Genomic DNA, 56736 nt, shown 5'->3' with positions numbered 1-56736 from the left:
GAGTTGCGCGGAGCTGCGGGTCTCGAAGAAGCCCTCGCGATGCAACTGCCGCACCAGGTCGCGTTTCTGGTCACGGTTGAGGCCACGCGGGGTGCTGGAGCACTGCGCCGCGAAGGAGTCGATGGCCGAGCGGAGTTCGCGTCCGGCGCGGTCGCGCAGTGTCTCCAGGGCCTCACCTTGGTGTTCGACATCGGTGGCGACGAGGCTGGCGAGGGCCAGTGCCAGCGGGGACAGTGTGCTGACGTCCAGGTTCAGGCACAGGGCCGCGACGTAGCGCCCCTCGGCGTTCTTGATGCCGATCGAGGTGCTCTTGGCCGGGCGTCCGTCGGGGAACTGATTGCTGTAGTTCTGGATGACGCCGGGGTAGTCGGGGTCCGCGATGCGGCGCAGGCCCAGCTCGGTCGCGGAGTCGCCGATCTGCCGTCCGGACAGGTTGTTCTCGATCGCGCGGATGGCGTTGTCGGGTCGGCGCAGATCGTGCAGGACGACCTCGCACAGACCTGGGAACATGCGCCCGACGGCGACGGCGATGCGCTCGACTTCTCGTACGAGGTGGTCGTCATCCGTTGGGTGGCGTCCGTCTTCCGGTGCGGAGGGCTGGTCGCCGTGTCCGTTGGCTCGGCGGTCGGTGGGGTGTGTCATCGAGTGCTGCTCGCTTCCTGAGCACTGTCATCGCGCCCGGGGAACACCGCGGCCATCTTCTCGGCGGACTTCAGCCCTGCGCCGGTGAGGACAACGACGGTCGTCTCGTCCGGGGCGATCTCTCCGGTCGCGATGAAGTGATCGAGGGCCGCCGCGGCGACGCTGCTGGTCGGTTCGGCGTACAAGCCCCGGGCGCTCAGTGCACGGACCGCGGTGTGGATCTCCGCTTCGGGGACGGCGTAGGCGGCGCCGTCGGAGCGGCGGATGGCCTCCACTGCCTCGGGCAGCCGGACCGGGTGGGCGATGGACGCGCCCTCGGCGATCGTCGGGATCCGCCCGCCGCGGGTGGCCGGGTCGATGCCGTTGAACGTGTCGGCGATGGTCGCCCAGTGTTCGGGCTGTCCGACGAAGAGGCGCGGGCGCCTGTCGATCTGACCGGCGCCGAGCAGTTCGCCGAACGCGAGGTCGCACCCGATGATGTTGCTGCCGGATCCGGCAACAAGGACCACGTTGTCGGGCGCGGTGAAGTGGAGGGACTCCCACATCTCGTAGGCGATGGTCTTGGTTCCCTGGATGAACATGGGGTGCCAGTTGTGGCTTGCATAGGGGAGCTGCTCGGACTGCCGGATCGCCTCGTCGGAGACCTCCTCGCGGGTGCCGTCCACGAGCTCGATCTCGGCTCCGTAGGCGCGGGCCTGGAGGATCTTGGCCGGTGAGGTGGCGGCGGGAACGATGATCTTGGCGCGGATGCCGGCGGCGGCGGCGTAGGCGGCCACCGCGGAGCCTCCGTTGCCCGAACTGTCCTCGAGTACGCGGTCGGCGCCGTGCGCCGCGAGGTGGGACATCATCACCGAAACGCCCCGGTCCTTGAAGCTGGAGGTCGGGTTGAACCACTCCAGCTTGAAGTGGACGCGTCGGCCGCCCCATTCCACCGGAATCATCGGCGTACACCCTTCGCCGAGGCTCACCCGCCGTGCGGCCGGGACGGGCAGGGCAGCGTGGTAGCGCCACAGCGACCGCTCGGCGATGTCGATCTGTTCGGGACGCAGGCCCGGCAGTGCACTGACGGCGAGGGGGCTGCCGTCCTCGCCTCGCCAGCGGGGGTCGTCCAAGCTGTAGTGCTTTCCGGACCGGTCGTAGAGGTCGGGGGCGGTGAGGGCTGAGTGCTGTTCGGCGTTCATGGGCGGTCCCGGCTTCTCCTCGCTCGACATGCTGTCTGTTGCTGGGGCTCGCGGTCCGAGGGATACCCGACCCTCCCTCATATTAGACATGCGATCCAGACTTACACAGTACGTCTAAGAGGTCATCTCATTTGGCCAGTTCGGTAGGCTGCTGGCCGCGGTGGGGATTGTTGAACGGCTGGTGCCGGACGAGCTGTGGGAGCTGTTCCAGCGAGTGGTGCCGGAGGCTCCATCGCGCCCCTAGGGCGGTGGCCGACGCCGGCATGGCGACCGAGAGGCGTTGGCCGCGATCGCTGTTCGTGGCCACATCGGGCTGCACGTGGCAGCAGTTGCCGTCTGAGTCGTTCGGGCCGTCGGGAGCGACAGCCCACCGGCGTTTCTCTGACAGGTCCGAATTCTGTGGACCGGGGCAAGTACGGGTCGAAGATTCACTTGATCACTGAGCGGACAGGTCTGCCCATCTCTGTCGGGATCTCGGCGGCGAACCTGCACGACAGTCACGCCCTGATCCCACTGGTGAAGGGCATACCGCCGATCCGCTCCGGCCGCGGGCCCCGGCGACGCAAGCCGGGCAAGCTCCGCGGCGATAAAGGCTACGACTACTCCCACCTGCGGCGATGGTTACGCGAGCGCGACATCACGCACCGCATCGCTCGCAAGGGCGTCGAGTCCTCACAGCGGCTGGGCCGTCATCGCTGGACCATCGAGCGAACCATGGCCCGGCTCGCCGGCTGCCGACGCCTCCACAGACGCTACGAACGTAAAGCCGACCACTTCCTCGCCTTCACTCTCATCTGCTACCGCCGGCTCATGCCTACCCGAAGCGACAAGGCTCAGGTGTTGGCGGCGCCATAGTGCAGGACATCGCCTTGTGGAAGCAGGTATCCGATGTCACGTGTCTGCGGCAGCGCTCCCCCCAGCGCCGATGCGTCGGTGCAACCGGAGACCTCAAAACCGATGACCCCCAGGTCATAGGAGGCGCTCTTGAAGGTTTCGGTCCCGATGGCCGCCAGCCATTCGTCCAGCACGTCTGACCTGAAGAACGGTCGACCGTCCCAGTAGGCAAGTTTTGCCTGATCCAGCGCACCGACGGGAACGTAAAAGTCCAGCCAGTCACTGCTTTCGTCACCGCCCCGGATCACCACACAACCGCAGACGACCAGTTGGCCCGTCGGAAGGCGGACCTGACCGTGGAGATGCCCGAACTCCGTCAGCGATCCAACTGTGCACGGCACGGGATCCTGCTCCTCAGGTTCACGGTCTCTCCGCCCGAAGCATCCGTGAACGTCTGCGGCGGACCACAGAGCACTCAGGACGGCTTGAATCTTGACATCATCACTCGACCCGACCTCTATGGCCAGCTCGTAGAAACCGTTGGACCAGTTGGTCTGGTCCCGGAAGTCGGCAGGACTCGTCATAGCGCGATCATGTGGCAGACGCCTCCTTCAATGCCACCCTCATTCAAGCGCGCGACCGGACCAATTGAGATGGTCTCTAAGTCGCCCGTCGGTGGGTTGCGCCGCCCCGGCGGTCGCAGTGGCGGCAGGCGCGTGCCCCGGGCGGCGGGCTACGTCGGTGGGTCTGGGACTTGTCCGGACGATCAAGTTCGAAGCCAGATGGTCAAGGCTGCCGTGGTGACGGTGCCGAGGTAGACGTAGCCGCGCTTGTCCTGCCTGATCGTTTTCGGTGCGACCACGGTGGCCGGGGCCGCGTTGAGCGCCACCTACTCCGCCGGACCCGTCCAGCGGATGGGGGGGGCTGTCCCGAAAGTACGGCCGTGCCGTGACTGAGGCCGGCTCGATAGGGTCAGGACCCCAGCCGACGGAAGAGGGTCCTTCGATGGCGACGTACGACCAGCTGACCGAATGGGCCGGTCTGGGGCATGTCACGCAAGCCGGACGGGGCGATGTGGCTGGCTGGCGGATCTCTGGCTTCGCGAAGACGCAGCTCGTCGAGGTTGGCATCCCGCTGGCTCCGCGCCTCATCGAACGAGTCGTGATGCAGAGCGAGGCTGAGCCGGTCCTGCTCACATCCCGAGGCCCGCTCTACCGTCTCACCGAGCAGGCGGACCCCGATGATCAGGCCGAGCGGTCATCGTTCGGCGTCGAGCCGGAAACCGGGGCGGTCTACTTCGTCATGCCGGATGGGGAGGCATGGTTCGCCAACTCAGGTGTCGACGCGTGGCTCAACGTCCTTCACCGTTACGGCAGTCGGGTCACAGCTTCAGAGCTTCTCAGCGAGCCGGACGGCCCCGAGGAGTACCTCTCCGAAGAGGAGGAAGAGCGGGCCTGCGCTGAGCTGAACCGGCTGGCAGAGGAGCTGAAGGAGATCGACCCGGCGGCCTTCAACGGCTAGGAGGGGTTTCTCTGGCCAGCACACCTGGACCGCTGGCTCTACTGACCTCGGTCGGCAGGTCCAGAGCCCGTAGGTCTGGACTGTGCAGGAACGCCAGGACCACCACTGAGATGATCTTCATGTGGGGGCTGTGATCACGGCGTCGGAGCCGTCAATGGATAGCGCCGTACTCCGGGTTGAGTCCGAAGCAGTTCGGAAGCCTGATCACCGTGCTGCGACGTGGAGGACCATCCCTTGTCTGCACTGCAGGGGTCGTCCGTGGAGTCTGCCACTGGAGGACCGGGTGCTACTGGTTGCCGCCTACTGGCGGACGAACCTGACCTTGCGGCAGCTGGCCCCCTTGTTCGGAATCTCGAAGTCGGCCGCGGGCCGGATCGTGAGCCAGCTCGGACCCCTGCTCGCGCTGCGGCCACGGAGCCGCTTCCGCGGAGACACGGTGCTGATCGTGGACGGCACCCTGGTGCCGACACGGGACCACAGCATGGCGGAGAAGTCTAAGAACTACCGCTACTCGACCGACCACCAGGTCGTCATCGACGCCGACCCACGCCTTATCGTCTCCGTCGGCCGGCCCGTGCCCGGCAACCGCAACGACTGCAAGGCATGGGAGCTATCCGGGGCGAAGGCCGCCGTCGGGAACACCATGGTGATCGCCGACGGCGGCTATCGAGGTACCGGGCTCGTCATCCCGCACCGCCGCGACCCTGGACAGGGCGAACTGCCCGCCTGGAAAGAAAAACACAACAGCTCCCACCGCAAGGTCCGCGCTCGGGTCGAGCATGCCTTCGCCCGGATGAAGACCTGGAAGATCCTGCGCGACTGCCGCCTCAAGGGCGATGGCGTGCACCACGCAATGTTCGGCATCGCTCATCTGCACAACCTTGCGCGCCGCGGCTGACCACACCCGACCGAAGCGCGCCCCGTTCAGGATTCGGCGGGCAGGAGCTGGACCAGGCCGACCCAGTTCCCCTCGTCCACCTTGGTCTGCGTGGCGCGGACCCTCCAGCGGCCGGCCGGCAGTGGGACCGGCGCCTCAGCGGGCATCCCACCGTCGGGGTACTCGACACCCAGGTCGGAACCTGCTTCGGCGGAGTCCATGAGCACCGCCGGACCGTCCGAGGCCCAGGTGCCGCACTCCGCCCACACCGTGGCCGGGTCTGCGAGGACGGTGTCTGCTGCGGCTCTCAGTCCGGCCTCGGAGTCGGCGGCGCGCCACCGCAGGAACGCTCGGTGCTGGGGCAGATAGCAGCTGGTCGCCGGCTCGTCCGCCAGCACCAGTGCCTGCGCACCGTTCTCGTCGACAGGGATCACACCGGCCAGATCGTCCACCGCGCAGGCCCGGTCGTAGTCGTCCGGGGCGGTGGCGTCTCCCGCCATAAGACCACCCTCCGTGCACCCGCCCCAGGAGGCCAGTGCGGAGACGGGGACGACAATCAGAGGACCGCCCATCGACTCCACCCAGATAAGGGAGGGGCCAGCGGCATTATCTGCGATAGATGGAGAGGCGAGCATGCAGTCAGTGTGCCCTCACCCACTGACACCGCCATCACACTCACTCAGCAGTTACGGGACAGCCTTGAGGGCCAGGTGCTCGCTCCGGCTGTGCGAACGTCCAGGGGGGACGCCGCCGATGCGGTAGCCCTGTTCGTCGAGGAGATGGCCGCTGAGCTTCAGCGGCCACAGTGCCACGGCCCGGTCGGTGATCTCCAGGCCGGGAACGCGCTGGGCGAGTCGTACCTCGAAGCGCTGGACGTCGGTGAGGGACTTCACCCAGGCGATGATGAGGACGTTGTTCCGGCCGGTGACGCCGGCGCACAGCCGTACCTCCCGGGCGCCGGTGACTCCGCGCGAGACGCGTTCCAGATCCCCGGCGGCCGCGCGCCCCCATTGGATCACCGTGACCGGCCACTCCGACAGGGGGCGTGCGACCTCGCAGCGGGTGTGGAGCATGCCCGCGGCGAAGAGCCGGCCGAGCCGTCGGCGGACCGTGTCCGGGCTCGCCCCGCAGGCGTCGGCGAGAGCGCGGTAGGTGGCGCGGCCGTTCATGGAAAGGGCGGCGATGAGGGCGTGGTCCAGGTCGGTGAGCGGGAAGACGGGTGCCTCGGCGCGGTCGGTGTCGGTGAGGCGGGCGATCTGAGCGCGGTCGAGGGCGCGCAGCCGCCAGCGGCTGCCCTCTGTGTAGACGGTGCTGGCGAGGTGGGTGCGGCTGGCGGTAACGCCCGGCATCGCGCCTATGCCGCGGGTCATCCAGTGGGTGAGTGCCGCGAGGTCCGGGGCCATCACGGTGAGCAGCAGGTCGCGGTCTCCGCTGACGTGTTCGACGGCAGTGACGTGGGGCAGCTCGGCGAGGGCATGGGCCACGGCCAGCAGGCTTCCGCCGGCGCAGTCCACCTCGACGAAGGCGAGCAGCCCCTGTCCCGCCGAGGCGAGGGTCGGCGACGGTGAGCAGCTGATCCAGGCGGCGCCGGCTTCGGTGAGCCGGTGCCAGCGTCGGGACACGGTCACGGCGTCCAGGCCGAGTACTGCGCCGATCTCGTTCCACCCGGCCCGCGGGGCGATCTGCAGTGCGTGCACCAGGGCCTGGTCGACGTCGTCGAGTGCCCCTACCTGACCGCGCGCGGAATCCTGCGTCATTCGATGCTCCTTGCGTCTTTCCTGCGTTTCAGAGCCGACAGGACGGTGAGCGCTTCAGTCTTGCCCCACCGAAAGCCGGAACCGTACCAGGAGGTTGACGCCGCATGTCCGTACTGGAACGCGCCAGGGAACTCCAGCCCGATCTCGTGCGGCTCCGCCGCTCGCTCCACCGCGAGCCGGAGCTCGGTCTGCGGCTGCCGCGTACGCAGGAGAAGGTCCTCGCCGCGCTCGACGGTCTCCCGCTCGACGTCACGCTCGGCCGGGAGCTGACCTCCGTCACGGCCGTGCTGCGGGGTGGCCGTCCCGGCGGGGCGGTCCTGTTGCGGGGCGACATGGACGCACTGCCGGTGGACGAGCTCACCGGGGTGGAGTACGCCTCCGAGGTGCCGGGCCGGATGCACGGCTGCGGGCACGATCTGCACACCGCCGGACTCGTCGGCGCGGCGACGCTCCTCGCGGACCGTCGGGAGAGCCTCCAGGGCGACGTGGTGTTCATGTTCCAGCCGGGCGAGGAGGGGTACAACGGCGCGGGCGCGATGATCGACGAGGGTGTCCTGGACGCGGCGGGCAAGCCCCTCGACGCCGCCTTCGCGCTCCATGTGTCGGCCAACCGGCTGCCGGGCGGCTGGGTCGCCTCCCGGCCCGGCACCGTCATGACGGCATCCGACGTCCTGCGGGTGACGGTGCGGGGCGCGGGCGGGCACGGTTCGGCTCCGCACCACGCCAAGGACCCGGTGCCCGCGGTCTGCGAGATGGTGACCGCGCTGCAGAACTGGGTGACGCGCACCTTCGACATCTTCGACCCGGTGGTGGTGACCGTCGGACGGCTGCACGCCGGCACGCAGCACAACGTCATCCCGGACACCGCCGAGTTCGAGGCGACCGTACGCAGCTACTCGGAAGCCAACCACGAACGGCTGGCCCAGGGGCTGCCGCGTCTGGTGCGCGCGATCGCGGCCGCGCACGGCCTGGAGGCGGACGTGGAGTACGAGATGCTCTACCCGGTCACGGTCAACGAGCCGGCCGCGACGGAGTTCGCCCTTCAGACGGCGCGCGACCTGTTCGGCCCGGGCGAGGTGTGGCACGCTCCGCAGCCCGCGAGCGGTTCGGAGGACTTCTCCCTGGTGCTGAACAAGGTGCCCGGCGCGATGCTCCTGGTCGGCGCGGCGCCCGAGGGCGTGAATGTGGAGAAGGCGCCGCAGAACCATTCCCCGCGGGCCATGTTCGACGACCGGGTGCTCCACCGCCAGGCCGCGCTGCTCGCCGAGCTCGCTCAGCGGCGGCTCGCCGCCGGGGCATCGGCATGAGAGCGCCGCGTCGCGGGACGGAGGAGGTGGCGGCGCCCCGGGTCACCGCCGTCGTGGGTCTGCTGGTCGTCTTCGAGATGGTCAGTGGCTTCCTCCAGGGGTCGGGCCCGGCGCTGGTGCCCGCCGTGCAGGACTGGCAGTCCATCAGCGCGTCGCAGGCGCAGTGGTACATGGCGGTCCAGTTCCTGGCCGCCGCGGTGGGGGTGCCGGTGCTGGGGCGCCTCGGTGATCTGTACGGGCATCGTCTACTGGTCCGGATCTCGCTGGTCTGCGTCGCGGCGGGCACCGTCCTGGTGGCCCTCGCACCCAATCTGACGGTACTGCTGCTGGGTCGAGCCCTGATGGGTCCGCTGGCAGCGCTGCTGCCGCTGGAGATCGGTCTCGTACGGGACCGGCTCGACCTCGACGGCGCGCGGCGGGCCGTAGGGCTTCTCGTCGGCGCGCTCACCCTCGGATCGCTCCTCGGCCACGGCCTCGCGGGCCCCCTGCTCGTACTCACCGGTGGCGTCCAGGCGACGCTCTGCGTCCTCGCCGCGATCGCCTGCGCCTGTGTGGCCCTGTCGTACTGCGCGATCCCCGAGTCCCGGACGCGCGCGCCCGGCCGGATGGACTGGACAGGAGCACTCCTGCTCGGCCTCGCGCTGCTGCTCTTCCTCGGCACCACGGCGCGCGGCGCGAACTGGGGCTGGACTTCGCCGCTCACCCTGGGCGGCCTCGCGCTCGCCCTGGCCATGCTCGCCTGGTGGATCCGGCTCGAACGGGACCGGCCGCACGCCCTGGTCGATGTCCAGGCGGTGGCCCACCCCCGGTCCGCGCCGTTCTACGTCTCCGGTTTCGTCTTCGGCGCCGTGATGCTGGGCGGGCAGGCAGTCGGCATCTCGTACATTGCCGCGTCGCCGGCCGACGAGGGGTACGGATTCGGGCTCACGACCTGGGAGATCAGCGCGTGGGGCGCGGTGCCCCACGTCCTGGCCTTCGCCGGGGCGAGCATGGTGGCCCGAGTGGCGGCCCGCACCGGCTACCCTCGCGTCCTGCTGCTCGCCTTCGCGTTGATGGCCGCCGGCAACGTGGGGCTGATCGCCGGCCACACCACGCTGGCGCTGTTCGCCCTGGCTTCCGCAGTTTCCGGCTTCGGCATGGGCCTGGCCTTGGGCGGCCTGCCCACCCTGATCGCGGAGCGCAGCACTCCGGACCGCACGGCGAGTGCGACCGCCGTCTACAACAACCTCAAGACGCTGGGCGGCAGCCTCGCGGGCGCGGGCTCGGCCGTCGTCCTCGGCTCCCTGGTCGTCAGGGGTACGGACGTCCCGGCGCTCTCCGCCTATCTGACGATCTGGGGACTGGGCTCGCTGCTGTGCGTAGTCGCGCTCATGCTCCAAGTCCTGACCAGCCGTCAGGCGGTTGCCCCGGGTGCGGCGAAGAATCGCCGCTCAGACAGTCGTCCGCACAGCGATGCGCACACGCGAGGCGGTTGATCGTCCGCTCAACCTCGTCGCGACGTTCGTACCTGTCCCTTGTCGAAGCCGGTGGGCCGGCCGCCCTTGCTACTGCGGCGGCGGTGGCGGTTGGCCCGCTCGTTCTTCGTGCGGCTCCACGGCTGCTTCTCCTCGATGCTGGCCACCTCCCCTCAACTTGTCGTTTGACCTCTGCTGCTGTTGCGAGGGGCTGCGGTCACGCGATGTCGGCGGGTACTGGTATCTGTCATCTGGTGACCCGTGAAGACAGCGCCCCAGCTCCCCGGTGGTTCAACATCGTTCTCGGCCCTGAGAACGGTCCCTACGCATGTCCCTGCTGCGGCTGCCTGACTCTGGAGGCCCGTGGCGCTCACGAGACATGCACGGTGTGTTACTGGGAGGACGACGGCCAGGACGAGCACGATGACGACGTGGTCCGAGGAGGCCCAAACGGATCGCTCAGCCTTGTTCAGGCACAACGCAACTTCGAAGAGACAGGCGCGTGCGATCCAAGGTGGGTCAAGTACGTCCGGGCTCCGTTTCCCGAAGAGCAGTAACACGGCTGCTCAGCCTGCGGCTCGTCCGGGCTTGGTGCCGACCTTGTGGTGCGCGGGCCGGGTGTAGGACTCGCCTGTGGCGAGGACGCGTCCGACCTCGTAGCGGGCGGCGGGCCGCTGATTCTTCGATCCGAGCGGACGGCCGGGACCGGGCCGTACGAGTTTCGGTGCACCGGTCTGCGTGCCAGTCTTCGCACGCAGGTTCCTGAACCCCGACGGACCCGGGCAGGGGTGAGTCTGTTCGGTCTCGCCGGTCGTTCCCCGGGCCGGCGGAGATCCCGCGCGAGCGGCCGGGCGAGATGGAGCTGAGCATGCGCGGCCAGAACGAGCCAGGTCCCGCGGTCGGCCGCGGCGGATTCTCGAAGCTTGGGTCGAGTCCAGCCAAGGGTCTGCTTGAACAGGCGAAACGTGTGCTCGATGTCGAAGCGTCGCAGGAAGGACTGCCAGCAGCGGTCGACGTCCGCCTTGGTGGCGCCGGTGCCCCCGACCACCACAGCCATACCGGCTTGTTGACCCCGCCTCTGGGAAGCCTCTCCACGGCCAGGCAGATGACAGTGCCCTCGATGAGGGGCAGCGGTCCGCCATGGTCGAGCCAGGCGGCCGGGCGGGTCAGCCGTGGGTGCAGCCGGTCCCACGCTAGAGCGGTCGCCTTCCCGTAGAGCCGGGTGTCCGTGGCCGTTACGGCCTGCTCAATACCCCAGGTTGCAGAGTCGCCGAAGACGAACTTGCCGCCGTGCTTGGGCGGCCTGCCGCCCGTGGGGTTGGCCAGGCCGAACTCTTTGCGGGAGGGTGCAGGACGCCGCATCACCCGATCTGAACGGAGCCGGCCGAGGATCTCGACGGCAGGTCACCCAGCAGGTGGGCGATGCGCGGAGCGTCGTATCCGGCGTCCAGCACGACCAGGACCTCCGGGTCACCCGGCTTCCACTGGCCCGCAGCGACGAGTCGCTCGACGATTTCGCAGATCTGGACCGTGGTGACGCGGCGACGTCGACGCCGGGCTCCAGGCGCACCGCGTCCAGCACCGCTGTCCAGGACGTGCGGCCGGTCTCCAGTGTGGCCACCACCGAGTAGGGCCAGCCCGGCACCATCTGGTGCTTCCCCTCATCACGGCCGAACGCGTGGCAGAAGGCCCGGTCAGCACACGTGTTGGCGTCCGGCCGGAGCTGCGGCGAGACATCCACCGCCAGCACCAGCCTGCCGCCCGCCGTCCTCGGCCGCGGCACCCCGACCAGGGCCCGACGCAGCCGGGCGACATCCATCCGGCCTTGATTGAGTCCGCCGTACAGAGCCCCGTGACCACGACGATGCTCAGGCGCGAGCGCGAGATCGACCAGCGTCCTCACCGGTCCGTCCGCGCACAACAGCGCGTCGCACAACTCGAACAAGGCGTCGCCCCGCGCGGTCAGACACGCGGACAACTCCGACCGGAAGCGTGACACTTCCGCGAGCGCATCCCGCAGGGCGCCCTGATGCATGAAACCCACGACCACGCCCTTCGCGCTGATCAACTCTGTGACGGAGCACAGAATCAGACGAAGGCCACCGCCATGTCCGCTGAGCTGCAAAAGCATCGACCAAGTTCGAGCCCCGTTCGACACCAGACCATAAATGACAAGCTCAAGGGTTGTCCCGTAACTGGTTCCGTGGTCGGTGGGCTTCAGAGGAAGACCAGCGGGACGCCCTTCTCGATGCAGAGCCGCAGGATGCCCGCCAGCTGGCGGGCATCCTCGATGTGCTGCTGGAGGAGCTGGTCCCCGCCCTCCCGCGCCCACTGGTCGCTGATCGCCTCCAGCCGGACCAGAACCGACGCGCACTCGGCAGGGGAGAGGTCGTCACCGCTGTCATCCGGATGATCGAGGAGTGGCTCCAGAGCGGTGGACACCTCGCTCCACGGACGCTCGCCGCCGAAGCCCCACATCTCGGACAGGACGAACCCCTCGGCCTCGGCCAGACGCCGCCGGAACGCGGCAAAGCCGCTGTAGGACCAGGAGACATCCGGACTGCTGTTGTCCCCGTCGCCCGGGAAAAGAACCAGCCCCATGTGTCCTCCCTGCTTGCCGAGCACACAGGATCGAGGACATGGGGCAGCGTCGGCAACTAGTGCCGGATCAGGCAACGTTTGCCCCGTTGTGATGTGACGCGCCGTCCGGGTGCTGTGCCGCATGGCGTGTGACGGTCACCCCGTCGGGGTGGCAGAACGAGTACGCGTGCGCGAGATCGATGACGACGAGGGAAGGCGGCTGCTGCGGATCATCCGCACGGGCGCTCGTCGGCGGTCACTACTACCGGTCAGGCCACAGTCCGTCCGGCACCACGGTTACCTGGGTCTGAGCGGCCAGCCATGTCTTAACCTCGTGCCAGGCGGCATGTTCCTCCGCCGCGGTGCCCCACCACCAGGTGAACGGCGAGTCGTCGGACGTCAACTCCTCCCACCACCAGCTGACGCTCTCAGTCAGATGGTGGCGGGCGACCGTGCCCCTCTCCGCCTCCCAGCGGGCGAGCCACGGGGCGACTGAGGAACTCGCGGTCACACAGCTCTCGAAGACCTCGCACGCCGGGGTCGGTGGCGACTCCGTCCGCAGGGCCTGTGTCCACCATGCCTCCAGGAAACCGGCCACCGCCCCAGCCTGCTCGCGGGGCCACCGCGACCAGCCCGCCGCGGCCAGTCCACGAGCCATGAGAGCGGACTCAACCGCGCCCTCGGCGAGCACCACGACGAGCTGCGGCAGGACCCGACGGATGATCGCGGGCTGGTCGTCCCAGTGGGAAGGATCTTTCTGCGCGACCCGGCCGACAAGTTCCGTCGGGAGACGGACGTCAGGAGTCCGCAACAGCTCGACCTCGACCTCATCGAAGCACCGGCCGCACATGGTCTCGTCCGCTTGGGCCGTCATGCCGCCGAAGGTCGTCGCGACCCTCGCCACCGCAGCGGCTAGGACATCGCCATCTGGAGAAGTCACCGTGCACCCCATCAAGACTCCAGCAGGCTGCCCCAGCCGAAGAGAGCGACGCTACCAGGCGACAACCCACCCATCAGAACAGGGCGAACATTGCCTGATACGGCACTAGGATGACCTTGGTGTGGCTGGTGTGATCACGGCGTCGGAGCCGTCCTGGATAACCCCGTTCACCGGGCTGAGCCCGCGCGCCTTGCCAACCTGGTGACGGTTCTGCGACGCGAGGGTGCGGACGCGGTCCGCAAGGGCCGGCCATGGAGCCTGCCGCTGGAGTACCGGGCACCGATGGTCGCGACGTACTGGCGCACGAACCTGACGATGCGGCAGCTCGCTCCGCTGTTCGGGGTCCAAGTCGGCGGCGGACCGGATCATCGACCATCTCCGGGCCGATGCTCGCTCTCCAGCCCCGCAAGCGGTTCGCCAAGGACACCGTGCTCATCGTGGACGGCCCACAGGACGAAGCGGAGCTGCTCGCGCGTGAAACGCCAGGGACCGCCGTCCTCTGCCTTCAGGAACTCAGCCGCCTAGCCGGCGATCTGCCAGCCAAGCGTGCACTCGGGAAGCCTCCAAGAACCGTCGGGTTCCCTCAGACACGTCGGGCCGAGGGAGGTCGGTTCGAGGGCATCAATCTCCCCCGCGGGGAGCGGCGATGCAGCCATGACTCACCTCCGAGGACCGAAGGACAGGACCCACAGGTCCGGATAGACTCAAGTCGCCCAAGAATTCGTGTAGTTCGTGAAGAGAGGTCGGCGCTGATAAGGCGATCTGGGGCCGGTGACCGTGGGTTGGGGCCGCGGGCGGCTGCCTCGGTGCCTTCGCCGAACCCTCTCTGAAAGGAGCCACATGGAGCTGGCGGGCTGGGTGACTGTGGGAACTGCTGCGGTTGTAGGGGGCTTCACCGTTGTAGGGCACCTCTTCGACCAGGTTCCTGCACTCGCCCAAAAAATGATCACAGCGATCCAGTCTGTTCGAGCGGTGCTCGAAGAAGTGAAGGCCGGTCGCGATTGATCATCAGAGTCCCGCTGGGGAGAGCCCCAACTTTCCAGCGGGGCTCTGCACTGGAGACCCAGCTCCTTCTTGTAGGCGGCGATGGCGAGCACTGCCGCCTACTGCTCCTCGGGCTGAGGCTCGTGCAGTTCGATGCGTACACGACGCCGGTCGCTCTCGGCAACGAGGAGTCGCTCGAAGGTCGAGTAGATGGTCTGGGGCATCTGGCCCGACCGCTTCCCCGACTTCTTGTAGTAGGAGAGGTCTTCGCACAGCGAGTAGGCAAGGGCCCAGTCGGATTGCTGGAAAAAATCGGCCTGGCCGGACTTCTTGAGGGAGCCCCACAGGCGCTTCGCGATCGGGTGCCAGGCCGTGTATCAAAAGTGGATCTTGGTCTGTGAATGATCACGGTTCATGGGTCGGGGAGATCTCACGGACGAGCAGTGGGCGGTGCTGGAGCCGTTGTTGCCGAAGGGCACGAAGGCGGGGCGGCCGCCTGTCTGGCCCCGGCGGCAGTTGATCGACGGCATACGGTTTCGGATCCGGACCGGTGTTCCGTGGCGGGATGTGCCCGTCGAGTACGGGCCGTGGGGTCGGGCCTACGACTTGTTCCGTCGGTGGCAGCGGACCGGAACTTGGCACCGGATTGTGACCCGGCTGCAATCCTTGGCCGACGCGAAGGGTGCGATCACGTGGGACCTGAGTGTCGACTCCACGGTCTGTCGTGCTCATCAGCACGCGGCTGGGACCCGCAAGCAAGGGGACCTGCAGAAAGAGCCGCCGGGCGGTGTGTTCACCGAACCCGATGATCACGGACTGGGCCGCTCACGCGGCGGGTTCACCACTAAGTTGCACTTGGCCGTCGAGCAAGCCCAGAGGCCCATGACGATCGTGATCTCGGCCGGGCAGCACGGGGACTCGCCGCAGTTCGAACCCGTGCTCAACAAGGTCCGAGTGCCCCGCATCGGGCCGGGTCGGCCACGCGTCCGGACCGATCGCGTGCGGGCGGACAAGGCGTACGCCTCTCGCAAGAACCGTGCCTACCTGCGCCGCCGCGGGATCCGCTGCACCATCCCGGACAAGGCCGACCAGGCCCACAACCGTCAGAAGCTCGGCTCCCGCGGCGGCCGGCCTCCGCGCTTCGACCCGGTCGACTACCGCGAACGTCACGCGGTCGAGTGCGGGATCAACCGCCTCAAGAGGAACCGCGCCGTCGCCACGCGATACGACGAACTCGCGGTCCGCTACGAGGCGACTGTCCTCGTCGCGGCCATCAACGAGTGGCTGTGACCCTTGGCCATCACACGGTGGGATCCACGTTCCACGTCTCCGGCAGATCGCTGCCGCAGAAGATGCAGACGAAGTCGTCCTCGCGCACGATGTTGTGCTCCTGGCAGTCGGGGCACCGCCGGAACACCACCTCGTGGGTGAAGCCGGAGGGCCGCCCAAGTTCTACATCGTCCAGAGCGTGAGCGACTGCCGGCCAGGAGGTGACGTCCGGGCAGTATCCGGTGGACTGGTTGCTGACCTCACCCACGGTCCACCGCTCCGCCTCACGCATGAAGCTGATCTCGCCGGCACTCAGAACCATGTCCGCGCCAGCGCAGGCCACGTGCTCGCTTCGCCGCGGCGCCAGCCGAAGCACACCATCCGTGCCGACCACGAAGGTGAACGGTTCGGTCAGCTCCGCTGCTGATCGCTCAGCGATCCAACCGTCGAAGTCAGCCGCCGAGCTTATCGGGCACCCGCCGCTGCCAGGCCGGACCGCAGCCTTCAGCTCAACCGGTCCGACGTATCGGTAACTCCGCCCCTGCGCACTCATATCAGCCAACCTAAAGCACTTCCGACACACGCCCTAGGAGCGGTCGCCGTTCGGCACCTTCGTGGGCCGTGCAACGCCGTGCGTCACGGGCTGGGCATCGGCATCCTCACCCCTTCCTCGCCGCCCGTTCTCGACGGGTCGGCCTGCGTGGTTACGCCGCCGCACGACGGCCCAGGCTGTGGCTCAGCGGTTGCGGAGCGTGCTGGAGTGCGCCGAGGGCCACTCGATCATGGAGGTGTCCCGTCGGCTGCGGATCGCTCCGGACACGGTTCGCGTTCAGCACCCACACCGCGTCAGGCATCGCCGGAGGCATGAACCCGGTTAGGCCGTTGCCGCACAGCTCCAGCAGCCAGTCGGTGGCCCCAGGCGGCACGAGCGGCCACAGGCTAGACATCGGGTTCGATTCCTCGGACATCCGCTCATGGTCCCAAATGCGCATCCGCCCGTCTGCGAGGGGCCGACATAACGAGACCTACCTCAAGAACCGACTGCTGACCGCCGACAAACGATCTACACCCCGGGCAACCGCCCACGACCAGCACGAGCACCCGAAGAACCGGCCACACCAGCCCTTTGACCTGCGATTTCAAGTTGGCGGCAACTCAGTGGGGTCCACTCAGTGGGCTCCACCGAGTGGAGCCCGCTCCAGTGCGCCGGACGACGGTGGACTCCACCGTGGTGCGCACCGCGATGGGGCGCCACCCCGTCCTGCACCGCACCACTCCGACGATGCACGGCACTCTCACGCGCGCCGGTGCACCGCACCCGATGCTCCGCACCCCACCGGTGCGCCAGCCGCTGGCCGACTTTTGCCCGGGTGCGGCCGGACCCGCGCGACCCTTGTCCGGCTCCGCTGCACCCCCTTGTCCAGCTTGCTACCGCGACGTTTCCCCTTGACAGCGCCGGTTCGGCTTGCGATCAGGTTGCGGTCACGGGGGGATAGAGGGGCCCGCCTGGCTGTGGCGCGCGCCCGGTGCGGTGCGGCGATGCCGGTGGACCGCACCACCGTGGCGCGGCGCGGTGGTGCGGTCCACCGGCATCGCCGCACCGCACCACCGCTGGCCCGCAGGTGCGGCTACGCGGTGGTGCGGTGCGCCGGGTGCGCCTCCATCGCCTGCTTCCTTCCCGCGGCCTCATGCTGGCGCAGGACGTCGGCGACGTCGCCGTGCTCCTCGGTGAGGATGTTCTCGGTGAAGCGGACGATGGGCTGGGCGATGCCCGGCGGGATAGTGGGCCTGAGCGCGATAGGTGCCGCATGTGCACGAAAACTGCCGTAGGGAGCACGGAACTACGCCAGACCGATCAGGCCGCGAGCACGGAAACCTCGGACCCCACGTCACCTCGCGGGTGCGACCGGTGCACACACGCCGCGCGGCGCCCGATGCCGGGCCCCCGGTCAGCCGGCTTCCGTCAGGGCCGCGTGCGCGGCGGCGAGGATCTCCTCGGAGAGCGGGGAGCCCTGGGTGCCCCGGGACAGGACCAGAGCACCGACCAGGGTGCACAGCCGGGCGAGGCCGCCCTCGGCGGCCCCGACGCGCTCGCCGCCCTCGCCGCCCCCGACGGCCTCGGCGGGGCCGAGGAACGCGGCGAAGTCGGCCACGCCCTCCGCGTAGGCACGGCGCGCCTCGCGGCCTTCGGGTCCGCGCGCGACATCGATGGCGAGAGCCGCGACCGGGCAGCCGTCCGCCGCGTTGTCACGGTGTTCGACGGAGAGGTAGGCGTCGATCAGGGCCCGCTGAGCGGCATCCCGCTGCCCGTCGTGCCGCTCGAGCCCGGCCGCATTGCGCCGTGCGATCTCATCGAAGACGTGGGCGGTGACCTCATCGACGAGGGCTTCCTTGGAGGCGAACTGCTTGTAGAAGGCGCCGTGGGTGAGGCCGGCCGCCTTCATGAGATCGGCGACGCTGACGTGGGTGCCCTGCTCCCGGAACAGCCGCGACGCGGTGTCCACCACCCGCCTGCGATTTTCCTCCGCCTGCGCCTGCGATACGCGGCCCATGGCCACCTCCTGCACGAACCAGTTTGGATGTCGATTGGCATCTATTCTAGTCACGTGCTTAGATTGTGGTTGCAATCTAAGTGACGCGGGTGCTCCGACGGCGCCTGCGAAGGACAGGAGCGAGCATGGAACTCAAGAACGCGGTCGCGGTGGTCACCGGCGCCAACCGGGGCCTCGGGCGGCACCTGGCCGCCCAGCTCGTGGAGCATGGCGCCAAGGTCTACGCGGCGGCCCGCCGTCCCGAGACGGTCGACCTGCCGGGCGCCCTCCCGCTGCGCCTCGACGTGACGGACCAGGACTCGATACGGGAGGCCGCCCGCATCGCGTCGGACGCGACGCTTCTGATCAACAACGCGGGCGTCTCCACCGGCGCGACGCTGGTCGGCGGCGACCTGGACGAGGTACGTCGCGAGATGGAGACCAACTTCTTCGGCCCGCTCGTCGCCACACGGGCCTTCGCTCCCGTCATCGAGGGCAACGGCGGCGGCGCCGTACTCAACGTCCTGTCCGCCCTGTCCTGGTTCCACCCGGCAGGCCTCGGCTCCTACGCGGCTTCCAAGGCCGCCGCCTGGGCGCTGAGCGACGCGAGCCGCGAGGAACTGGCGCCCCGCGGGATCACCGTCTCGGCGCTGCACGTCGGCTACATGGACACCGACATGGCCGCCGGCGTGCCCGCCGAACAGAAGGTCGCCGCCGCCGACGTCGCGGCCCAGGCCCTTTACGGCATCGAGACCGGCCTGCCCGAGATCCTCGCCGACGAGACCAGCAGGTACGTCAAGCAGAGCCTGTCCGCGGCGCCCCAGACGAACGCGGGCTGACGCTCACCCCCTCCACCACGGCACGACGGCCTTCCAGGCCCCCTTGCGCAAGGACTTCTCTTGCGTTGCACGGCCTTCGGCCGCAAGACCGGACTGCGAGTCTCCGAGTACGCGCTCGGCACCGTGAACTTCGGCACCGGCTGGGGCGCCGGCGCCGAGCCCGATGAGGCCCGCCGGATCTTCGACCGGTTCGCCGAGGCCGGCGGCACCTCCCTCGACAGCGCCGACAGTTACCTCGCAGCCCTCGACGCCCAGCTCACCGACGAGCAGTACGCGCGCCTCGACGACGTCAGCGCCATGCCGCTCGGCGCACCGCACGAGGGCGTCGCGGGCTCACTGGGCCGCCTCCAGGGCGGCGACGCGGGCAGCGTCACCGCCCCGGTCGTGCCGGTGGCCTGAGCCCGGAGGCACGACCGCCGCAGGGCTCTCCGCGCAGGCACTGGCCACTGCCGCGCCGACGCGGAGCGCGCGGACCAGAAGACACCACAAAACGTCTCATAACGAGACAAACCTCACAAACAGAACACCCCTCCCGCTTGGACGGGAGACCATGCGAACGGAGATGACGATGAAGGCCTTCGTGGTCGAGAAATACGGTGACGCGTCCAACATGCGTGCCGCCGAGGTACTCGCCCCCCAGGTGGGCGCCGACGACGTCCTGGTCAGGATCGACGCGGCGAGCGTCAACCCGCTGGACATGAAGATCCGCGACGGTGACCTCAAGCAGATCCTGCCCTACCGTCTCCCGCTCGTCCTGGGCAACGACCTCGCCGGGACCGTCGTCCGCGTCGGATCGTCCGTCACCCGCTTCGCGGTGGGCGACGAGGTCTGGGCGCGGCCCGACAAGGACCGCATCGGCACCTTCACCGAACTCCTCGCCGTCCACCAGGACGACCTGGCGGCCAAGCCCGCCACGCTCACCATGACCGAGGCCGCCTCCCTCCCCCTGGTCGCGCTGACCGCCTGGCAGGCCCTGGTCGAGCGGGCGAACGTCCAGCCGGGCCAGAAGGTCCTCATCCACGCGGGCGCCGGCGGCCTGGGATCCATCACCATCCAACTGGCCAAGGCGCTGGGCGCGCACGTGGCCGCCACCGCGAGCACCGCCAAGATCGACCTCGTCAAGGACCTCGGCGCGGACGAGGTCATCGACTACCGCACCCAGGACTTCTCCGAACTCCTCACCGGCTACGACCTCGTCCTGGACTCCCTCGGCGGCGAGAACCTCGCCAAGTCCCTGCGCATCCTCAAGCCCGGCGGCCTGGCCATCTCCGTCGCGGGCCCGCCCGACCCGGCCACCGCTCGCGAACTCGGCTCGAACCTGGTGCTCCGCCTGGGCATCGCCGCGCTCAGCGCCAAGATCCGGCGCCAGGCCAAGCGTCTCGGTGTCACGTACTCCTTCCTGTTCATGAAGGCCAGTGGCGACCAGCTGCGCGAACTCACCCCCCTCGTCGACGCCGGGAAGATCCGCCCCGTCGTCGACCGGGTCTTCCCCTTCGACGAGACGCTTCAGGCCATGGAGTACGTCGAGAAAGGCCGCGCGAAGGCTGGCAAGGTCGTCGTCTCCATGACGTGAACCCAGGGCAACGGCCCTGCCGGACGCCGAGAACGCCGCCCGCCACAACGAGAAGAACCCGCCCCACGCTGCTTTCTCCCACACCAGGAATCGATCACGAACGCACCGTCCACCCCACGCCCACCCCGTCGTCGAACAAGAACGCGCCGACCCGTGCCGTGTCCGTGCACGGCGTGGGCGTCGCCTGCCGGCAGCACGGTCCGGACGACAACTTGCCTGCGAAGAGTGCGGATCACGTCAGCAGCGATGCCAATTCGGCGACAGATGTCACGCTCAGAGCCGGGGGTGAAATCGGGGGGATGCCGATGCGTGCGGCGACGTCCAGGAGCAGCCGACGCATCTCCGTGCCGCCCGTGTCCTCGATGACCGCGCAGGCGGTGTCGACGTCCCCGGCCTGCAACGCCCGGATGTGGGCGAAGGCGTCGGCGACGTCCTCCGGCTCCATCGGGGCGAGCGGCGCGGTGACGGTGTTCTCCGGCATGACAGCTCCTCACATACGGGCCGCCCCGCTGATCACGGCGACCTCGAAGCCACCCTCGAACCGCGACTCTGTGGACAGAGTCCGGCCGCGGACGGGGGAGAACTCTTCCCCCTCTCGGATCGAATCGGACTAATCGGCGCTGAAAGGGTCAAACCCGGCTGCCTTGGCCAGCAGGGTCGATCCGACCACGACCACGACCCCGACCCCATGTCCACCTCCGCTGCCGCCCCGACCATCGCCGCGTTTCTCCTTGACCACGTCCGCTACCGGCCACGGTCAGATCGCGGACAAGGGGGTCGTCTGCACGCTGCTCCTTCGCAACGGCCGCCCCGGCCGGGCAGGGAAGGATGCGAGACGATGACGAGCACTCACCCGAGGGCTGGGCAGCGGCACCGCTCGGGCCGATCACACCGGAAGGCCGGCCCGTGGTGGGCAAGCCTCCCGTCGGGGAGGGCCGGCCTGATGAGGATCTGTGAAATCGGCTCTGACCGCAGTTCCGTGAACCTGTCCATGACGTCGGTGATGGCAGCGACGGGGTCCCACTTCTGGACCGCGCTCCTCGCCCTTCGGGCGGAGGCAGATCGTCCGTGGAGTTGATCCGGGCTCATGGGTCGCCCAGACACAGTGGAGGCATGACAACCCATACGGCGCACCTCAACACGACAGCGACAGAACGGCCCGTTCCCTGGTGGGCTGCTGCCGCAGCCCATGCGATGCCTTTGGTCGCGCTGCCTGTGTGCCTGTGGCGTCTTCCCATCGCCTTCGGCTACGGCATGGGCGGGGAAGTTCTGCCCCCGTCACCGTGGAACATTCCCTACGTCGTCGGACTCAGCGTTCTGTCCGAGCTATTCGCCCTGCTCAGCCTCGGCCTGGTCCGCCGGTGGGGGGAGGTCGTGCCCACCTGGGTCCCCAAGTTGGGCGGCAGACGCATCCCGCCCTTCGTGGTCATCCTCCCCGCGACGATAGGCGGCCTCTTCTTCTCCGCCCTGATGGTCCACTGGGTGTTCGGGGCCTTCCGCCTGGGCGGTGCTGAGGGCTTCCCGTACGCCGAGGGGTGGGACGTGCTGGCGATGACGGTCAGTGGTCTGTTCACCTTGTGGGGCCCTCTGCTGCTGGCCCTGACGTTCGCGTACAACCGTCGCCGGCGCTCACACTGAGGTGCTGGCAACGCCATTCACGGAATCGCGGTCGGAGCCAGATTCAGCGAGCGCCATCAGGCCGGGGCTGCTTGAGCCGAACAGATCAAGGGCCCCGGCTTCGCGCCTTCTCTCAGTACGCAGGTGGTTCATGCCCGTCGGCCCACCGGGAAGCCTGGGCAAGCCGCCTCGAACGGCGGCTTGCCCAGCCGGCCGGACCGCGCTGAGGCGGTGCCCACCCCGCCAGACGAGCCGGTTGGGCCGTCGCGGAGGAGGGCCTGATGGAGAGCTTCAAGGCAGGCGAGACGGTCGTACGGCGCGACGTGTATCCAACGGGCGGGGCGTGGAGCGAGCACGCGCTGCGCGCCTTCGCCGACACGAGCGAGGTCCTGGTGGCCGCCTGCGCGCCGGGAGCCGAGACCCGCTGGCCGGCCCTGTACGTCAGGGCCCGCGACGACGGCGACCGGTCGGTGCGCATGGAGGCGTTCGATGCGATGGCGACCGGCGCGTGGGAGCCTGCGGACGCGGTGTGGCAGGAGACCGATCTGCTGCTGTGGAAGCCGCCGGCCGCGTGGTTCAGCGTCAACGCCTTCTACACGAGCGCCGCGCTGCGCAACTGGTACGTGAACTTCGCGCACCCCACGCGGCGTACGACGGCAGGGTTCGACACCTTCGACCTCGCCGTGGACCTGGTCGTCGCCCCCGCCCTGACGAGGTGCTTGCGATGCTCACCGAGCGCACCGGGGTCTTCGTGAACGCGGAGCGGTGGGCGGCCTGGCGCTGGGAGCCGGTGTGGCCTACGCCGTGCCTGCTCGGGCTCCGAGCCCCCGCGAACAGCGTTGCACCGGAGGGAGGCTGAACCGTTGTCTGGACGGTTGCGTGCTGCGGGGGACCGGAGGTGTTGCCGGAGGCGGGAGCCCGGCAAATCGGACACGGCTTGTTGTTGCTGGTCAGCGCGGGTGGGCAAGCCGTCCCGCGACGAGGACACCTCTTTCCCACGCGAAAGCCGTGGGGGAGAGGGCCTCTCTACCGCGGGAGCCGGCGTCGGACCCGCTGCTGTCTGCGGCCCGCGTCGAGGGCGGCGGCCTGCCTGGGTTGCTGAATGATCCTGGCCGCACCGTTCAGCGCGGGTTATGCCGGCGGCACGCTCATGCGGTCGAGGAAGTCGCCGAAGGTCTCGTCGAAATCCTCCTTCGCCGCCAGGGCTTCGGCCACAGCATTCCAGCGGCCGGGGTCGGTCCCGCACAGGCACATCAGCGCGTCGGCTGCCACGGGATGCTCGTAGTAGCTGAGTACGGTGTGGGCGGCCAGTTGACGGACCAGGGTGTCGGTGCGGTGCCGAGATCTGAGGATCGCGTACTCGGTCTGGTGGTTGTACAGGCCGTGGTCGCTCTTGATGGCGTCGAGCCACGTCTGCATGACGGCTTCGGGGTCCGCACAGGAGTCAAGCTCTTCGTCGGTGAGGACGCGAGGCACCTCAGACCGGGTGGTGCTGCCCTTGTGCCGAGCGGCCGCTTCCTTGAGCCAGGCCGGAACCTCATCGTCGTAGGTCGTCAGCCATCGCAGCTCGACGGGGTTGAGCTGGTCGAGCACATCGAGCACCAGGCGTCGGTCGAGGTTCGGGTTGCCCGCCAGCGCGGCGAGCGCACCGACCCTGCGGTCGCTGCTCAGGACGAGCTTCGGCGATGGAGGCTCACCCTCGTCGTACTCGGAAGGCCGTTCCACCGCGCTCGGCTCGGGAAGCCCGACGACCAGCTCCCACACCTTCACCAGGTCCTTCGCACTGCCGCTGGTCCACGCCAGATCACGAGCCAGGGACGTCACCTCATACTCGGCAAGGCGCCGCAGATGCGTGGCGTGCAGCAGCCGCCCCTGCTTCACGCAGGAGGCGGCCACCTCCTCCAGCTGCGCCGAGGCCAGATCCCGCAGTCGGGGATGGCGGACCACTCTCCGGGCGATGTGACGAAGCCGCTCTCGCTGGCTCTTGGCGGGCTTCGCGAGTTCCGCCCACTCCGGCAGAACAAGCGCCGGCACACATGCCGCCAGGACCTCATCGGTGAGCTTCTCGGTGTCGACGCAGTCCAGGAGCGCGTGCTGGACCGTGAGGCCGTGCGTCGCATCGTTCAGGAGCTCGGGCCACTTCTCCGGGCACCGCTCCAGCACCATGGCCAGCGTTCCGTGAGACGGCCACGACGCCGACCTCCCAAAGAGGTCCGGCTCCGGCTGACTGCCCGAGGCGAAAGCCTTCAGTTCTGCTGTGACCAGCACCAGATGGCGCTGCAGGACCGCATCGAACAGCCATGGCGGGATCTCCGCCAGGCGGCCCGGATTGTCGTGGGTGGGGCGCTCTGCGGACAACAGGACACCGAGCAGCAAGTCCGAGCCGGCGGACCCGATGACTTCCGTCACCACATCCCGGTGAGCGTCGTTCTGGGCCAGCGCGGCGAGAAGCTCGCTGTTGACCTGGTGGTAGCGAAGGACTGTGGGAACATCCCGCCCGCCCACGAGCCCCTGCCGGATCAGCTCAGAAATCCGGAAGCCGGCCGCCCGGATCAGCCGATCCCGCAGCTCCTGCTCCCTGACCCGGCCGAGCAAAGACGGCAGAGCCTCCATGAACACATCTGCCTGCCATCCCTCCGCGAAGCCGTCCTTGGCCAGCAGACCGTCGAGGACGGCCGGGAACGCTGCCCCCGGTAAATCGTCCCGCTGTGCCAGCCGTGCCCACATCCGGTAGTCATTACGGTTCACCGCCATGCGTACCCTCCCTGCCCGAACGCTGCCGAGACAGAACGCTATGACGACCGTCATCTGCTGCGGGCCGTATTGGAAGAGATCACGCCCGCCGTCGCAATCCCTGCTCGGGACGCTGACTGCGCGGTTCGGGCGCGGCCCTCCCCGCTCCCGCACCGCACCCCCCAAGGAACCACAGGCGCTCCCCGGCGCCGCGCTTCTGAGGCGCTTCGGCCGCCGCAGCCGCATGCTCCGCTGACCGGCTGCGTCGGCGTCTTGGCGCTACCGGGGGAGTAGGCGGCTCAGGTGGCGGGCGACGGCGGTGGTGAGGGCGAGGCGGTTGACCATGGGCCAGCCGAAGCCTCCGGTGCCGCCGTTCAGGTCGGGGGTGCGCATGCGCGGCGCTTGTGGGCTGAGGTCGTGTACGGCCACTTCGATGCTGTCCGGGTGCGAGCGCCGGTACGAGTCCTTCGAGGAACTCCCGAGCCCTGTCGTGGGCGGCGGCTACGGATGTCGCTGAGAGGAGGGGTGCGACTTCGACACTCGTCGTATCCATGAGTGCGCCCCGGTTCTGGATCGTCGACGTCTGGTCCTGTCGGCTTGTGCCCCGGCTGGCGCCCGCTGACCCGGCTCGTCCCGGCATCCATCACCGTTCGAGAGGGATTACCTCGCTGTCGAACGCACGAAAATCTATGTCGGCCGGAGTAGACATCAGACGGTGGCGTGGTTATGGTTTCTCTCGTAGCCCAGAGAGACAGCAGGGCCTGGCAGAGACGAACTGCCGGCAAGCGGTACCAGCAGTACAGGTAGTTGCAGTTCGCAGGACGGTGCGGCGGTGGAGTTCCGAAGCCAGGGAATTTGCAGGACGGCGACGGGACTGACGGCCGGACCGGGTGGCCCGCAGTGATCAGGGGCCGCCGCAGCGCGGGACCGCGGTCATGGCAGGTGCGGTACCCGTGAGTGCAGTGCGCAGTACCCAGCAGTGAGTCAGTGAGCGGTACCCCTGGTGAAGGCGTCGGGCTGCGGGCGCGCGCACCGGGAAGTTCGGCAGTGGGGTTCTAAGCCAGAGCAGACGCAGGATGGGCGACGGGGCTGGCTGCCGAAGAGTGGCGCTGTCACAGGCCACTTGAGCAGTTCGCATCACCAGCAGTACGCAGTACCAGCAGTACGCAGTAGAGCAGTACCAGCAGTAGGAAGTTCCCGGTTGGTAGGTAGTTGACACCGAGGGAAGAGCGGAGGGACGAGGCGCCATCAGGATCGCCCGGACGCCACGCGAGTCCGGGTACCGCAGGACATCGATAGTGAGGTGGTCTCCGGTCGAGCAACCGCGATCCCCGCACTCCCGACAGCAGCCAGGTCGGGTGGGCGGACACAGGAGGCCGGCGCAGAATCAGGGCCGGCAGATGGTGTAGTTCCTTCGGGGCCCTGGTGTCGTACGCACCAGGGCCCCTCCCCACGTTCTGACCCCTTTCCCCACCTGTTTCGCAGTGAGGTGCGATGACAGCAGGCGACTCGTACGGCCGTCTCGACGACGACGGCTACCCCGCCTACACGATGGGCCGGGCCGCCGACATGCTCGGCACTACACCGAACTTCCTCCGCGCCCTCGGCGAGGCACGCCTCATCACCCCGCTGCGCTCCGAGGGCGGACACCGCCGCTACTCCCGCTATCAGCTGCGCATCGCCGCCCGCGCCCGGGAACTCGTCGACCAGGGCACCCCTATCGAGGCCGCCTGCCGCATCATCGTCCTCGAGGACCAGCTCGAAGAAGCCCAGCGCATCAACGCCGCACACCGCCGCGGCGCCGAAGCGGCCGACTCGCCGACGGCGGCCTGAGATGGTGGCGCGCGCCCGCCGGACCGGCCGGCCCCAGGCAAGTCGGGGCGCGGGGCATAAGGCGTTTCCCGTGGTGACAGGGCGTATGGACGTGTAACGTCCCCGTTAGCTGTCGTGGTTCGGAAGTTCCCTTGCCCACGCCTTCGGCGTGGGCGTTTTGCTGTGCTGTGCCGCAGGAACCAGGGCGATCACCTCCGCCTCCCATACCGTGTGGGCGGCGTTCATCGACTGGAAGGCATGAACATGGCTACGGGAACTGTGAAGTGGTTCAACGCGGAGAAGGGTTTCGGCTTCATCGCTCAGGACGGCGGCGGCCCGGATGTCTTCGCCCACTACTCGGCGATCAACTCGACGGGCTTCCGTGAGCTCCAGGAGGGCCAGATGGTGACGTTCGACGTCACCCAGGGCCAGAAGGGCCCCCAGGCGGAGAACATCAACCTCGCCTGACCTTCCCTACCTTGCCGTGAGGACAGGGGCCGCGATCCGGACAACGGAATCGGGGCCCCTTCGCACACCCTGGACGGGCACGCTGTCTTTTCTGGCCCGTGCCGGAATGGGGCGTGCGGTACAAGCCTCGGTCCCCGTGGGGGGACGCAGTTCGGTTGGGGCCGCCCCCGCACTGCCTTCCGGCGGGCGCGTCACCGTCCGGCGGTGGTCAGCCACCCGAACGGGCGGAGCTTGGTGGCCTCGGTGATGAAATGCCGGGTGTGGTCCGGGCTGAGGGCCTGATTCTGCACGCGGGCGTGCATCGCGTTGTACTGCTGCACGGCGGCAGGCCGTTCCAGGAGGAGGCCGCTGGTGAACCTCTCCAGGTACACCACTGTCTGACGGCTGTCGCGGAACTCCAGGACGGAGAACTGCCCCAAGAGGTTTGGGGGGCGCCCGCAGTGTGGGGGAGGAGCTGAACGGTGATGTGCGGCTCGGTGCTCAGCGTGTGCAGGTGTTCCAGTTGCTCACGACCGCGGCCGCGTAGGCGGGAGTCTGCAGCAGAGCGGGATCACCACGGACTGGTAGGTGTGGATGGAGGCGGCTTCCGTTTCCAGGTCGATGTGGACGCTGTGGGAATGTCGCCGTAGGCGTGCCACCAGCCCTGTCGGCTCGACTCTCTGGCGGAGCTCCGTCAGGGAGTCGACGACATTCTGGTCGGTGACGCCGTAAGGCTTGCACAGGTCGCGCACGTCGCGGGGGCTGACGGCACGGCGGCCGGTCTCCATGTGGCTCACCTTGGGCTGGGAGATCAGCAGGTGCGCCGCCACCCGTGTGCCGGTCATGCCGCTGGCCATGCGGAGCCGGCGCAGCTCCGCTCCCAGACCGGCTTGTGCCGGTGCGACTGGGCGGAGCTGATGGGCTCGGTGCGGCCGGGTACCGGCGCCCTGGCGGATCTGCTGCTGTACGCCGGTGCCGCGGCGACGGGTACCGGCTACGCCCTGCGGATCGGGCAGGTGCCTGACGGAGGGTCGTTGTTCGCCGTCACTGGCGGTCTACCACCGGCTCCAAACCACTGCGTACGCCAGGTTGGCACGGAGCACCGGCTGATGATCACGCGCCGTGCCGCAGGGGCCCCGGCGGCGGCCAGAAGCGGATTGTGACCGCGTATTTTGCCGCTCAGTGAAGATCAGCTTCGAGGCCGGCTCCCAGCAGCTCAAGGCACTTGAAAGAGCTCACCATTCCTGACAGACAGCAGTATTTCGGTTGACCCGATGATGGTAGCTTCATCACGGATTTGGCCCGTGGAGCCACTCTCGATGATCATGTGATCATCAGGGCGGTTCCTGCCGCCCGCACGACCTGGGGGTTTCATGCGCAAGTCCGTTTCCACCATCCTCACCGCTGTCGCACTGACCGTCGGCAGCACCGTGGCTCTCGCCACTCCAGTCAGCGCGGCCACGAGCAGCGAGCCGGGTCCCATGGTCATGGCTGCCGGCACCCAGATCTGTTACAAGGCGCACGTGCAGAACGTCGGCTGGGAAGAGCCCCTGGCCTGCGACGGCCAGCAGGCCGGCACCACGGGCCAGGCCCGCAACATGGAGGCGTTGGCCATCCAGTCCAAGGGCGTCGGACAGCTGTGCGCGTGGGCTCACGTTCAGAACCAGGGCTGGGATGACGTGCCGTCGTGCACCGACTACGACGGGCAGATGGTGGTCGTCGGCACCGTCGGCCAGAACCGCGCGATCGAGGCCGTCTACGTCGAGGTGAGCCTTGGCGGCGTCGCCGCCAAGGCCCACCTCCGCAACTACGGTTGGACGGAGTGGACCCCCTACAGCCACTACGTCTCCATCGGCACCACCGGCCAGAACCGTCCGATGGAGGCCATCAAGCTGGCCGTGCAGCGGTAAACGCGGGCACAAAAAAGGGGAGCGGGCGGCGGGCACGGAGACAGCCCTTCCCGCCGCCCGCTTCGGGATTCCCGGCCCGCGCACGCGCACAGACGGCACCTGGGAGGCGATCCTGACCGGCGCCGGACGCCGCCGGCGAAATCGACTGGACCGTGTCCTGGGGCCGGGATACCGCTGTCCGCGTCCGCGCGAGGTGGGCGAGGAGCCGGTCAGGTCCCCAGACCGCGATCCCCCGTTTCCCGGCCTCATGCCTGCCGGCCTCCGCAGTGTGAACACGAGGTCAATACGACCCCGCCATTCATCTCGGCTGTCACCACGAGTTCGGACCCGGCGCAGTCCGATATATCTGCGACTTGCCACACGCCGCTGCGGTCGACGACCTTGCCGTCCGCCGGGGCCACCGGAGAATGCCTGGCGCTTCTCCGAAGGCGCCGTCGTCGGGCTCACTGGCACTGAGAGCTCGTCGCCGATCCGCCCACGCTTGCCTGCGTCGGCCGATTGAGGAATTCGGTTGCGGTGGATCAGGCGGATGCGGTGATACTCCGGCATGAGTAGAGACGCCGAGGTCATCGTGCTCGCCCGCTGGTCGGACGAGGTAATGGCACCGCTGACCCAGGACGACCCGGAACGCACATGGCAAGGCCGTTTCGTCCCGATAGAAGGGCACTGGGGCTACGAGTTCGGATGGGCCCTGGAGCTCCAGAAGGTGCATGCCCGCAAGGGCCTGCTCAGGCACCTGGAATCGCTGCCGTGGCCGCATCCGCATACGGTGCAAGTTCTGCTTCGCGACCAGGACGACGACTGCTTCGGGCTATGGATGTTCCAGGAGGGCCGGCTGGTGGAAGTCTCCATTCCGCGCACCGAGCGCTTCCACCAGCCGGCACCGCCCAATGAGGACTTCGAACCCGACCCGGGCATGCTGCTGCGCACCGACCAAGACAGGGCTCTGCCCGAGCAGACCCCGGAAGCGCGCCGCGACACCCGCTCACCCTGGTAGACCGAGTTCGACAGCTCATCTTGGGACGTCGGGGCTGTGGACGCGCGCGTACTCAGCGAACTGCGTCACCACTACCCAGGTGCCGACATGTTCTGAGCGGGGCGTTTCCCTGCGGACGGAGCCATAGCCGGACAGCAGCCACGGTGACTGTCCCGTGGAAGGCGTACGCCCGCTTGTCGAAGCGCATGGCGAGGGCTCGGAAGCTCTTGAGCCGGTTGATGGTCCGCTCGACCTCGTCGCGGCGGCGGTAGATCGTCTTGTCGAAGCCTGTGGGCCGGCCTCCTTGGCTGCCGCGGCGCCGGCGGTTGGCCCGCTGGTCTCTGATCAAGCGTCAGTGCGTCCCGCGCCGTGGCCGGCCCGAGGACGTCGCGGCCCTGGTGGCGTTTCTCGTGAGCCCCTCCGCCTCGTTCATCACGGGGCAGTCCGTCCACGTCGACGGCGACCGGCTGCTCCACTGAGACCGTCAACAAGCAAGGAGACGAACCGAAATGATCGAACGAGTCCGCGCCGTCCTCGTCACCCCCGACGACACGATGCTGGTCATCCGCCGCACCAGGCCCGGCATCCCCGAGTACTGGGTCCTGCCCGGCGGCGGCGTCGAGGCCGGCGACGCGTCCCGGGAGGCCGCCCTCCACCGGGAGATCCACGAGGAGATCGCGGGAAAGGCCGACATCATCCGCCTTTTCCACACGATGGAGTCCGACGATGAGCGCCAGCTCTTCTACCTCGCCCGCATCGCGACCTGGTCCTTCGACGACCGGACGGGTCCCGAGTTCAGCGCCGAGGGCCGCGGTGAATATGCGCTGGAGGAGATCCCGCTGACCGTGGAGGGGATCGACGGCATCGACCTCAAACCCGAGGAGATCGCTCGCCTGCTGCGGGGAGCCGTCAGCGCCGGAAGCCTCGGAGCCGAGACGTCACTCTGAGCCTTCGAGCACATCCACGCCACCAGGGCCGACCCTGAGAGGAGCCGGCCCCGGTGGCATTCCCATGCACCAGCGGCCTGGCGCCACGCCTGCCGGAGGCCTCCCTGTCCGGAGAGCAGACCAGGAGGCAGTTCTGTGACCAGCCCAGGTCGCTTCGGGCAGTGGCTCGAGACGGACTCTGTCAGTTCCGCCGCAGTGGCGTGCCAGGAAATCCTCGCACCAGGCGTAGTTCTTCAGCTGTACGAGGCAGCCTTGTACCGGCTCGGGTTCTACCTGACCCATGACCGCTTGCACGAGCTGCGAACATGAGGGATCCGGTGGCCGCAGGACTACGGCATGGCCGTCCACTAACCAGTCGTCGCCCAGTACGGGCCGCAGGAGACGGGCGGGAAGCGGCTGAAGGGCCGTGTGACGGAGCCGGCCGCCTGGGCTGGCAGCACGCCGCTGAGCAGTGGACGGTCGCCCTCGAGTGGCACGGCTTCACCTCTGTGCGGACCGACGTGCTGCCCGACCTCGGCTTTGCCGTGCTTGGCACATTCCTGGTGATCGCCACGACACGGCAAGCGTCATGTACCGCCTTCAATCGCAGACAGGGAGCGCATGTGCCGCCAGTCGCGACTACCCCAGCGCAGCACCCCTCAGTCCTTCGGATCCAAGGCCCTGACGCGCCCCTGCGTCTTTGATCTGAAGGACTAAGATCGTTCCTGGCATCACCATGGAAAGCGGTCATCCTCCGGCGATGTGCGGAGAGCACTGAAGCAGCGGTGGACCCCCGCGCGGTAGACACCGTAGCGGCCGTGCTGTCCTCAGTAGCGTCTTGGGCATGCCTCGAAGTGAACCCAGCAAGGCTGATCAGGAGCTGATCCGGCATGCCCGCGTGCAGGGCCATACGGTCGGTGCAAGTCAGCTCGAACGATGGCGTCGACGCGGCCTGCTGCCGCAGCCAACGCGTATCTACCGTGGCCGGCACGGTACTGCGTCGGTCTACCCGGACGGGACGGACGACCTCGTTTGTGCACTCGCCCGGCACAGTGTCCCGGGACGGCGGAGCGACGACCTGGCACTTCTGGCGTTCTTCGACGGCGCCGATGTCCCAGAAACGGCACTCAAACTCGCGATCGCCCGCACGTACTTCAACAGCCGCCTCCGCCACGAGAACGTGATCGCCCAGGCCATGGCACGTGTCCCTGAAGGATGGGAGTCAGCGCTCGGCAAGGAGTATGAGGCGGCGGAAGCCGAAGCCCGGACCGATCTGGCCAGAGGCGGACGGGCGGTACGCCAGATGAGGATCAACCTGCGCCGCCTTCCGGACCTCGCAGGTGCTCCGCAGCGCGAGGTCGACGCGCGGCTTCTCGGCGTCCTTGTGGGACTGAACAGGTTGCGCCTGCCCGAGGACGATCACGAGTTCATGGCTGACCTGTCAGCAGCACTGGCCTTTGACTGCGCTCAGGACAACGATGACGTTCTTGCCGTGTGGGAGTACGCGGCTGTCTCCCACTCGTCGCAGATGGCCCGCTACGAGGAAACCTCTCCCGAAGAGCGCTTCGGTCTGCTTCTCGAGACGAGCCGGGAAGAACTTTGTAGTCTCAGGGAAGAGGTACGGACAGCCGTCGACCGGATGTGGCACCGCGCGACCTGGGGCCTGGAACCTGAAGCAGATTTTTCCCGCCCCTCGATGGCCCGGAACTCGGCCGGCATGTTGATGGAGTGGATGAGCGCACGACAAGTCCAGCCAGGGAGAGTCTCTATGGCTGACCGCTACGTCCTGAGCCTTGGCCACCTCAAGTTGTGCTGTCTTGCCGCCGAGCGCAGCGCGGGTGGAGCATGGCAGCATCCGGCAGGGGAGGGCCGTGCGGGATTTATCGCCCGTACTGCCGGGCCTCGGCACGCAACCTGAGCGTCGACCGTCTGGCAGGCGGCCGTTCCTCCCGCTGCCACCGTGTCCTGACGAAAATACGAACCCGGCACCCTCACTTGCATGGACATGATGCTCCGCTTGATCCGGCGCCGATCGAGCGGATCCCTGAGGACGTGCACAGCCGACTTCAGGCGGCCACGAGCCCGTCAGAGGTGCCAAAGGCGCAGTCGAACGTCACAGCGCGCACGGCGGGGACGAGGAGGTAGGGCGTCCCGGAGCCGGCAGTCGTTCGGGGACCTTCTTGCCCGTAGCCGAGGGCGTCGTAGGGGGTGAGGAGGTCGAGGTTGTCGAAAACATAGTAGAGGGGGAGCAAGGTCCAGGCGACGAGCTGGAGATGGGCGTTGACTGCGGCGCGCTCGACGACGTGCCGCCGGCTTGTGCGACTGGTCATACGGCTCTTGCAGTCGATCAGGACCACCTGCCGCTCACGGGCGGCGATGAGGTCGGGAGTCCAGCGCAGCGAGCTGGTGGTGTGGTGCAGGGCGAGCCGTACGGGCTCGCCCATGATCCCTTGGCCCCAGGGGCTGACGTGCCAGCCACGTTGGTTGAGTTCGTGGGTGACGCGCTGTTCGTGGGCGTCCCCGATCGCCTTCCTTTGCTGAAAGCTCGGCATACGGGGGAGTGTGGCGCACCTCGGCCCCGGTGAAACAGCAACCGCTCCCCGGCCCCGTACGGTTCGGCCACACCCTTCCCGCGTACGTGGCCGTTCGCGGTTGTCCGTGGGTGTCCGGCCACGTCCGACTGGGTCCGGCCACGTCCGGCTCTCACCGGCCGGAACGTGGCTGGATCCAAACCCCTTCGGTACGCCGGCGGCCCCCGAGATCTGCCTGTCCGCGCCTGGACCGCCTCCCCATCTGCCTGGTCGCCCTGGTACGGCTAGAGCGCATCTCCACTCGGCAGGAATCCCCTTATCGCCCGGAACGGTCACTTCCTGCGCATCGGACTGCCTCCGTCGCCCGCCACGCGGTCCACGACGGCATCGCCGACCGGGCTGAGCACTTCCTCGTCTTCGCGGGTGTTTCCGCGGCCCTCAGCTGCCACCGCCGACTCGTCCGTGCAGACGCGCAGAACCGGTCAGCGTGAGCCTGCTCCAACGCTGCGAGCCCAGACCTGGATGGCACTACCTCAGGCTCGGCCGCGGTCGGCTCGGATTGGTTCTGTACGCTGTTCAGGCCCGACCAGGCCATGGCGCCCGGCTGACTGTCGGTCAGGAACCCCTGGATGACTGGCCCGAGGACGTCGGAGAGTTCGTAGGCGCTGCGGAACGGCAACGCATCCGCGGTCATCGGTGCGGGTGGTCGTCGACCAGCCGCCTTCCATCGGGGCCCTGCCGCTGGCAGTCGCCCGGAACGCGAGCTGCCAGGTCGCCTACCTGCCCGGACTCACGGTGCGACGGATCGCCGATCTTTACCCCGGCGAGGCGAAAATCGATGCCCGCGATGCGTTCATCATCGCGGAGGCCGCCAGAGCGATGCCCCGCATCCTGCGGACGATCGATCCCGCGGACGAGACGGTTGCCGAGCTCACGATGATCGCCGGGTTCGACGACGATCTCGCGGGTGAGTCCACCCGGATCGCCAACCGGCTCCGCGGCCTGATCACCCAGATCCACCCTTCCGTGGAACGGCTGCTTGGCCCGCGGATCCAGCACCCGGCCGGGCTCAAACTGCTGGGCCCGTACGGCTCCCCGGCCCAGATCTGCAAAGCCGGACGCCGTCGCCTCGTGGCCTTGATACGTGCCCACGCACCGCGGATGGCCGAGCGGCTGGTCGAGGATGTCTTCACGGCGCTCGACGAGCAGACCGCCGTCGTCCCGGGTACGGAGGCCGCCGCGCTGATCGTCCCCAGCCTCGCCGGCTCGCTCCAGTCCGTGCTTGACCAGCGAAAACGTCTGGCCGCCCGGATCGAGGAACTCCTGGAGGCCCACCCTCTTTCCCAGTTCCTGATCTCGATGCCCGGTATCGGGAGCAGGGCCGCCGCCCGCGTCCTCGTCGACGTCGGCGACGGCAGCGGATTCGCCACCGCCGGACACCTCGCCGCCTACGCCGGCCTAGCGACCGTGACCCGCAGTTCCGGCTCATCCATCCGCGGCGAACATCCATCCCGGCGAGGCAACAAACAGCTCAAGAGAGCCTTTTACCTCGCCGCGTTCGCCTCGCTCTCCCAGCCAGAGTCACGCGCCTACTACGACCGCAGACGCCGCGAGGGCAAACACCACACCGCCGCCCTCATCGCACTCGCCCGACGCCGCGTCGACGTCCTCTTCGCCATGCTCCGCGACGGCACCTTCTACCAACCACCCACACCAGCTACGGCTTGACGAAAACCAGAGAGGCACCCTTTTCGCGCGCACCGATGCCGCGTCGACGATCACAGAGCTCCAGTCGAGTCCGCCGCGGGTTCCGATCTCGTCCAGAATCACGCGATGCAGGCGACGCCATACCCGGATGCGGTCCAGAGGGAGAGCCTCCGGTGAGCCGTCGCCGACGACACTCCCAATGTCGGTGGCAGATACCGCCACACGCACCCGCTGGTCAGCACGTACACGACGGCCGTGAACACGGCACGTTGGTCGACCGGCGCGGAGCCACCGCCCTGCGGGCGCAAGCGGAAGGACGACAGCACCGGCTCGACCGATGCCCACGAGTGTCGGCCGCACCGTGCCCGGGGGTTGGGCTGGAGCGCCGCGTCCTCGGCACGGGCGAGCCCACGACGTCGGGGTGGCTCTCCAGGGCTCGCGCGGAGTCGCGCAGTTCCGGTGGAGGCAGGCCACACCGTGCGCAGAACTCGCCCCCAGCTCGACAGCCTCCTCGCCCCCTGACCCGGTCGGTCAGGTCCTCCGCGAACGCGAACCCGAGCGTGGCTGCCGCGCCGGTCCAGCGGAATCGTGAAGGGTCGGACGCGCCGTGGAGACAAGACCGGTTCGGTGGAGAGGTGACACTTCCAGCGTCCGGCAGAGACCCGGACTGCCGCTGGTTTGGCAGACCCAGAAGCGGCAAGCCGGATCGTAGGCGCGCTCAGCAAGCAGTCCCGAACAGCAAGCCAGGAGCCCCCATCCAGGAAGGCAGTCATGTCGACCCTGACCACAGTTCTCATCATCGTGGCGCTGGTCGCGGTGGTACTGGTGGCCGGTGTCCTGATCCGGACCCGCACGGGCACGGGCAGCGGCACGCGCTCCCTGAAGCGCAGTTTCGGCCCCGAGTACGATCGCAGCTTCGAACGGCACGGCGGTGACGTCGAAGCCACCCACCGCGACCTGCGTGAGCGGGTCGAGCGCTACGGCCGCATCCGCCCGCTGCCGCTCGAACCGGCGGTCCGTGAGCAGTACACCGCTCAGTGGACCACGCTGCAGGAGCGCTTCGTCGACGCGCCGGCGCAGGCCGTCGCCGACGCCGAACAACTCCTCATCCGAGTCGCCGCGACCCGGGGCTTCCCGGATCCCGACCGGCGCGACGAACAGCTCGCAGCCCTGTCGGTACACCATCCGCACCACGTGGAGGGCCTGCGGATGATCCACCGGGCGACGCGTTCCGGGTCCGCCTCCACCGAGGAGCTGCGCGAGGCGCTGGTGCAGGCACGCGCCCTGTTCGAGGACCTTGCCGGCGCCGGGACCACGGCGGGCGCCGACGGCCGACGGCACTCCGCGCCGGTGCGGGGTCGCGTACCTCTCCTCAAGCCGAAGGGAAGTGGTGCCTGATGGCACGCGAGAAGCAGGAACGGTGGACAGTGGGCAGCGAGGGCGAAGAGGCACGGAGCGAAGCCGCACCCCCTCCGCCCCCGGGGCCCCCGCCGCCCCTGAGGACCACCGGCACGCCGAGCGGGTCCGCCGCACCGGCGCCCGCCGACCGCGGGGGAACTCCCTCCGCCGCCGTTCCCGCCCCGCGCGCCGCCTCCGCCGCGCCCGACGGCGGGACCCTCTCCGCCGCCGTCCCCGCCCAGCGCGATGGCGGCGCCACACCGCCGCCCCCCGCAGGTTCGCACTCCCCGAGACCGCCGGTGGCCACATCTCCGTCGCCCGCCCCGACATCCGGGCCGGCGTCGGCAGAGGTCCGGCAGCCTGTGGTCCCGTCCGGCGACCCCGGTGCCACGGGCCGGAGCGGCGGGAGCCGCACGCAGGCTTCCGTCACGCCCCCCGCCGCGCCGCGCGGACGGACCACGACAGAGCGACCGGCCGACGGCCAGGCCTCCGGCGGCGACCGGAGCCCGGGACACGCCGACCGAGGTGATCACACGGTAGGCGGCGGTACGGGCGACCGGTCGGGCACGCACCACCGGTCGGCAGCCGACGAATCCGCGGACGGCTCCGCCGGGCAGCTGCTCGGCGTCGACGAACGCGACCGTCTCGGAGAACGCCTGCACCACGCCCTCGCGAGCTTCGTCGACTCTCCCCACGACTCGGTGGTCGAGGCGGCGGAACTGCTTGAGGAGACCGAACGCCACCTCGTCGCCGCTCTGAGGGACCGGCGCACCGCCCTGCGGGCGGGATGGCAGGAGGACGGCGACCAAGGGCGTGTCTCCCAGGACACCGAGCAGCTCCGGCTCACCCTGCGGACCTACCGCGAGGTGACGGAACGGCTGCTCCGGGCATGACCCGGGAACCATCCGCCTCGTGTCGTGGGAGGAGCCCCCTGGACCCCCAGGGGGCTCCTCCCACGAAACGGCCCCGCCCCGGCGGGGGCGGCTCGCCGACACGGCCGACACTCCTCGCTGTTTCGCGCGGGCGGTGAGGCCCGCTCACGCGGTCACGAGGAGGCTTCGCCCTCCACGGACTCCTCGAAGTGGACGGTGTCGTATTCGTCGAGGCGCGGATGGAGGGCGTCGGGGGCGTGGGTGTTGATGTCGGACGGGCGTGGACATTCCGGTCCGCCGGGGCCCCAACGCAGGAGCCGGCGGGTGCGACCGATCCGGGAGACGGTGCCATGCACCTCGACCTCGTTGAGCCGGCCGGCTCGGAGTCGGTCCGCGGCGTCGGCGAACGCTGCCAGCTCCGTCACTGCCGGGCTGGTGTTCTCGGCGACGAAGGTGTGGGCGTCGATGTCTGTCTCGGCGGCGTAGGGGATCAGGCCGCGCGTGCGCGGTTCCATCCAGGTCAGGGCGAAGGCGAGGGTCCGGCGTGCGTCGTGGGCGGCGGCCTGCAGCCCGCCTTCCGGTGTTCAGGGCTCGTTGCCGTGCCACTCGACGATCAGGAACGCCGCCGACATGAGCACGACGACGTCGGGGTGGGTCTCCAGGGCCCTCGCGGAGTCGTGCTGTACAGGCTCGGGGGAACCTGACGCCGGTGTAGGCAAGAGAACGCAGGGCAAGGCGTTCCGGCGCCTGGAGCGGGGAGATAGGTACGTCCAGGTCCAGGACGAGGCCGTCGTCGACCCACGGACTGCGGGCGCCGGCGCCGGGGCTCCAGTCGGGGGTGAGGGGTTCGGGGTCGGTGGGCGGGGCGTTTCGATGTCGCCGTGCGCATCGCGGGCCGCGTACTCCTCAGCCCGCACCACGCGGTGACGGGTGTCGCCCGGGCACCACCCCGGCCGCCGAGACCACCGCGGCTGCCTCGCCGTCCCCGGCAGCGGACCCGGCGCCCGCTGCCGGGGAGATCGCAGTCGTCCGCCCAGTCCCCGCCCCGGCGTCCGCCACCAAGACGGGGAAGATCGCCAAGCTGCTGATCACCCTCCTGGCGCTCACGGTGGTGCTCCTCATCGGACGCTGGGCCGCCATGCCCGATCCGGACAAGGACATCCTCGGGCCCCAGACCACCGGCCCCCAGGCCACCGGCGAAACCCAGCCCGGTGCTACCGAAGGCGCCGGCGAGGGCGGTGACACGGGCAACGAAGAGTCACGCCAGGACACGCCCCCGCCATCCGCTGACCCGACGGCGACAGGAAACGACGACAAGCCGCAGGACTCCCCACCCACTGGTACCGGTGACCTCGGATTACCCGCGCCGGACGCGTCGTCCGGCACCAGGAACACCACCGCCCCGAGCGGGCGGGCGACGCCGGACAAGACACCCTCGGGTTCCCCGGCTCCGACCACGGCCCCCTCGACGGCGACCCCGACGACCGCGCCCCCCACGGCCCCGACGACGGCGTCGCTCGGCGAGGAAGGGCGCACCGCGTGCGCTGACTACGGGCCCAACCGCAGAGTGATCCTGGCCAAGGGCATGGTCGGCACCAACGTTTCTCAGGTGCAGTGCCTGCTCAACCACAACTACGACTACACCCTCCCCGAGGACGGCGTGATCGCCCTCGGCGTCGGCCTGGGCGAGCAACGCGGTGAAGACTCTCTTCCAGGTGCCGTTGGCCGCCCACTTTCGCAGCCTGTTGTGGACGCCCTTCCACGAACCGAAGTGCTCGGGCAGGTCCGTCCAGGGGATCCCCGTGCGGTACTTGAACACGATCGCGTCGATCACCTGCCGGTGATCCCGCCAGCGCCCGCTCCGCCTCGGCGTCCGATCCGGCAATAACGGCTCGATCCGCGCCCACTGCGCATTACTCAACGACACGCCCGGACGAACGCCCCGCACCTTCGAAGGCAACGGCTGCCCGCTGCACCCGTCAGACGGGCCGCAGGACCAGATCAGGCTCTGCGGAAGCGGCCGCAGCGAATTCGGCGAAGCCCATGTTGCCGAGCGTCACGTTCACATGGACCGCGTGCACCGCGGCGGGCGCGGCCCGAAACTCCCGGGGCTCCGGCGACTCGATGAGTTCCTGGTAGTAGACGGGATCAAGATCACCCTCGTCCTCCCGGACCGTTGACAGAGCCAGCAACCCTCGCGTCGGCGACTCCATCGTGTGACGGTCGGCGACGAACACGACACTCAGGTATTCGTCTTCGTCCACGGCGGCAAGAACCTCATCAGCTGTCGCCCCTGACCAATCAGGCGCGTCGACCACCTGCACACGTGCGGGAAACTCGCCGTCCGGACCCCACGGCCGGCGAAGCTCCCCGACCAGCACAGTCCACGACTCGTTGTCGCTGAAATCGGTCCTGATGACGAGAGCGTCGAACGTGTCGCGTCCGACGATCTCAGGAAACACTCGCTCAAGGCCCTCCGGCATCGTCATGCCCAGGACTCTCCCACGCCGCGCCGGCAACCAGCTCCCTCGGGTGTGATCCAGAGGAAACGGCCTAGCCGGGTTGGGCCACGCAGTCAGGACTGGTCGGGGTGGCTGAGTCGTGCCGTCTCGCCGCCGAATGGTAGGTGCGTGACTCGGCTGGTGAGGAGCCAGGTGTCCTCGATCTTCCGGAACGTGTCTTCGTAGTGGCCCACGTTGGCGGGGAGCCTCGGGGGCACCATGCCATCGGTATAGCCGTCGACTCGGTAAGTGGCGAAGTAAGAGGTGGCCGTGGCCGTCGACGCGGAGTTCACCGTGACCAAGATGTTCGTGGACATACGGCGTGACAGCCGGTCCTTGGGCCGCGAACCGAAGTAGCTGCGGAGCGCCTCACGCCCTTCCACCTTGCGGTCGCCGTGAGGCCACTCCCACACCCCGTCAGGCGTGAAGAGGTCCGCCACACTGCTCGGATCTCCCAGGTCAAGACGGCGCACGAACTCGACGATCAGACGCTCGCAGGCTCGCTCCGCGAAGAGACGTTCCATCGAGTCAAGGGCTTCAGTTGGCACCATCAATTGCTACCAGCCCTCTATGGGGCACCGCGATAGCTTTTCGGCTCCCGGCTCCCACGGCCCTGAACGCGACACCATCTTCGACGTGGCACGACGGTCAGAGCCGCTCGACGGGTCGCTCCAGGAGCCGGCGGGCGGAGTCCGCGTAGCGCATCGCGGTCTTCTCGTCGAGCCCGAACACCTCGGCGAGGGGGAGCGGGCCGGGCCCGTGGGTCAGGGCCTCTTCGAGTGGCCGGTCGACGCGGAGCCGTTCCAGCGTCGCGTCCTGCCCGCGCATCGCGGCGCTGATCCAGTGATTGCTGGCGCGGCTGGTCTCCGTGGCGGTCTAAAGGGTGTTGCAGAAGGCTCAGTTCCGGGCATTTTCCCTGTATGGGTGGGGTGTTGCGGGCTGAGCCGGTGTGGGTCGAGACGTTCACGGGCTTGCGGATCGACCGGTTCGCGAAGCTGGTGAAGGTAGTGAAGGAGCGGGGCGGGAACGGTCCCGGTGGTGGTCGGCCGTGGTGCCTGCCGCTGGCCGACCGGGTCCTGCTGGTGGCCGTCTACTACCGGACCAACCTCACCATGCGGCAGCTCGCCCCGCTCTTCGGGCCCCGGCCACCGTCTGCCGGGTCATCCAGCGCCTGCGTCCGTTGCTGGCCCTGGAGCCGGCCCCGCGGCCGGTCGCCGACGTGGACCGGCTGTGGATCGTGGACGGAACCTTGATCCCGGTCCGCGACCGGACAGTGGGAGCCTCCTCCCGCAACTACCGGTTCTCGGCGAACGTGCAGGTCATCATCGACGCGGACAGCCGCCTGGTGATCGCCTCGGCCCGGCCGGCGCCGGGGAACAAGGCCGATGCCCACGTGTGGCGGGAGTCGGGGCTGCCGACCGCGGCAGCCGGGACGACGGTGATCGCGGACGGCGCCTACCTCGGCACCGGCCTGATCGTCCCGCACAGGAAGAGAGCCGGTCGCCCCCTCCTGCGTGGCCAGGAGGAAGACAACGCCGAACACCGACGCGTCCGTGCCCGCGTCGAGCACACCTTCGCCCGGATGAAGAACTGGAAGATCCTGCGCGACTGCCGCCAGAAAGGAGACGGCCTCCACCACGCGGTCCAGGCCGTCGCCACCATGCACAACCTCACCATGACACGGTGAAACAACAGGTCAGACGCCACTTCGACCTGCCGAAGCCGGACCTTCTGCAACACCCTTTAGGCCGCACTCGAAGGCCTGCATGCGCTTCTTCGCAGGTCCCAAGCTCTGGCTGGAGGACCCCGCCGATCTCCTCTCCCGTTCGACCTCCCCAGCGGTCCGCGTGGCCAGGTAGCTGCTGCTGCGCCTTGCCTGGTTCTTCTTCGCGGGGAGCGAGGCGGTGACTGGCTCTCAGGCCGCTGTACCGTGCCTGGGCTTCGCCATGGTCTGGCGTCATGTGCCACCGGAGGGCAGCTGGATGGCCTTGCGTGGTTCTGCATGCGCATGTGCATTCTCGTGCACACGACGCCCGCCTCATCGACTGCTCTGGTGAAGGATCGGACATGACCGTCGATGCGGCTTTGCGCGGTGTGCTAGCGGGTGCGTTCACCCGGCTGAGTCCGAAGTCTGCTGGTGCCCAGGTCCGCCACCTCGTCAAGCAGCACCACGGCAGCGCCCGCGACGTCGCGGCCCTGCTCGGCGTCTCCCAGCGCACCGTCGAGCGCTACGTCCGCGACCAGATCGAACAGCCGCGGGCCGAGCTCGCCGACCGTATGGCTGCGGAGGTGCGCCGGCGGTGGCAGCCGCAGGTCCGGGCCAGGGCCCGCAAGGCTGCCGTCACGTCGGCCCGGCCTGATGGTGGACGTCCGTGTCCGGTTCGGGTTCACCGCAGCGCCGGGTACCACCGACGACGCGTGTATGCGCCCCCTCGCCCTCGCTCTTCCGCCCGGGCAGGTCGCCGGCCTGCCAGCTCGACCAGGAGGCCGGCGGCGCGGCGGCCGCCGTCACGGAAGTACACCTCACCCGGAGCGTCTGCGGTGGCCTGCTGAAGCGTGCTCATGGACAAAGCCATCGAGGCGACCGAGATCGAGCAGATCCAGTTCGAGCTGTAGGTTCGGCGGGCTGTTTTTGAGCTGGCCAGGACGGAGCCCCAGATAGCACTGGTTCGGGGCTCCGTCACTGCTGCTTGCGGACGTCGAATGGAGGTAGGGCGGTTGTTGCCACCCTCATGCATGATCGCCTGGGCGTCCCGACAGCGATGGCGGTCGAGTCTAGGGCCGACCGTGGGGCAGGGTGTGCCGGTGGTGGCGGGTCCTGCCCCTGGCCATGTGTCAGCCGATGGCGCGTAGGGCGGTCCAGCCGCCTTCGCCGGCTGTGAAGGGGGTGCCGTGGGCGGTGCGGCCGCCGGGGTAGAAGTAGAGCTTTCCGTCGCTTTTGATTGCCCAGAGGTCGGGGATGGTGTCGCCGTTGGCGTCGGGGGTTCCCATGATCATGGGCACGGAGGTTGCGGCCCAGCCGCCGGTTCCGTAGACCTCGTCCTTACCGGTCTTGGAGTTGGCGGCTGCGGCCAGTGATGTGAGGTCGACGCCGCCTCCGGTGGCGGGCTTGCCGTGGCGCAGCAGCAGACCGCGCCCGGTTTCCTCGCCACGGAAGAGGAGGTCGGGTATGCCGTCTCCGCCGATGTCGGCGACGCTCACGAGGTCGCGGCTCGCCCAAGATGTGCTGGTGAGCAGCCGGGCTTCGGTGAAAGCGGCCCCGGTGTAGCCGATGAAGGCCCATAGCTGCTCACCCGTGGTGGCGAGCACGTCGGGGAGGCCGTCTCCGGTGACATCGCCGGTCGCCGTGATCTGGCTGAGCGTGGCGGGTGCGGGTGCGTTGCTGGGGAGCAGGATTTCGCGGCGTTTGGTGATGTTGACGGCGCCGTAGCCGTCTCCGGGGTAGACCCAGAGTTTGTCGCCGACGCGGGCGATGAGGTCTTGGAGGCCGTCGCCGCCGTAGAAGTCGCCGTTGTGGGTGATGAGTGCGCCGGTGAAGTGACCGGAGAGCGGGGCGGTGAATGTTTCTTCTGTGTCCCCGCCGTTGGGGTCTTTGTTGGGGTTGTCGCGATAGGCGGCGGACATGGAGATGTCGACGTCTCCGGTGCCTTTGGAGAGGTCCGTGGTGGCGTGTGAGGAGTAGAGGCGCAGGTTGCTGGCTGAGTTGAGGGCGAGCAGGTCGGGGAGTCTGTCGCCGGTGAAGTCGCCGGCGGCGTCGGCCTGGTCGCGGGGGGTGACGTAGAAGAGGAACTTCGTGGGTTCGGAGACGTGGCCCGCGCCGTCGACGGCTCTGACGTACAGGACGTTGGGTCCGGCGGCTGGGGGCTTGACGTTGCTGGCTGTGGCCCAGGTGGTCACGGGGGTGCCGATGGCGCGGGTCAGCGAGACGGGATAGCTGTTGGTGTTGAAGCCGTACTCGTACCGGATGACGTCGCTGTCGAGGGCCCGGAAGTAGACGGTGCCGGGGGTGCCGAATTTCAGCTTGGACCAGTTGGCGTCTTCGGGGTCGTTTCCGAAGCTGTTCTCACCGCTGTCGGCGTTGGGGAAGTCGTTGGAACCGACTCTTGGGGGGCGGGGGGCGGCGCTGTCGAAGATGAAGCGGCAGGGCAGTGTGGCCGGCGCGTACGGCGAGCTGGCGCCGGCGTCGTCGATCGCGCGGACCGACCACGAGTACATGGTGTTGTTGAGCAGGCCGCTGGTGGAGAAGCCTGGCGTGGTGCGCAGGGCCGCGCTGGTGTCGCCGCCCACGGACACGGTGCCGGTCGACTTGAGCATGTCGCCGGTGATGTGCCACTTGTTGGTGGGCCACATGGTGAAGTCGAGGTAGTCGAGGTTGCCGTCCTTGTCGGTGGACCGGGCGGTGAAGGTGATGGCCTCGGCTCCGACCCTGACGTACGGGGGCGTGGTGGTGCATTTGAAGTCGGGGCCGAGGTCGAGGTTGGTGGGGGCGGTGGGCGGCCGGTTGTAGGTCAGTTCCAGATAGGGGGCGTTGTCACCGTCTGCCTGGAATTTCTTCCACGCGTACTGCGACTTCTCGTCCCTGGCCCGCATGCCGAAGGTGATCATGCTCTTGCCCTGGTCGGCGGCTTTCTGCGCGGCGCCCAGGACGTTGAACGTCTCGTACTCGTCACGGCAGTGGGACTTGTAGCCGTGGGCGAAGCTGCGGGCCGGTGCGGCCAGGTTGGAGTCGGTAAGGGGTGGTGCGTTCTTCCAGTTGGTGCGTCCGTTGATGGGGCTGGTGACGTGGACGGACATGGCTCGCGCGCTGCAGGACCAGGAGTACGTCTCCAGCATCCGCAGGGTCGCCTTCTGGATCTTCGCGCCCTTGAGGTTCTTGTCGTAGGCGATGTTGAAGTACGACCGGGAGGTGCCCCAGGTGTCGGATTCGAAGCCGACCCGGGCCTCGTGGGTGCCGCCCTTGTTGAAGTCCTTGCCGTTGAAGAACGTGGCGTTGGGGTGGCGGCTGTAGGCGGTGGTCCAGTCCTGGGTGTGCTTCTTGACGGTGGGGTCGATGAAGACGGGGTAGACGGTCGCCGGGTCGTTGAGGAAGTCCTGGCTGGGGGTGAGCAGCCAGGTGCCGTCGCCGAGTTCGGCTTCGACGATGTCGCCCCGGGACTCGGGGGAGGGGCCGTTGAGCAGCGGCAGGCTCAGCGTGGTGGCGTCACCGGTCTGGGAGGGTGCGGGCGTCGGCTCGGAGGGAACGGGTGGCAGCGGGGCGTCGGTGATCGTGGGAGCGGCCTCGTCCGTGGCCGTGGGCAGGACTTCGGCCTCGGGATCGACGTTGTCGTCGGCGAGTGCTTCGGTGGTGCTGGGGGTCGGTTGCGGGGCGCTGGTGGTGGCGGCCGGCGTCTCGGGAGACTCGGGGGCGGTCGGCTGGGAGGAGGCGCCGAGTTGGCCGTCGGTGACGGCCGGCGCGCCGCTGCTGTCCCACATCAGCGGGGTCGGCGAGAGCGCGACCTCCTGCCCGTCGAGGTTCTCGGCCGTGACGATGCCGGAGGACGAATCGAGCCGGAATGTGAGAGAGGGGGAGGAGAGGCCGTAGGACAGCTGCGCGACGCGCGGGTCGGCCGCGGCCTGGCGGTTCTTGACGACAAGAAGCTGGGCGAAGCCGTCGTCCTCGGCCGTCAGGACAAGGTCGGCACCAGGGAGGATCTCCGGGTACAGGGCGCGGGAGCCGTCGATGACCGGCGTGGGGACGGGCCCGGGCCAGGTGAGCTGGATCTCGTGCGTCTCCGGGATCTCGGCCGTGCCGCCGACGGTGAGGGTGACCAGACGGCTGCCCGCGTCGCCCTCCGCCTTCAGGCTCTTGACGAGCGAGACCCGGTGCACTCGTCCGCGCGATGCCCGGTCCGCGCCGCCAGGACCGCCGCCGGAGAACACCACCCTCGTGTTCGTGGCCACCGGCGCCCAGCCCGAGCCGGTCCGCTTCAGCGTCGTGTCGATCTTCTTCCACTCTTCGCCGACCTTGGCCCAGACCGGGGAGGAGTACAGCTTCTTCGTCATCAGCCCGTCGGGGCGGGCCCAGGTCGTCGAGCGCGCGGTCCGCAGCGCGGTGACTTCGACGGGCTTGCCGGCCTTGCGGGCCAGGGATACCGCCGACGCCTCGCCCACCTTCTGCTCCGCGGGCTTGCCCGTGCCGTCCTTGCTGTCGGCCGGAAGAGTCGGCGCCTGGTCGCCGGAGCGTGCCTGGAAGCCGGCGTAGGTGATGCCGCCCGCTGCGAGCGCGGCCGCGACCACCATGGCACCCACGCGCCGTGCCGTCGGCCGCTGCCATGTCTGTCTCATCGGGTGAGGACCCTTCTTCCCAGCATTCCGGGCTCTGACGGCACCGGCTGAAACCACGAAACCGGCCATGACGTCAGGGAAGGGGGGACTCCGGGTGGGGATCACGACCGCGCGCATGGCTGGGCGAGCCGATGATGGCTCATCAACCCCGGCGCGTCACCCCACAGCTGATGTACGCCGGGGCCACTCCCCTCCGTCCGTGGACAGCGGCCGCGAGGCCGCGAACCTCGTGTGCAGGTGCCGAGAGGACTCTCGCGCGGAGAGAGATCGCATGAAAACGGGATGAAAGATCGCCGCAATCGGTCACTTCGTCGTGCGATGCGTGTATCGCGGATAATCGTCGTTCTTGGCCCTTGACCTGCGGAAATGTGCCTCAACTTCAGAATCAGACCATCCGGTCGCATTCAGTCGACTACGTACCGTGACAATACTCACCTCCGGCACATCACATCTGGAAATCCTTCACGAACTGCACGCAGAATCTGCGGGATCTGAAGTGCAATCACCTGCGGCCCGCCTTCCGGCTTCCGCTCCAGGTGGTCCGGAGGGACCTCGCCTTGTTCGCTCGTCACCGCCAAGCCCGCCGCCGGGTTCGACGCACCGTCATACCCGCGCTCGGCGCAGCCCTGCTGGTGGGTCTCCTGCCTGCCCAGTCCCTGGCCATGCCACCGGACCCTGCGAACGTCGAGGCGGGGCGCGAGACCATCGAGGCCGAGCCTCTCGAGCTCGAAGAGATCGAGCTCGACAAGCCCGTCGAGGGCGAGACGTTCGAGAAGGACCTCAAGACGCTCAAGGCCGAGGTCCCCACCGACCAGCAGCAGGCACCCGCCGGGACGACGACGCCACCGGCCGCCGATACCGAGTCCTTCAGCTTCGGCTCCGCCTCCGCCGCTGTCAGCGCCGCCTCCTTCACGGCCGCCGCGACGGCGGCGACGGAGGAAGGCGGCCTCACACAGATCCCGAACATCCCCGTCCTCGCCGGACAGGCAGCCGGTCACCCCGCCCCGACCGGCACGTGGCAGTTCAGCGTCGTCGACCGCGGCAGCGAAATCAGCCAGACCGGCGAAGAAGCCCTCAAGGTCGGTTCCCTCGTCACCGTCCAGGCCCCTACGACCGGCTCCGTGCCTCTCTCCGTGGGCATCAACTACTCCACGTTCGAGAACCTTCACGGCGCCGACTGGGCCACCCGCCTGCGGCTGGTTCAGTTCCCCGAGTGCTACCTCACCACGCCCCTCGTGCCGGCGTGCCAGGAGTACGAGGAGCTCGAGACGGTCAACGACCCTGTCTCCAACACCGTGACGGCCACGGTCGACACCGCCGCCGACGGCACCGTCACTCCCGCCACCGCCACAGCACCCGGCGCCGCGTCCGGTCCGGTGGTCATGCAGGCCGCCTACACAACCGTCACCCCCACCGCCGCAGGCGGCGACAAGGCCGTCATCGGCGCCGTCGACTCCGGCGCAGGCCCGGGTGGCTCCTTCAAGGCCACACCGCTGGCCGCAAGCGGCAAGTGGTCCGCGGGCGGCTCCTCCGGCGCGTTCACCTACTCCTACCCGATGGTGATACCGCCCGCCCCGGCCGGCCCCGCCCCGAACGTCACGCTCTCCTACAACTCACAGGCCGTCGACGGCAAGACCGCCGTCTCATCCCCCCAGGCATCGTGGATCGGCGAAGGATGGGACTACAACCCCGGCTTCATCGAACGCCGCTACCGCTCCTGCAAGGACGACACCCACAAGCTCACCGCCGGCACCCCCAACAACACCGCCAAGGCCGACAAGACCAGCAGCGACCTGTGCTGGGTCTCGTACAACGCGGTCATGTCCCTCGGCGGCAGCACCACCGAACTCGTCCGCGACCCCGAGACCGGCAGTGACCCCGAGGCCGACACCGAGAGCTACCGCCCGCTGAAGGATGACGGCACCCGTATCGAGCGGCTCGTCACCGCCGGCACGAACGGTGACGACAACGGCGAGCACTGGAGGGTGACCACCACCGACGGCACCAAGTACCACTTCGGCCTGAACAGGGTGGGCGGCGGTCACGCCGACAGCAACTCCGTCTCCACCGTCCCCGCCTTCGGTAACCACCCGGGCGAACCGTGCCACGCCACCGCCTTCGCCTCCTCCCGCTGCGGTACCGGAAAGCAGCAGGCATGGCGCTGGGGCCTGGACAAGGTCGAAGACGTCCACGGCAACGTCATGATCGTCAACTGGAAGCAGGAGTCGAACTACTACGCCGTCCGCGGCAAGCGCGACGGAGTCCTCCCCGAGCAGTACGAGCGCGCCGCCTACCCTGTCAGCATTGAGTACGGTCTGCGCGCTGCTGACTTGACCAAGCCTTCCGCCACGGTCGTGTTCGGCACCGACCAGCGCTGCCTGAAGACCACCGGCTGTGAACCGGGCAACTTCAAGCCCGGCAACCCCACCTCCTACCGGCCCTGGTGGGACACGCCCGGCAGCCTCAACTGCGCTTCGGGTTCCAAGCTCTGCCCGGCCTTCCCGTCCTTCTGGACCCAGCTCCGCCTCAAGACCGTCACCACCAACGCCGCCCGCGCTGGCCAGACCGGTCTCGGCCAGGTCGACACCTACACCCTCAACCACTCATTCCCCGAAGACTGGTACGACACCGCCCCCGGCCTCTGGCTCAACTCGATCACCCGCCGGGGCTTCGCCCCCGGTGACGCCACCGGGACCCTGCAGTCCAAGGACGGCGTGAGCTTCGACCACTACACCGTGGGGAAGCGGTCGCACGAAACCCTCCGTAAGTACCTGCTCGACAAGCAGCTTCCCAACCTCGTCTCCAGAGACGCCAAGGACAAGCGTCCCGGCTTCACCCGGCCCCGCATCGGCACCATCGCCACCGAAGCAGGCGCCGACATCGAAGTCGAATACATCGGCGGCTGCCAGTACCAGCCCGCCACCGACAACGAACAGGCCAACAGCGCCTGCTACCCCGTCCACTGGTCCCCTGACGGCGAGGAGAAGACCCCCGCCAAGGCATGGTTCAACAGATACGTCGTCTACTCGGTCACCGAGACAGACAAGATCGCCAACATCTTCGGCAAGCCCGTCAAGACCACCTACGACTACTCGGGCCCGGCATGGGCCAAGAGCGACGACGAATTCCTCCGCCCTGCCTTGCGCACCTACAGCGACTGGCGCGGCTACCGCCGCGTCACTGTCACCAAGGGCCCCAAGACCACACCTCCCACGACAGCCCCCAAACCGGGCGACCCGCCCCACGCGCCCCCCTCCCAGTCACAATCCACCACGCTCTACTTCCAGGGAGTCGGCGGCGAGGTCAAGGACTCCGTCGACGGCACCGTGCTCCTCGCCGACGACGCCCCCCAGTACGCCGGCATGACCGCCGAAACCATCACCTTCCTCAACTCCGACACCGCCAGGACCTACTTCGACAACGACCCGGCGACGAAGCCCGTCTTCAAGAGCCGGACCCGAACCTTCCCCGACACGTCCTTCGAGACCGCCTCACGTGCCCGGCAGGCAGAGGACGGCACGGACCTGCCCGCCCTGCGTGCCTACCGCACGGGCGTCAAGCAGACGGACAGCATCCAGGCCGACGGCGCGAACTGGCGGGGCGTCCGGACCGCGACCCTCGACCGCGACGAGACCTACGGACTGCCCACTGCCGTCGAGACCGCCGTCGTCACCCGCAACGGCAACACAGAGACACTCTCCGAGCAGACCTGCACCAAGACGTCCTACGTCCACAACACCGCCGTGTGGCTGATCGGACTGCCCAGCACCGTCCGCACCACCGCCACCACCTGCGCCGATCACGCCGGCGCCGACACCGCCACCGAACTCAAGGGCTCGGTCCAGAGCCGCTACGACCACCTCGACCACGGCGCCACCCCCACCAATGGCCTAGTGACCGAAGTCGACGGCATCGACGGCACCGGCAGCACTCACTCCATCACCACCAGCACCAACTACGACGATCTCGGCCGCGTCACCAGCGTCACCACACCCGGATCCGGCGAGACCAGGACCGAGTACACCCCGGCGACAGGGGGCCCGGTCACCGTGGTCAAGACGTTCAACGCCAAGAACCACGCCACCAGCACGACCCTCGACCCCGGCCGCGCCCTGCCCCTGACGGTCACCGACCCCAACGGGCGCGTCACCCGCACCCAGTACGACGCCCTCGGCCGGCTCATCAGGGGATGGTCCGCCTCCCGGTCCGCCGGAACCCAGACCCCCAGCGTCGAGATCGCCTACCAGACCGCGAACGTCGCCGCCGACGGCAAGACCAGTCCCGCAGCCGTCACCGTCATGACCCTCAAGGACGACGGCAGCTACGGCCGCCAGGTCACGCTCTACGACGGCCTGATGCGCCAGGTCCAGACCCAGTCCGAAGCCCACGGCCCCGGACGCATCGTCACCGACACCTCCTACGACGATCACGGCCTGGTCGCCGAACAGACCAGCGGTTACCTCGTCAAGGGCGAACCCGTCACCGACCTGTTCAAGGTCAAATCAGCCACTCTAGTCAAAAGCCGGGTCAAGACCGTCTACGACGGCATGGAACGCCCCGTCAGGCAGATCCCCTACCACGGACAGACCCGCCGCGCCTGGACCACCACCACCTACGGCGACACCACCACCGCCGTCGACCCCGCAGGCTCCACCATCCCCACGACCACCACGGTCACCGACGCCCTGGGCCGCGTCACCGAGCTCAGGCACCACACCGGACCCGGCGCGTACCGCTCGACCAAGTACAGCTACGACAAGCGCGGCAACCGTGCGGGCGTCACCGACCCGGCCGGCAACACCTGGACCTACCTCCACGACACCCGCGGCCGCGTCACCTCGGCCAAGGACCCCGACACCGGCATCACCCAGACCCAGTACGACAACGCCGACCGCCCCACCATCGTCACCGACGCCCTCGGCCAGACCACCTACACCACCTACGACGTACTCGGCCGCATCACCGCCGTTCACGAAGGATCCAAGCTGCAGGACCCGGTCAAGGCGTACACCTACGACCCGGCCGGAGCCCTCGGCCTGGCCTCGGAGTCCAAGCGCCACACCACCACCGGCGACTACACCACCAAGATCACCGGCTACGACACCGAGTACCGCCCCACCGGCCGCCAGGTCACCATCCCCGCCAATGCGATGACGACCGGCCTGTCCGGCACCTACGCCTACGACTACACCTACACCCCCACCGGAAAGCCGCTCTCCGTCACCCTGCCCGCCAAGGGCGGCCTGCCGGCCGAGAAGGTCATCACCCGCTACAACGAAGACGGCCTACCCGAATCCACCTCCGGCAAGGCCTGGTACACCTCCGACGTCACCTACTCCCCCTACGGCGAAGTCCTCCGCTCGGTCTCCAGCGCACAGCCCTACCGCATCTGGACGACCAACTCAATCGACGAACACACCGGCCGCCTGACGCGCACCGTCACCGACCGCGAAACGGCCGGCCCCCACCGCATCTCCGACACCGGCTACGCCTACGACGCCGCCGGCATGATCACCGCCAGCGCACGCCAGGACGCGGTGACCAACACCAGCACCACCTGGGACAACCAGTGCTTCACCTACGACACCATGGGTGAACTGGTCAACGCCTGGACCTCGAACATCAAGCCCAACGGAACCGGCACCGGCTGCAAAGCCGCATCAGGAACCACCTGGGGCTACAACAGCACCGGCGCACCCTCCAGCGGCCCCGTCGCCGACGCCTCCAACGCCGCGAACACCGAACCGGCCGGCCTGTCGAACGCCGCACCCGCGGCCGGCACCGTCGCCACCAACACGGGCACCCCCACCACAACACTCACCGGCGCCGTCACCGGTCAGGCCGCTTACCGCCAGTCCTTCACATACGACTGGATCGGCAACCGCGCCAAGATGACCGAGCACGACCCGACCGGCGACACCTCCAAGGACGTCGCCTACACCTACAACCACAGCACCACCCAGCCCCACACCCTCACCTCAGCCACCTCCACCACCGCGGGCAAGAACAGCGCCTACACCTACAACCCCACAGGCACCACCAAGACCCGCGACCTGCCCGGCGGCACACCCGGCACCCCGGAACAGACGCTCCAGTGGACACCCGAGCACAAGCTCGAGTCGAACACCGTAGGCACCACCAAGACCACCTACGTCTACGACGCCAACGGCAACCGCATCCTCGAAAACTCACCCACCGGCAGCACCCTCTACCTCGGCGAAACCGAACTCACCACCGACACCGTCGGCCTCATCACCCGGGCCACCCGCGCCTACACCCAGCCCGGCACACCCACCGTCATCCGCACCGACAACACCACCGGCGTTCACGTCCTCCTCACCGACCACCTCGGCACCGCCCACACCACCGTCGCAGCCACCGACGGCCAAACCATCACCCGCCGAGCCCTCAAGCCCTACGGCGAAACCCGCGGCCCCAAACCCGCCAGCTGGCCCAACAAGCGCAGCTACCTCGGCGTCGGCATCGACGACACCACCACCGGCCTCACCCACATCGGCGCCCGCGAATACGACCAGAACACCGGCCGCTTCATCTCCGCCGACCCCCTCATCGACCTCACCGACCCGCTCCAGATGAACGGGTACACCTACGCCAACGGCAATCCGGTCTCGAAGAGTGACCCCACCGGTCTTCGCCCCGATGGCATTTGCGGAGGAAACTCCAGCACATGCAACCCGGACGGCGGCAACGAGATGTCGGTCAACTATCACGAAACCTGGCAGCCTACAGGATCTGGGTGGAAATTCTCTGCCTACCAGGAATGGAATGGACAGCGCCTCTTCAAGCAGGAAGGTGGCGTGAACTGGGGAACCGTTGTCGATCTGACACCCCGCAAGCTTGTGCTCAATTGGAACACCATCCCGGGAATCGGACGCTCCTTCGCCGCGTACTGGTCGGCGTCCCCCATATCGCTGCTTCCGGGCTCTCCGACGGACTTCTACGACAGCACCGTGCAAAAGCTTGGCGTGGATACCAATGACCCAGGGTATGAAGATGGTGAGTTCCTGGGCGACGCGGCCAGCATTATGTTTATGGGGGTTGGCGCCGCTAAGGGAGCCGCGAAAGCGGCGGCAAAGGGACCGTGCCACTCCTTCCTGCCGGGCACCGAAGTTCTCATGGCCGACGGCGCTCGAAAGAAAATCGAGGAAGTCGAGGCCGGGGACACCGTCGTCACGACCGATGTCGACACGGGCAAGAACGCGGAAAAGAAGGTCCTCGAAACCATCAAGACCGAGGACGACAAAGACTTCACCGAGATCACCCTCGCAACGGGTAAGAAACTTTCAATCATTGTTGCCACCACCACCCACCCCTTCTGGGTCCCCGCGCTAAGGGAATGGGTCCCGGCTGGCAGTCTCAGCGCTGGTCAATGGCTCCGCACCAGTGCAGGCACGCTGGTTGAGATCGCAGAACTCGACCATCACACAAAGTGGCAACGCACGCATGACCTCACCATCGAGGACATCCACGCGTACTATGTGCTGGCGGGGGCTACGCCGGTCCTGGTTCACAATTGCTCAACCAACCTTCTTTCGGCAGAAGACCAGCTGAACGGGTTTATACCGAAAGTCGAGCGCGCTGAGGGATATCACGACGTTTGGATCCATGGTTCCCCGGATGGGGTCGCCCCCAGCTTCAATGCTGCGGAAGGCGGATCCGGTCTAATTAACCACCGGGTGCTCGCAGGCCTGATAAAGAGTGATCCGAACTACGCCGGCGGTCCAATTAGGCTCTGCTCCTGCCAGACTGGTGCGTCTCGAGGAACCTTCGCGCAGGATCTTGCCAATAAACTCGGCGTGGAGGTCCTGGCACCCACCGGCTACTTGTACGTACGCCCCAACGGTAGGATCAGCATTGGTCGTGAGGGTGCAGCGCTTGGTCGATCCCACTTCCATGGCGAATGGGCGAGCTTCCTTCCCGGAGGGGGCAGATGACAGGAGAGGGCATCGTGAGACGTGCAGGATTCTATGGATCTGCTGAGGAAGTCTCCATTGCGGCGACCTCTGTCGAGCACCCCTGGGAGGCGTTGGCAGCGCGCTATCTAGAGCAAGGGGAGGTTATTGTCGCCGCAAGCCAGTGGGTTGATGATCTACTGGATGTGAGTGCCAAGAGAATCTGCCAGTACTCAATTCGGACAGATGGTGCCTGGGTGTGGCCGAGCAGCCTGGCGTACTATGTGAGGCAGTATCACGTGAAGCTCCCCGCCGAGTTCCTTAATCACATGGCAGCAAATGATTGGACAGTGGGGGAATTGGAGGAGGCCGCGGTAGATGAAATCTATGAGCGGCTAGACGAGTTCACCGAATCCAGTCAATGACAAGCGACGATAGAATCTGACCAGTCTCGACGCGCGGCTTCGCGGAGAGCGGGGCCCGTCAGATGCCAGAGGCCCCACCGGAGCATTCCGGTGGGGCCTTTGTGCTGCTTGACGGCAACGGTGACGGCAACGTCAGAAGACAACGGTAGCGCCGGGTGGGCTGTCAGGGGTGTCGCTGTCTCCGCTGAGGGCGCCGTTGAGAGTGTCGATGGCTTGGCGTTGGAGGCGAAGCCTTACGTGGGCGTAGACGCCGGCGGTGACGCCGATATGCGCGTGTCCGAGGAGTTCCTTGATCACGACGAGGTCGACACCTTGCTCCAAGAGCAGCGTGGCAGTCGAGTGGCGGAGGTCGTGGAATCGGATACGCCGGAGCCCGGCGCGGTCGAGGAAGCTGCGGAAGCGGCGCGTGAGGTTGGCGGGGTCGAGAGGCCTGCCGGCCGGGGTGGTGAAGACGAGGCCAGTGTCCTGCCAGGCTGACCCTGCGGTCTCGCGCTCCGTGTCCTGCTGCTGTTTGTGCTCCTTGAGGGAGTGGATGCATTCGGTCGGGAGCGCGATGCGGCGTTCGGATGCCCGGGTCTTGGTGGGCAGGTGGGTGAGGCCGCTGGTGCGGGTGCGCTGGAGCGAGTGGCAGATGGTGGCGGTGCCTACGTTGAGGTCGAGGTCCTCCCACCGGAGGCCGAGGAGTTCGCCCTTGCGGAGTCCAGTACGTAGGGCGAGTTCGTACAGCGCGTGGAGCCGGTCGGCGCGGGCAACGTCGAGGAACTGACGGGCTTCGGTCGCGGTGAGCGGACGGAAGCGCCTGGGCTGGTGCGTGGTGGTCTTGACGTTTCGGGGCAGCTCGTCTTCGCGGACGGCGTGTTCCAGTGCCGACTTGAGCACCGAGTGCACGTAGGTCACGGTCAAAGCGGACAGCTGCTTCTGGCAGCACTCGTCGATGGCGCAGCACCTCTTCCGATCGGTGTCCAGGCCCTGGGTGCAGCACTGGCAGGTGGTGCGGAGTCGGGTGCAGCATCCCTCGATCCGTAACTCATTGGTCAGTGCACGGCGCACGTTGGGCAACCGTTTCGGGCGCTGTGGCGCGTTTACGCGGGGTGCGCGGCGATCCCTCTGCACCAGCATCTAATGTCGGGTCTGGCTTCCGACCGGGCTGCTAGCGGATCTTCTGGCCGTCATGTAGCTTCCCGCCGCACCGGGGGCGACCACCCCCGCCGGGACGGTCGACGGCTCGACTTGGCCCGCGAGAGAGGTGATCAGCGCTGTGCTAATGAAAAATGTGGGCCATCTCACCTTCTGGCGTCTCGTGACGTCTCGTTTTGTTCCTACGCGTTCCGATGAGGACCGAAGGGACGTAAATCTGTTCCCGAAACCGGTCCGCAAACGCTGTGCTTGCGGCAGCAGAATCGAGGAGGCCGCAATCCTCGGATAAATTTGCCCACACGCACAGAAGGAGCCCTTCATCCCCGACGGGCAGGTCGGGAGGGCTCCCTGCGCGGTATCCCAGCACGTCCTCAGAAGACGAAAGGAAGACCTGCATGCAGAGTAACAAGTGCGGCAGCAAGGGCAACAATGGACCGGTAGACCACTGGGCCATCAGCGCGCTTCGCAGCCTGCGTACACGTCTCAACCTGTCTGGACAGGGTGCCCACGACTACTTCCTTCGTGGCGCCAGTCAGCAGCTCGGAGTATCGGCAGTCAGCTTGGTGATTCTCTGGATCCAGACCCGCTAGCTGGCCACAACGGCTGGACAGCGTGCTTTCAACCGTCGAGATCGAGGGCACGCTGTCCCCGGAGCTGCCGTCCCGAGTTGATACGACTCGGCGTACTCCTACTGCTCGCAGCGCGACGTCGGCATCGTCGCGATGGGCACTGTGACCGCCCTGGGGGGCGTGGGTATAGGCAGCCCCGGCCGGTGATCGCACGCGCCTGCGGCTCGCCCGGTGACGCGGACGCGGTCGTACGCCGTTCGCCGCAGCGAGGTCGGCGACGGTGGAGCCGAGGAGCACGGCGCCCTGATCGCCGGCGCGGGCCCAGCAGCGAGTAGCCACCGCCCCGACCCTCTCAGGCTCCCCGGTGGGTGCCCGAAGCCGGAGGTGTGCGTACCGCTCATGCGGGGGGCGAGGAGGACCATTGCACGGGCAGCCCGCTTGGCCTTGGCCCAGCGACGAGGAGGTCCAGTGGGGTGGGCGGGAACGTGGCTGGGCCCCGACCCAGGGGGAGGGAGTCGGGGCCCAGCTGAGCCGCGAGCCAGGGCCGGCGGCGGGGTGTGCGGTTCAGCGGTGGCGGAGGGTGTCCTTGACGTCTTCCTTGGCCTGGCGGGCGTTGCCCTTGGCCTGGTCGGCGTGTCCTTCGGCGGTC

42 protein-coding genes and 11 pseudogenes (1 of these 53 only partly in view) are annotated in these 56736 nt (G+C 68.2%); 28 read left to right on the top strand and 25 right to left on the bottom strand.

Translation table 11 applies throughout. The annotated features are described in order from the left end of the window. Together ACIP8Z_RS33550 and ACIP8Z_RS33545 are read right to left on the bottom strand one after the other, a co-directional pair. A protein-coding gene (locus tag ACIP8Z_RS33550; RefSeq protein WP_402090145.1) for a transcriptional regulator crosses the window boundary here: on the bottom strand, window positions 1–642 show its 5' portion. The gene continues 54 nt to the left of window position 1, outside the view; only the first 642 of its 696 coding nucleotides appear in the window; it begins with the start codon at window positions 640–642; the stop codon falls past the left edge of the window. Then, on the bottom strand, window positions 639–1823 hold the full coding sequence (locus ACIP8Z_RS33545; RefSeq protein ID WP_402090143.1) for a pyridoxal-phosphate dependent enzyme: 1185 nt from the start codon (window positions 1821–1823) through the stop codon (window positions 639–641). Before ACIP8Z_RS33545 ends, ACIP8Z_RS33550 begins: the two co-directional genes overlap by 4 nt. A 166-nt stretch (window positions 1824–1989) precedes the next feature. Here ACIP8Z_RS33545 and ACIP8Z_RS33540 point away from each other — a divergent pair. Continuing rightward, a pseudogene (locus ACIP8Z_RS33540) lies at window positions 1990–2678 on the top strand (IS5 family transposase). Here the strand turns inward: ACIP8Z_RS33540 and ACIP8Z_RS33535 are convergent. Next, window positions 2657–3241: a hypothetical protein gene (locus ACIP8Z_RS33535; RefSeq protein WP_402090141.1), complete on the bottom strand. Its 585-nt coding sequence runs from the start codon at window positions 3239–3241 to the stop codon at window positions 2657–2659. The pseudogene ACIP8Z_RS33540 and the gene ACIP8Z_RS33535 sit on opposite strands and share 22 nt — an antisense overlap. A 421-nt stretch (window positions 3242–3662) precedes the next feature. On the opposite strand from ACIP8Z_RS33535, the gene ACIP8Z_RS33530 reads away from it, so the two are divergent. Both ACIP8Z_RS33530 and ACIP8Z_RS33525 read left to right on the top strand, forming a co-directional pair. Beyond that, window positions 3663–4178, top strand: a complete 516-nt coding sequence (locus ACIP8Z_RS33530; RefSeq protein ID WP_402090139.1) for an SUKH-4 family immunity protein — start codon at window positions 3663–3665, stop codon at window positions 4176–4178. Between the two features lie 121 nt (window positions 4179–4299). Beyond that, window positions 4300–5076: pseudogene (locus ACIP8Z_RS33525) on the top strand (transposase). 26 nt (window positions 5077–5102) lie between these two features. On the opposite strand, the gene ACIP8Z_RS33520 reads toward ACIP8Z_RS33525, so the two are convergent. Together ACIP8Z_RS33520 and ACIP8Z_RS33515 are read right to left on the bottom strand one after the other, a co-directional pair. Continuing rightward, window positions 5103–5627, bottom strand: a complete 525-nt coding sequence (locus ACIP8Z_RS33520; protein ID WP_402090137.1) for an Imm21 family immunity protein — start codon at window positions 5625–5627, stop codon at window positions 5103–5105. A 114-nt stretch (window positions 5628–5741) separates the two neighbouring features. Beyond that, window positions 5742–6812 (bottom strand): Lrp/AsnC family transcriptional regulator, encoded by a 1071-nt coding sequence (locus ACIP8Z_RS33515; RefSeq protein WP_402090135.1) that lies wholly within the window; start codon window positions 6810–6812, stop codon window positions 5742–5744. 104 nt (window positions 6813–6916) lie between these two features. On the opposite strand from ACIP8Z_RS33515, the gene ACIP8Z_RS33510 reads away from it, so the two are divergent. Next, window positions 6917–8119 carry a M20 family metallopeptidase gene (locus tag ACIP8Z_RS33510; RefSeq protein ID WP_402090133.1) on the top strand — a complete coding sequence of 401 codons (1203 nt, stop codon included), beginning with the start codon at window positions 6917–6919 and terminating at the stop codon, window positions 8117–8119. Continuing rightward, window positions 8116–9594 carry an MFS transporter gene (locus ACIP8Z_RS33505; protein WP_402090131.1) on the top strand — a complete coding sequence of 493 codons (1479 nt, stop codon included), beginning with the start codon at window positions 8116–8118 and terminating at the stop codon, window positions 9592–9594. Before ACIP8Z_RS33510 ends, ACIP8Z_RS33505 begins: the two co-directional genes overlap by 4 nt. Here the strand turns inward: ACIP8Z_RS33505 and ACIP8Z_RS33500 are convergent. Continuing rightward, window positions 9584–9701: pseudogene (locus tag ACIP8Z_RS33500) on the bottom strand (IS5/IS1182 family transposase); the annotation flags it as partial. The gene ACIP8Z_RS33505 and the pseudogene ACIP8Z_RS33500 overlap by 11 nt on opposite strands. Before the next feature lie 96 nt (window positions 9702–9797). On the opposite strand from ACIP8Z_RS33500, the gene ACIP8Z_RS33495 reads away from it, so the two are divergent. Further along, window positions 9798–10130 (top strand): CPCC family cysteine-rich protein, encoded by a 333-nt coding sequence (locus ACIP8Z_RS33495; RefSeq protein ID WP_402090129.1) that lies wholly within the window; start codon window positions 9798–9800, stop codon window positions 10128–10130. A gap of 9 nt (window positions 10131–10139) precedes the next feature. Here the strand turns inward: ACIP8Z_RS33495 and ACIP8Z_RS33490 are convergent. The 3 genes and pseudogenes from ACIP8Z_RS33490 to ACIP8Z_RS33480 all read right to left on the bottom strand — a co-directional run bounded on the left by ACIP8Z_RS33490 (window position 10140) and on the right by ACIP8Z_RS33480 (window position 13027). Next, window positions 10140–11608 (bottom strand): annotated as a pseudogene (locus ACIP8Z_RS33490) (NF041680 family putative transposase). A gap of 182 nt (window positions 11609–11790) precedes the next feature. Then, window positions 11791–12174, bottom strand: a complete 384-nt coding sequence (locus ACIP8Z_RS33485) for a hypothetical protein (RefSeq protein WP_402090127.1) — start codon at window positions 12172–12174, stop codon at window positions 11791–11793. 241 nt (window positions 12175–12415) lie between these two features. Next, window positions 12416–13027 carry a hypothetical protein gene (locus ACIP8Z_RS33480; protein WP_402090125.1) on the bottom strand — a complete coding sequence of 204 codons (612 nt, stop codon included), beginning with the start codon at window positions 13025–13027 and terminating at the stop codon, window positions 12416–12418. A 187-nt stretch (window positions 13028–13214) separates the two neighbouring features. On the opposite strand from ACIP8Z_RS33480, the pseudogene ACIP8Z_RS33475 reads away from it, so the two are divergent. From ACIP8Z_RS33475 to ACIP8Z_RS33465, 3 genes and pseudogenes are all read left to right on the top strand, one after another. Continuing rightward, a pseudogene (locus tag ACIP8Z_RS33475) lies at window positions 13215–13539 on the top strand (transposase family protein); the annotation flags it as partial. A gap of 394 nt (window positions 13540–13933) precedes the next feature. Then, window positions 13934–14098 (top strand): hypothetical protein, encoded by a 165-nt coding sequence (locus tag ACIP8Z_RS33470; protein ID WP_402090123.1) that lies wholly within the window; start codon window positions 13934–13936, stop codon window positions 14096–14098. 393 nt (window positions 14099–14491) lie between these two features. Beyond that, window positions 14492–15367, top strand: coding sequence for an IS5 family transposase (locus ACIP8Z_RS33465; protein ID WP_402090121.1), 876 nt, complete (start codon window positions 14492–14494; stop codon window positions 15365–15367). Window positions 15368–15377: 10 nt separating this feature from the next. Here the strand turns inward: ACIP8Z_RS33465 and ACIP8Z_RS33460 are convergent, their stop codons facing one another. Then, on the bottom strand, window positions 15378–15899 hold the full coding sequence (locus tag ACIP8Z_RS33460; protein ID WP_402090119.1) for a hypothetical protein: 522 nt from the start codon (window positions 15897–15899) through the stop codon (window positions 15378–15380). Between the two features lie 1396 nt (window positions 15900–17295). Further along, on the bottom strand, window positions 17296–17898 hold the full coding sequence (locus ACIP8Z_RS33455; protein ID WP_402090117.1) for a TetR/AcrR family transcriptional regulator: 603 nt from the start codon (window positions 17896–17898) through the stop codon (window positions 17296–17298). Between the two features lie 125 nt (window positions 17899–18023). On the opposite strand from ACIP8Z_RS33455, the gene ACIP8Z_RS33450 reads away from it, so the two are divergent. From ACIP8Z_RS33450 to ACIP8Z_RS33440, 3 genes are all read left to right on the top strand, one after another. Continuing rightward, the gene (locus tag ACIP8Z_RS33450) at window positions 18024–18716 is read left to right on the top strand and encodes an SDR family oxidoreductase (RefSeq protein WP_402090115.1); all 693 of its coding nucleotides are present in this window, start codon (window positions 18024–18026) and stop codon (window positions 18714–18716) included. Window positions 18717–18776: 60 nt separating this feature from the next. Next, window positions 18777–19115 carry a hypothetical protein gene (locus ACIP8Z_RS33445; protein WP_402090113.1) on the top strand — a complete coding sequence of 113 codons (339 nt, stop codon included), beginning with the start codon at window positions 18777–18779 and terminating at the stop codon, window positions 19113–19115. Between the two features lie 169 nt (window positions 19116–19284). Continuing rightward, window positions 19285–20289 carry an NADP-dependent oxidoreductase gene (locus ACIP8Z_RS33440; RefSeq protein WP_402090375.1) on the top strand — a complete coding sequence of 335 codons (1005 nt, stop codon included), beginning with the start codon at window positions 19285–19287 and terminating at the stop codon, window positions 20287–20289. Window positions 20290–20521: 232 nt separating this feature from the next. Here ACIP8Z_RS33440 and ACIP8Z_RS33435 read toward each other — a convergent pair whose 3' ends face one another. Next, complete coding sequence (locus ACIP8Z_RS33435) at window positions 20522–20770, bottom strand: hypothetical protein (RefSeq protein WP_402090111.1); 249 nt, start codon at window positions 20768–20770, stop codon at window positions 20522–20524. 632 nt (window positions 20771–21402) lie between these two features. On the opposite strand from ACIP8Z_RS33435, the gene ACIP8Z_RS33430 reads away from it, so the two are divergent. Continuing rightward, window positions 21403–21927, top strand: coding sequence for a hypothetical protein (locus ACIP8Z_RS33430; RefSeq protein ID WP_402090109.1), 525 nt, complete (start codon window positions 21403–21405; stop codon window positions 21925–21927). 260 nt (window positions 21928–22187) lie between these two features. After that, window positions 22188–22661 (top strand): DUF402 domain-containing protein, encoded by a 474-nt coding sequence (locus tag ACIP8Z_RS33425; protein WP_402090107.1) that lies wholly within the window; start codon window positions 22188–22190, stop codon window positions 22659–22661. A gap of 376 nt (window positions 22662–23037) precedes the next feature. On the opposite strand, the gene ACIP8Z_RS33420 is transcribed toward ACIP8Z_RS33425, so the two are convergent. After that, window positions 23038–24660, bottom strand: a complete 1623-nt coding sequence (locus ACIP8Z_RS33420; RefSeq protein ID WP_402090105.1) for a hypothetical protein — start codon at window positions 24658–24660, stop codon at window positions 23038–23040. Window positions 24661–26133: 1473 nt separating this feature from the next. Here ACIP8Z_RS33420 and ACIP8Z_RS33415 point away from each other — a divergent pair. Together ACIP8Z_RS33415 and ACIP8Z_RS33410 are read left to right on the top strand one after the other, a co-directional pair. Further along, window positions 26134–26472, top strand: a complete 339-nt coding sequence (locus ACIP8Z_RS33415; protein ID WP_402090103.1) for a MerR family transcriptional regulator — start codon at window positions 26134–26136, stop codon at window positions 26470–26472. A 243-nt stretch (window positions 26473–26715) separates the two neighbouring features. Continuing rightward, on the top strand, window positions 26716–26919 hold the full coding sequence (locus ACIP8Z_RS33410) for a cold-shock protein (protein WP_030556983.1): 204 nt from the start codon (window positions 26716–26718) through the stop codon (window positions 26917–26919). A 191-nt stretch (window positions 26920–27110) separates the two neighbouring features. Here the strand turns inward: ACIP8Z_RS33410 and ACIP8Z_RS33405 are convergent. Both ACIP8Z_RS33405 and ACIP8Z_RS33400 read right to left on the bottom strand, forming a co-directional pair. Beyond that, window positions 27111–27385, bottom strand: a pseudogene (locus ACIP8Z_RS33405) (Scr1 family TA system antitoxin-like transcriptional regulator). A 40-nt stretch (window positions 27386–27425) separates the two neighbouring features. After that, the gene (locus tag ACIP8Z_RS33400; protein ID WP_402090373.1) at window positions 27426–27770 is read right to left on the bottom strand and encodes a helix-turn-helix domain-containing protein; all 345 of its coding nucleotides are present in this window, start codon (window positions 27768–27770) and stop codon (window positions 27426–27428) included. Window positions 27771–28271: 501 nt separating this feature from the next. Here ACIP8Z_RS33400 and ACIP8Z_RS33395 point away from each other — a divergent pair. Both ACIP8Z_RS33395 and ACIP8Z_RS33390 read left to right on the top strand, forming a co-directional pair. After that, window positions 28272–28808, top strand: a complete 537-nt coding sequence (locus ACIP8Z_RS33395; protein ID WP_402090101.1) for a hypothetical protein — start codon at window positions 28272–28274, stop codon at window positions 28806–28808. Window positions 28809–29355: 547 nt separating this feature from the next. Further along, window positions 29356–29805: a hypothetical protein gene (locus tag ACIP8Z_RS33390; protein ID WP_402090099.1), complete on the top strand. Its 450-nt coding sequence runs from the start codon at window positions 29356–29358 to the stop codon at window positions 29803–29805. A 52-nt stretch (window positions 29806–29857) separates the two neighbouring features. Here ACIP8Z_RS33390 and ACIP8Z_RS33385 read toward each other — a convergent pair. Further along, a pseudogene (locus ACIP8Z_RS33385) lies at window positions 29858–30127 on the bottom strand (hypothetical protein); the annotation flags it as partial. Between ACIP8Z_RS33385 and ACIP8Z_RS33380 the strand changes: the two are divergent. From ACIP8Z_RS33380 to ACIP8Z_RS33370, 3 genes are all read left to right on the top strand, one after another. Beyond that, complete coding sequence (locus tag ACIP8Z_RS33380; protein ID WP_402090097.1) at window positions 30075–30263, top strand: SDR family oxidoreductase; 189 nt, start codon at window positions 30075–30077, stop codon at window positions 30261–30263. The pseudogene ACIP8Z_RS33385 and the gene ACIP8Z_RS33380 sit on opposite strands and share 53 nt — an antisense overlap. 30 nt (window positions 30264–30293) lie before the next feature. Then, the gene (locus ACIP8Z_RS33375) at window positions 30294–30731 is read left to right on the top strand and encodes an NUDIX domain-containing protein (RefSeq protein WP_402090095.1); all 438 of its coding nucleotides are present in this window, start codon (window positions 30294–30296) and stop codon (window positions 30729–30731) included. A gap of 823 nt (window positions 30732–31554) precedes the next feature. Then, window positions 31555–32628: a hypothetical protein gene (locus ACIP8Z_RS33370; RefSeq protein ID WP_402090093.1), complete on the top strand. Its 1074-nt coding sequence runs from the start codon at window positions 31555–31557 to the stop codon at window positions 32626–32628. A gap of 148 nt (window positions 32629–32776) precedes the next feature. Here the strand turns inward: ACIP8Z_RS33370 and ACIP8Z_RS33365 are convergent, their stop codons facing one another. Continuing rightward, window positions 32777–33262 (bottom strand): hypothetical protein, encoded by a 486-nt coding sequence (locus ACIP8Z_RS33365; RefSeq protein ID WP_402090091.1) that lies wholly within the window; start codon window positions 33260–33262, stop codon window positions 32777–32779. A gap of 669 nt (window positions 33263–33931) precedes the next feature. Between ACIP8Z_RS33365 and ACIP8Z_RS33360 the strand changes: the two are divergent. Further along, window positions 33932–34969 (top strand): annotated as a pseudogene (locus tag ACIP8Z_RS33360) (IS110 family transposase); the annotation flags it as partial. A gap of 98 nt (window positions 34970–35067) precedes the next feature. On the opposite strand, the gene ACIP8Z_RS33355 reads toward ACIP8Z_RS33360, so the two are convergent. Continuing rightward, complete coding sequence (locus ACIP8Z_RS33355) at window positions 35068–35721, bottom strand: transposase (protein WP_402090089.1); 654 nt, start codon at window positions 35719–35721, stop codon at window positions 35068–35070. Between ACIP8Z_RS33355 and ACIP8Z_RS33350 the strand changes: the two genes are divergently transcribed. Both ACIP8Z_RS33350 and ACIP8Z_RS33345 read left to right on the top strand, forming a co-directional pair. After that, complete coding sequence (locus ACIP8Z_RS33350; protein WP_402090087.1) at window positions 35720–36346, top strand: hypothetical protein; 627 nt, start codon at window positions 35720–35722, stop codon at window positions 36344–36346. The two genes, ACIP8Z_RS33355 and ACIP8Z_RS33350, sit on opposite strands and share 2 nt — an antisense overlap. A gap of 362 nt (window positions 36347–36708) precedes the next feature. Then, window positions 36709–37239, top strand: coding sequence for a hypothetical protein (locus ACIP8Z_RS33345; protein ID WP_402090085.1), 531 nt, complete (start codon window positions 36709–36711; stop codon window positions 37237–37239). Between the two features lie 152 nt (window positions 37240–37391). On the opposite strand, the pseudogene ACIP8Z_RS33340 reads toward ACIP8Z_RS33345, so the two are convergent. The 5 genes and pseudogenes from ACIP8Z_RS33340 to ACIP8Z_RS33320 all read right to left on the bottom strand — a co-directional run bounded on the left by ACIP8Z_RS33340 (window position 37392) and on the right by ACIP8Z_RS33320 (window position 40547). Beyond that, window positions 37392–38210: pseudogene (locus tag ACIP8Z_RS33340) on the bottom strand (DUF5954 family protein). A 365-nt stretch (window positions 38211–38575) separates the two neighbouring features. Then, complete coding sequence (locus ACIP8Z_RS33335) at window positions 38576–39145, bottom strand: transposase (RefSeq protein ID WP_402090083.1); 570 nt, start codon at window positions 39143–39145, stop codon at window positions 38576–38578. A 52-nt stretch (window positions 39146–39197) separates the two neighbouring features. After that, on the bottom strand, window positions 39198–39707 hold the full coding sequence (locus ACIP8Z_RS33330; RefSeq protein ID WP_402090081.1) for a DUF6924 domain-containing protein: 510 nt from the start codon (window positions 39705–39707) through the stop codon (window positions 39198–39200). Window positions 39708–39793: 86 nt separating this feature from the next. Then, window positions 39794–40243, bottom strand: coding sequence for a nuclear transport factor 2 family protein (locus ACIP8Z_RS33325; RefSeq protein ID WP_402090079.1), 450 nt, complete (start codon window positions 40241–40243; stop codon window positions 39794–39796). Window positions 40244–40367: 124 nt separating this feature from the next. Then, window positions 40368–40547 carry a hypothetical protein gene (locus ACIP8Z_RS33320; RefSeq protein WP_402090077.1) on the bottom strand — a complete coding sequence of 60 codons (180 nt, stop codon included), beginning with the start codon at window positions 40545–40547 and terminating at the stop codon, window positions 40368–40370. A 92-nt stretch (window positions 40548–40639) separates the two neighbouring features. Between ACIP8Z_RS33320 and ACIP8Z_RS33315 the strand changes: the two are divergent. Next, window positions 40640–41406: pseudogene (locus ACIP8Z_RS33315) on the top strand (transposase family protein). Window positions 41407–41678: 272 nt separating this feature from the next. Next, window positions 41679–42272 (top strand): telomere-protecting terminal protein Tpg, encoded by a 594-nt coding sequence (gene tpg, locus ACIP8Z_RS33310; RefSeq protein WP_402090075.1) that lies wholly within the window; start codon window positions 41679–41681, stop codon window positions 42270–42272. A gap of 282 nt (window positions 42273–42554) precedes the next feature. Here tpg and ACIP8Z_RS33305 read toward each other — a convergent pair whose 3' ends face one another. Next, entirely contained in the window at window positions 42555–46043 is a 3489-nt protein-coding gene (locus tag ACIP8Z_RS33305; RefSeq protein ID WP_402090073.1) for a DNRLRE domain-containing protein, read from the bottom strand. A gap of 662 nt (window positions 46044–46705) precedes the next feature. Here ACIP8Z_RS33305 and ACIP8Z_RS33300 point away from each other — a divergent pair. Beyond that, window positions 46706–53998, top strand: a complete 7293-nt coding sequence (locus ACIP8Z_RS33300; RefSeq protein ID WP_402090071.1) for an RHS repeat-associated core domain-containing protein — start codon at window positions 46706–46708, stop codon at window positions 53996–53998. Beyond that, a complete protein-coding gene (locus ACIP8Z_RS33295) occupies window positions 53995–54381 on the top strand; it encodes a hypothetical protein (RefSeq protein ID WP_402090069.1) in 387 nt (128 codons plus the stop codon). The genes ACIP8Z_RS33300 and ACIP8Z_RS33295 overlap by 4 nt, the downstream gene beginning before the upstream one ends. Window positions 54382–54513: 132 nt before the next feature. Here ACIP8Z_RS33295 and ACIP8Z_RS33290 read toward each other — a convergent pair. Next, window positions 54514–55383: pseudogene (locus tag ACIP8Z_RS33290) on the bottom strand (tyrosine-type recombinase/integrase); the annotation flags it as partial. Window positions 55384–56736 lie beyond the last annotated feature (1353 nt).

The sequence above is a fragment of the Streptomyces sp. NPDC088553 genome, from assembly GCF_044752965.1.
Lineage (GTDB): Bacteria > Actinomycetota > Actinomycetes > Streptomycetales > Streptomycetaceae > Streptomyces.
The sequence above is the reverse complement of the archived record's forward strand: the minus strand, read 5'-3'. Positions and strand labels throughout refer to the sequence as shown.

Excerpts from the sequence above, each read along its gene's own strand:
- tpg (WP_402090075.1), top strand. The coding sequence starts at position 41,679 with ATGTGCCACCGGAGGGCAGCTGGATGGCCTTGCGTGGTTCTGCATGCG.
- ACIP8Z_RS33330 (WP_402090081.1), bottom strand. The coding sequence starts at position 39,707 with ATGACGATGCCGGAGGGCCTTGAGCGAGTGTTTCCTGAGATCGTCGGA.
- ACIP8Z_RS33305 (WP_402090073.1), bottom strand. The coding sequence starts at position 46,043 with ATGAGACAGACATGGCAGCGGCCGACGGCACGGCGCGTGGGTGCCATG.
- ACIP8Z_RS33430 (WP_402090109.1), top strand. The coding sequence starts at position 21,403 with ATGACAACCCATACGGCGCACCTCAACACGACAGCGACAGAACGGCCC.
- ACIP8Z_RS33545 (WP_402090143.1), bottom strand. The coding sequence starts at position 1,823 with ATGAACGCCGAACAGCACTCAGCCCTCACCGCCCCCGACCTCTACGAC.
- ACIP8Z_RS33505 (WP_402090131.1), top strand. The coding sequence starts at position 8,116 with ATGAGAGCGCCGCGTCGCGGGACGGAGGAGGTGGCGGCGCCCCGGGTC.
- ACIP8Z_RS33470 (WP_402090123.1), top strand. The coding sequence starts at position 13,934 with ATGGAGCTGGCGGGCTGGGTGACTGTGGGAACTGCTGCGGTTGTAGGG.
- ACIP8Z_RS33485 (WP_402090127.1), bottom strand. The coding sequence starts at position 12,174 with ATGGGGCTGGTTCTTTTCCCGGGCGACGGGGACAACAGCAGTCCGGAT.
- ACIP8Z_RS33520 (WP_402090137.1), bottom strand. The coding sequence starts at position 5,627 with ATGGGCGGTCCTCTGATTGTCGTCCCCGTCTCCGCACTGGCCTCCTGG.
- ACIP8Z_RS33530 (WP_402090139.1), top strand. The coding sequence starts at position 3,663 with ATGGCGACGTACGACCAGCTGACCGAATGGGCCGGTCTGGGGCATGTC.
- ACIP8Z_RS33435 (WP_402090111.1), bottom strand. The coding sequence starts at position 20,770 with ATGCCGGAGAACACCGTCACCGCGCCGCTCGCCCCGATGGAGCCGGAG.
- ACIP8Z_RS33365 (WP_402090091.1), bottom strand. The coding sequence starts at position 33,262 with ATGCCGAGCTTTCAGCAAAGGAAGGCGATCGGGGACGCCCACGAACAG.
- ACIP8Z_RS33350 (WP_402090087.1), top strand. The coding sequence starts at position 35,720 with ATGTCGACCCTGACCACAGTTCTCATCATCGTGGCGCTGGTCGCGGTG.
- ACIP8Z_RS33450 (WP_402090115.1), top strand. The coding sequence starts at position 18,024 with ATGGAACTCAAGAACGCGGTCGCGGTGGTCACCGGCGCCAACCGGGGC.
- ACIP8Z_RS33465 (WP_402090121.1), top strand. The coding sequence starts at position 14,492 with ATGGGTCGGGGAGATCTCACGGACGAGCAGTGGGCGGTGCTGGAGCCG.
- ACIP8Z_RS33420 (WP_402090105.1), bottom strand. The coding sequence starts at position 24,660 with ATGGCGGTGAACCGTAATGACTACCGGATGTGGGCACGGCTGGCACAG.
- ACIP8Z_RS33510 (WP_402090133.1), top strand. The coding sequence starts at position 6,917 with ATGTCCGTACTGGAACGCGCCAGGGAACTCCAGCCCGATCTCGTGCGG.
- ACIP8Z_RS33440 (WP_402090375.1), top strand. The coding sequence starts at position 19,285 with ATGAAGGCCTTCGTGGTCGAGAAATACGGTGACGCGTCCAACATGCGT.
- ACIP8Z_RS33300 (WP_402090071.1), top strand. The coding sequence starts at position 46,706 with ATGCCACCGGACCCTGCGAACGTCGAGGCGGGGCGCGAGACCATCGAG.
- ACIP8Z_RS33410 (WP_030556983.1), top strand. The coding sequence starts at position 26,716 with ATGGCTACGGGAACTGTGAAGTGGTTCAACGCGGAGAAGGGTTTCGGC.
- ACIP8Z_RS33460 (WP_402090119.1), bottom strand. The coding sequence starts at position 15,899 with ATGAGTGCGCAGGGGCGGAGTTACCGATACGTCGGACCGGTTGAGCTG.
- ACIP8Z_RS33375 (WP_402090095.1), top strand. The coding sequence starts at position 30,294 with ATGATCGAACGAGTCCGCGCCGTCCTCGTCACCCCCGACGACACGATG.
- ACIP8Z_RS33370 (WP_402090093.1), top strand. The coding sequence starts at position 31,555 with ATGCCTCGAAGTGAACCCAGCAAGGCTGATCAGGAGCTGATCCGGCAT.
- ACIP8Z_RS33455 (WP_402090117.1), bottom strand. The coding sequence starts at position 17,898 with ATGGGCCGCGTATCGCAGGCGCAGGCGGAGGAAAATCGCAGGCGGGTG.
- ACIP8Z_RS33395 (WP_402090101.1), top strand. The coding sequence starts at position 28,272 with ATGCGCAAGTCCGTTTCCACCATCCTCACCGCTGTCGCACTGACCGTC.
- ACIP8Z_RS33390 (WP_402090099.1), top strand. The coding sequence starts at position 29,356 with ATGAGTAGAGACGCCGAGGTCATCGTGCTCGCCCGCTGGTCGGACGAG.
- ACIP8Z_RS33480 (WP_402090125.1), bottom strand. The coding sequence starts at position 13,027 with ATGACGGCCCAAGCGGACGAGACCATGTGCGGCCGGTGCTTCGATGAG.
- ACIP8Z_RS33415 (WP_402090103.1), top strand. The coding sequence starts at position 26,134 with ATGACAGCAGGCGACTCGTACGGCCGTCTCGACGACGACGGCTACCCC.
- ACIP8Z_RS33295 (WP_402090069.1), top strand. The coding sequence starts at position 53,995 with ATGACAGGAGAGGGCATCGTGAGACGTGCAGGATTCTATGGATCTGCT.
- ACIP8Z_RS33355 (WP_402090089.1), bottom strand. The coding sequence starts at position 35,721 with ATGACTGCCTTCCTGGATGGGGGCTCCTGGCTTGCTGTTCGGGACTGC.
- ACIP8Z_RS33325 (WP_402090079.1), bottom strand. The coding sequence starts at position 40,243 with ATGGAACGTCTCTTCGCGGAGCGAGCCTGCGAGCGTCTGATCGTCGAG.
- ACIP8Z_RS33495 (WP_402090129.1), top strand. The coding sequence starts at position 9,798 with ATGTCGGCGGGTACTGGTATCTGTCATCTGGTGACCCGTGAAGACAGC.
- ACIP8Z_RS33515 (WP_402090135.1), bottom strand. The coding sequence starts at position 6,812 with ATGACGCAGGATTCCGCGCGCGGTCAGGTAGGGGCACTCGACGACGTC.
- ACIP8Z_RS33425 (WP_402090107.1), top strand. The coding sequence starts at position 22,188 with ATGGAGAGCTTCAAGGCAGGCGAGACGGTCGTACGGCGCGACGTGTAT.
- ACIP8Z_RS33535 (WP_402090141.1), bottom strand. The coding sequence starts at position 3,241 with ATGACGAGTCCTGCCGACTTCCGGGACCAGACCAACTGGTCCAACGGT.
- ACIP8Z_RS33320 (WP_402090077.1), bottom strand. The coding sequence starts at position 40,547 with ATGCGCGGGCAGGACGCGACGCTGGAACGGCTCCGCGTCGACCGGCCA.